Below are 57,671 nucleotides of genomic sequence, written 5' to 3' on the forward strand. Positions count from 1 at the left end.
CTTGAGTGCTTGCGTCAAAGCCAAGAGTATTTCGACAATAGCTTCGAATTTAATGAGAATCCAATAAACTTAAACTTAGGATAATAGACTCTGTCAAGCAGTGATCTAGAGCCCGACCTCTGCGTTGTTCAAGTTAATAAAGAACTTATATCAATGTCGCAATTACAACTTTATGCCCTTGTTCTGCCAACATCATAAAAAATTCAGCGAAACATCAGCTAGTTTTCAATTGTTTTTACTTGTAATCATATAGCTTAAGCGTTTCTCCCAAATTATTTGGAATTCGACATGACGATCAGAAAACTTTGTAAACTTATTGCTCTAATCACAATTTTCTTCACAGCAACTAAGGCTAAAGTTCTACTAGCTGATGAAACCTAAAGAGAAACGCCAGAAGCCACTGAAGAAGCAAGAATAGCGCATTGGCAAATGCCCAACACTGGGCGCAAATTTATCGATCTACCTGAGCTTGATCTTGTCATTGTGGTAACGGGTCATGAACACCCAAATTCTACTCAACAGTTAACTGCAGAGCGAATACTGCCGGCGTTTATTGGCGGTTATCATGAGTAAGTGCATCCGACAAGCTCAATCAAACGCACCCTCAGTTATGACACAGGTTTGAAACACCGGCAAATAGTATCTGCATACTACTATGTTAAATAGCCTCCAGCGCATCTGCCAACTTGACGATGGGGACTATTTCTATGCCTTGAATTTGTTGTTTGGGTACATTCGCCTTGGGCACTATTGCTTTCGTAAATCCATGTTTGGCCGCTTCTGTTATGCGTTCTGTTCCGTTCGGTACAGGGCGAATTTCTCCTGATAAACCTACCTCACCAAATGCAATCACGCCATCAGGTAAAATGATATTCTTAAAGCTAGACAACATTGCCAACAATAGGGCTAAATCAGCACTGGTTTCGGTCACCTTTACCCCACCTACCACATTCACAAATACATCTTGATCGTTCATTTGAATACCACCGTGGCGGTGCATTACCGCTAACAGCATGGCTAAGCGGTTGTGATCAAGCCCTACTGTTACGCGGCGCGGATTTGACATTTGACTGTAATCGACAAGGGCTTGTATCTCGACTAATAGCGGGCGTGTCCCTTCCCATACAGACATCACGATACTACCTGCAGCTGCTTGTTGCTGCTTACTCAAAAAAATCGCTGAGGGGTTAGACACTTCCCTCATGCCGTGCTCGGTCATACCAAACACTCCCAACTCATTGATGGCACCAAACCGGTTTTTTGTTCCTCTTAAGGTTCGATACCGACCGTCACTCTCTCCTTCCAACATCATCGAGCAGTCAATGCAATGCTCAAGCACTTTGGGACCTGCCAAACTCCCGTCTTTCGTTACATGCCCAACAATAAACATGGAGATATGGTGTTGCTTTGCAAATCGGGTAAGCGCAGCCGCGCATTCTCTTACTTGAGATACACCACCCGGTGCCGATTGAATATCTGCCATATTCATGACTTGAATAGAATCAATCACCATGGTTGTTGGCTTGTGTTCTAAGGCCAATTTACAGATGGTTTCGACGTTGGTTTCGGCTAACAGCTTAAGCTTGTCATCCGGTAACTGTAAACGTTTAGCCCTCATGGCAACCTGTTGCAAGGATTCTTCACCTGTTACGTACAGCACACTGCCTTTTTCAGCTAGATAACACATAACTTGCAACAATAGAGTAGATTTACCGGCGCCTGGTGAACCACCAATTAACATGGCCGCTCCCGGCACTATGCCCCCTCCCAAGACCCGATCTAGCTCCTTAAAGCCTGATGTAAACCTTGGTAAGGCGGCTAAGTCAATGTCCTTGAGTATTTCTACTTTGGCGCGTGTATTTCCAGAAAAACCCGTATACCCGCTACTCCGAGCATCCTTTGCTGTTTGCACGACAAACTCTGTCAGTGTATTCCACTCTCCACAATCTTTGCATTGCCCTTGCCACTGAAAATGCTCAGAGCCACATTGGTTACAAACATATGCCGTTTTTTTCTTTGCCATTTATTCTCCATAGTTGATTGGATAGCGAGCGATGAAGAGGGGAAGACTACTTAGCAATAAAGCCTCAAAGGCAAGGAAGCCTTTGTGGAGCGCCATGGATGGCACATCGCGACTTTATTGCTAAGTAGTCTTCCCCCTCTTCAACGCTCGCTATCCAACCAAAATACATTCATCAAAGTTTTTTTAATTTTTTCCGATAGTAAAGTAGATAACAAGGAAAACAACTTTGATTGATACACATAAACCGATGACGCCTGATCTTTCGCCATACAGAGAAATCATTCATTCCCTTGCGCCTTTAGTTAATCATGCCACATTTAATAAGGCATTTAAGCGACGCACGCAAAATATTTCTAATGACCTGAGTTTCCTAATAAAAATGGAAATCAAACGATTGGCAAAACCGTGTATTCGCTCCATCGACTTGAGAACAAAGGTAAAAGATGAGTGTCGGTTATTTAACTATCAAGGGATACCGCACTACTTGCATGTTAATGGAATTTTTGAGTTTGAAAAACTAGTCAAAAGATACGGTGAATATACATTTGGCGTTTACGAGGGCGTGATTCACTTTTCAGAACAAGAAAAACGCAGACTAGAGACTGTAAAGACACACTCAGTACTTGTACAAGATACAGAGTTACAAATTCCAGACGACAAATTCATCACACCATGTCAAGAATTGTTGAACTTTCCTGTTAGAAGAGAGGAGCGTCTCAACTACGTCGTCAATATCGAAGTATTTTTTGCCGACAACACGAGTGCGCACGCCAGCACCTTAGATATCTCAGTGCAAGGTTTAAAAATTCGCTTTAAAGATCCTGACACACTTGAAAAAATCAGTGTCTCTGATCCGATTCACGTCGTTTTCAGAGGACTTGATAGAGGTACGGGTCTTGCTCGCGATAGCATTGAATACAAGATACTAGGGCTGTCAGGAAGAGGGGCAAAAACCTGCGTACATTTGTTGAGAGCCGACTGCAGTGTCAACGAACATTTTAGCCAGTTTGTACTCGATCTGATTAAGTTGCAAAAGCGCAGATACAAAGTCAACCTAGATAACGTAGAGATGGCATTGAGCAGCAAGGTATACGAGCAAAGCTTTTCAAATACCATTCCCGGGCTCCCCGTTTTTGTCGAAAAAACAGAAGATGGCCAACTAAGTGCCGCTTACGCCAGCACAAACGCTTGTTCAAAGCGGATCCTAGATTATTGGTTGGACGAAAACCATCACCAGATGCTTGGATATTTGTTAAATCCTGCGCGTTTAAATATGCTGGCAATGGACAGTGCGGCTTATCCTCAAACTGTCGTTTACTGTTTTCACCATATCGCTGATGAAAAGATTTACTTTTATTCGGCGTCAAGCGAAGAACTACTCGAGCAACCGAAGCTAGCCGAAACTTTTTTAGCCTATGGAGCTAGACGAGTGAGTTGGCGCGTATTTCATCTAACATATAGCGACGTTACGCCGAGCAACGCCTATGTGCCAAGCTCTGTACCTGACGGTATAAACAAAGAAATAGACAAGCTTAACAAACGCTTATCACCACGTTTACAAGGCAGACTAAAAAATCTTACAGGCATGGTCACAGTCACAGACATCACCAATGCCAAAGCGCAAGAAGTATATCAACGCCGGAATCTAGATAAGTCGAATATACGGCTCTTGAAATTTTTTGGCCATGCGCGAAACAAGCCTCCTAGGACAATTGAAACGTACAGACACAAACAAAAAGAATTGCGTCGTCAAACGCGATATATACTGCGTACCCCTGTAGAGGTCAAAACCAACCAAGGTTTTATTCATGGTTTTACTGAAGATTTTTCAGTCAGTGGCTTGCGCTTGGAACTGGATAGCGAATTTCAACAACGTTTAAATAGCAAGGTACAAATTAGCTTTCCAAAATTACAGGAAATTACCGATAACTTTGACCTCAAAAATGTTCAGTATCGTGTAAAGCATGTAAACACCGACCGGCAAGTTCTGCACTTACAGGCAGTGTCGGAAGATGAAACAGGTGTTGCTGAGCAGTTTTTTAGTCAATTGATCAGTAATAATTCAGACAAGCTACAGGCACTAGAGCAAGAAGAAAAAATACCCGGTATGAGTATTGCTCTTCGTAACTTGCATGGAAAATCAAGCCCCCAAACCTGCATCTACGTCGAAAAACAACAAAATGGATTTGTGCCTGCAATGGCAACAATTAATCAAATGCGCGCGAGTTGGTTACAGTTTTTACATCATAACGCCAACTTAGTGTCCTTTAACTTGTCGTGGTTATATCAAGATGACATGCAAAGCACAGCATTTATTCGCCAATCAATAAAAATGATGAGCCTGGATCCCAAACCCATCAGTACAGAAATTTACGTTTCTTTTAACCCTTCACAAAAGCGTAAAGAAAATCAGGTTTATGCAAAATGGCAATACCAACTCAGTTCTCATCGAGCCAAACGTAGCTTTATAAAATCAGCCAACGAGAGCGGCCAGTTTTTTGCTTTTTCAGTCACATTTAATAAAGCTTTACGCCCTGATTTGGAAAGGTTAGAGCAAGAGCTACTGTATTTATCACAACACGCCATTCACAAAGCGACATATTTTGAAGAGCGAATGTGGGACATCGCAGCGACGATTTTTCTGACGGACATCACACAAGAAGTGTTGTATCGTTATCGATTAAAAGCTAGCGATAACGTAGTCTAGGGTCTGCCGACCCTAGCAAACTTGCTAAAAGCGCATAGCTTTTAAGCCAAAATATACAGCAAACTCTCGAAACTTCCCGTATTTATTGCAACGTGAGCCTGCTCTTGTACTTTCGGTTTGGCATGATACGCGACCCCCAAATCTGCGGCAGCCATCATTATCAAATCATTCGCGCCATCTCCCATTGCTACGGTTTGATGGGCAGCGATATTTTGTGAGCTTTGTAGTTGTTTTAACACCTGTGCCTTTTTTTCACCATCAACAATGTCACCAATGACTTTTCCAGTAAGTAATCCCTTGTCTATTTCTAGCACGTTACTATGCGCTTCATTTAAACCCGCAAGGGCTTTTACATAATCGGCAAAATAGGTAAAACCACCTGAAGCAATCGCCAAGTACCAGCCATGTTTTTTCAACTCTTGCATCGTCGCCAAAAATCCCGGCATAAAAGGTAAGCGGCGTCGAATACTACTTAACTTGTCTAATTCGACCCCCGCTAAACAAGCGACGCGGTATTTTAGAGAATCAGTAAAGGCGATTTCGCCACGCATCGCTTGCTCTGTCACCGCTGCAATTTTATCCTTTACATTCGCCAGTGCGCCAATTTCGTCTATACACTCGATATCAATGATTGTACTGTCCATATCCATAACTAATAAACCTGGACGATCAAGGGACGTATTACTCGGTTTTAGGTACAAATCAACATTGTAGCGTTGGGCTATTTTTAGTAATTCCGCTTGCTTTGGTGCAGTGCTTTGTTCGGCAAATCGCAGATTGATAACCTGCTTGCCATACCTCATATGATAAGGGTTAGGGCTGCACTCAACTATTTGCAGGTCACTATTGAGTTCTTCAATAAGTTGAGAAAGCAAGCCATAGTTTATTCCTTGCCCTGTTGCAATCAAACTAAAGCCTGTATTAACCACTTCTAAAACTTGCCATTCAATCAGCGAGTCTTTTTTAGCACCAACTAAGGTTAAGCCTTTGTTGTTTGCACTCAGTAAATCATCGTTAAACACCTCAGCACTACTCATGACATCTGAAGTACTTGGTGCATTGAGCTCTGTGAATGTAAAAGTTCGTTTTGTCAAAATAGCCACAACCCTATGATTTTATTGCTTGGTATCTTACTTAATTACGACTTCCTGTAAACCAAAACACTTGGCAAATGCGGGCTTTTACTCTAAGGTTTTCTACTAACTTATGGGCTATGGTTCTTTTTAGTGCAGATACAAGCCAAAAATTCAAATAACCGGGCAATATTTACGCGTATATCAAGTGCGATACTGCTAATTTGCGTTGGCATACTTGCGGTAAATTTGTGGTTTATGCACACTGAGAATGCGCAAAAATGGTACAAAGTAGAGTCCGAGCAACTTGGGAGGGGATTGACCAAGCAGGCAGCAAAACTCATCGCTCAAGCTTTAGAAGACAAGGATCAAGCACTAATCGAGCATTACATCAAAGTCATAAATGCAGGTAAGTTTGTCGAAGGTGCAGTCCTTTTTGACAGTGCAGGCAAACGTTTAAGTCAACAGTACAGCACAATTTCTGTTGTTGATTTAATTAATAATGCCGAAATTGCGCCCCTAGTTTTTGTAGAAGATATTTTAGACGATACACAACAGACCATTGGCTATATAAAGCTGGTACTAGACAGAAAAGAAATCGTTCGACATCACAAAGCCTTCAATCAAGGCCAAGTATCTCAAACGCTAATAATCATCTTACTCACAATGATCATATCAAGTTTATTGACACGATTATTTTATAAATTTAGATACCGTCACGAAGTAGGGGAAGAAAACAGTCTGTTATAGTTAGATGTCGTCTCCTCAGCAATCAGCGAATAATCTACATCCAATAGGTCAGCCAGCGCCTTTGCGACAAGTGGAATTTTGTCTGGTGAATTGCGCTCTCCCTGAAAACCGCTTAAAGGCATATCCGGAGCATCGGTTTCTAATAAAAAATGAGATAAACTAAACTTTGAATAAACTTTTGTCAAAGCACAGCGAGTTTTTTTGGCTCGAGAATACGTGATGGTGCCGCCAATGCCCAAAGCAAACCCCATATCGATATAGCTTTTGGCAAGTTCATAACTACCAGAAAAAGCGTGAAGCAGACCTCCCCCCGAAAACCTTTCTTGCTTTAATAAACGGATCAATTCGTTGTGACTTTGTCTATGATGCAAAACCAGAGGTTTATTCAACTTGCTTGCTATCTCTATTTGTCCTAAGAAAAATTCAATTTGGCGATGCAAAGGATATGCAATTGCGCGGTCCAAGCCACACTCTCCTATCGCGACGATGCTACCTTGTTGTTCAGTGCAAACGCGCTCCAAACCGGAGAGTAGGTCACTTGTATTTTCACTATCTAGTTCGTGTAAATAATAGGGATGGAAACCGAATGCGATATCAATCGCTTGTGGTGTATGCTCGCTCGCTACTTGTTTTAATGACGATAACCCTTGCCACTGCTCTGGAAACAAACCTGGCAACATCATTTTGCTAACACCTTCATCCCAAGCCGCAGCCATGACTTCATGTCTATCTTTGTCGAATGCAGGCAAGTCTATGTGACAATGGCTATCTATTAGCATCGTGACATATTTTTAGGGCATTAAACGCCGATACGTCCATTGGCTATCAGCTTGACGTGTATACTCAAATCGGTCATGCAATCGATGCTCCCCACCTTGCCAAAACTCTATTAGATGTGGGTTGATTGCAAATCCTCCCCAAAAGTCAGGTAGCGGGACTTCCCCTTTGGCAAACTTTTCTTTCATTTGATTAAATTGACTGACTAAAAGCTGCCGAGTCGATATCACTTGGCTTTGCTTAGAAGCCCAAGCACCAATTTGGCTGTCTTTGGGGCGAGACAAAAAGTACTTCAATACATCCGATCTGGGGAGTGGCTGAGCGACACCACACACTTTTACTTGTCTTTCCATTAAGTGCCAAGGAAAATGAAGTGACACTTTGTTATTCTGCTGGATATGCTTGGCTTTGTTACTACCCAAATTAGTATAAAAAACAAAACCCTGTGTTGATAAATCTTTTAGTAGCACAATCCGCTGGGTAGGTTGACCGTCAGGATCTACCGTAGCCACAGTCATAGCATTTGGCTCGGGTAACTCGGCTTCTATGGCTTCATTAAGCCATACTTTGAACAGCTCCATTGGGTCATTACTGAGTTGAGACTCATCCAAACGACCTAAACGATACTCTTTCCGGAAGTCTTGTAATGGTTTCATTATCGATAATCTTCGTCATAGCCTAGTGAGCGAAGCGCTCGCTCATCGTCCGCCCAACCTGATTTAACTTTTACCCAAAGTTCTAAAAAGACTTTATTGTCGAACAAATCTTCCATGTCTTTTCTGGCTTCTGCTCCAATAGTCTTAATATGGCTACCATTTTTACCAATCACCATTGGTTTTTGGCTTGCTCGCTCCACCAAAATTAGGCCATTGATATGATATACCCCATTTGACTCCAATTTAAATTGTTCAATTTCAACCGTGATTGAATACGGAAGCTCATCACCGGTAAATCGCATGAGCTTTTCACGTATAATTTCAGAAGCCATAAAACGGCTGGAGCGATCAGTAATGTAGTCTTCAGGAAAATAAAACTCGCTAACGGGCAATTTAGACAAGATCAGCTGGCGAAGTTTTTCAATTTGCTTGCCTTGTTTTGCCGATACCGGAAGCACTTCTTCAAAATTATGCAATTTACTCAAACGAGACAAGGTATCCATCAAGTCACCTTGTTCATCTACTTTGTCGACTTTATTTACCACTAACCAACAAGGTAAACCTGATGCTTTGATTTTTTCTAGTACTAGTTCGTCATCTTGCTGCCAACGTGTTCCTTCTACCACAAACAGCACTAAAAACACATCACCCAACGAGCTACTCGCGGCTCTATTCATAAAGCGATTGATGGCACGCTTTTCTTCTTTGTGCAAACCTGGTGTATCTACATACACAGCCTGACAGTTGTCCTGAGTATCAATTCCTATAATACGATGTCGAGTAGTTTGGGGTTTACGAGAGGTAATACTTACCTTTTGCCTCAATATTCGATTTAAAATAGTTGATTTACCAACATTAGGACGGCCGACTATTGCAACCATGCCACAGTGATTTTGCGTCATAACTGAATACCTTCTAAAGCCTGTTTGGCGGCTTCTTGCTCAGCAATACGACGACTTTGCCCTTTGCCATTCGCTTCAATGCCCAAAGATGAAATTGAACATTTTACCTGAAAGGTTTGAGCATGATCTTTTCCAGAAATACTAACAACTTGATATTCGGGTAAGGGAATTTGACGTGATTGTAAATATTCTTGAAGCTGCGTTTTGCTATCTTTGATCTGTACTGACGGGTCGAGTTTATCCACTCTTGAGCGAAACAAAATATTGACAGATTCTTGCACGGCAGCGAGGCCTGAATCTAAATAAATTGCCCCCAAAATAGCTTCTACCGTATCACTCAAGATTGAGTCTCGACGGTTGCCGCCGCTTTTCATTTCGCCCGAACCCAGCTTTAGCATTTCTCCCAGTGAGAGTTCTCTCGCTATACTTGCTAAGGTTGTCCGATTTACCAAAGAGGCACGCATTCGAGTGAGCTTGCCCTCAGGTTGTTTTGGGAATTTTTGATACAGTATTTCAGCAATAATAAGACCAAGGACGGCATCACCAAGAAACTCTAAGCGTTCGTTATGAGACTTATTTGCGCTGCGGTGCGTTAGCGCTTGCAAAATCAGCTTTTGATTTTCAAACACATACCCAATCTTTCGTTGCAGTGTTACTAATTTATGTTCTTGCACTAGCCAATTGCACCTACACGACTAAACCGGACACCTGATGGGAACCAAGTTGGTAAGAAATCCTCTGGACTGCGTTCAAACTGGAAACTTATCCATATAAATACCGCTTTTCCAACTAAGTTTTCTTCTGGTACAAAGCCCCAACGCCGAGAATCTTCACTGTGATCGCGATTGTCACCCATCGCAAAATAATGCCCTGCCGGCACAATGACCTCCGTAGTAGAGCTTCGCAATGAGGGGTTGTGCAATATTTGATGTTTTACATCGCCTAATTGCTCTTCAAATAAAGATAAACTAAACCCACTCAAAGAATATTGCCCAGTACCGAGTGATTTCACTGATACAGGCTCTAAACCTGTGCAGTTTTGCCCCTCTCTACACGCTTTTTTTATGAAAAGTTGTTTGCCACGGTAAATAATGGTATCACCAGGCAAGCCGACAACTCGCTTGATATAGTCTTTTCTCTCATCCAAGGGATATTTAAAAACGACGACGTCCCCACGTTCAACCTCACCGGTTTCAAGAAACTTGGTACGCGTTACTGGATCTTTTAGTCCATACGAAAATTTTTCGACCAGAATAAAGTCGCCAGTGAGTAAAGTCGGCATCATTGAGCCAGATGGGATTTGGAAAGGCTCGTATATAAATGAACGAAAAATCATGACGCCAAAAAAAATTGGGAACATCTGTTTACAGAAATCCACAAAAGCGGGTAGCTCTGTATCTTTAGCCTCTTTAGCACCTTTATTCGATTCGCTTTCATTCGTTGGGCTTGTTTCTTTGGGAGCAAAATATAATGCCCAAATTAACCAAACGATGCCGGTTACAAAACTGATAACGACCAAAAAAATTGAGAAATAGTTTGCCATTAATTATCTACCTTCAATATCGCTAAAAATGCATCTTGAGGTAGCTCAACATTCCCTACTTGTTTCATCCGTTTTTTCCCTTCTTTTTGCTTCTGCAGTAATTTTTTCTTCCGACTCACATCTCCACCGTAACACTTGGCAATAACATTTTTGCGTAACTGCTTAACGGTACTACGCGCAATAACATGATTGCCAATTGCTGCTTGTATCGCAATGTCAAACATCTGCCTTGGAATAATTTCACGCAACTTATCTACTAAATCTCTGCCTCTATATGGCGCATTTGACTTGTGGGTGATAACAGCTAGCGCGTCGACTCTTTCGGAGTTAATCAGTATATCCAAGCGTACCATATCCGCCGCTTGGAAATGGCTAAAATTATAGTCCAGTGATGCGAAGCCTCGACTGGTACTTTTAAGCTTATCAAAAAAGTCTAGTACCACTTCAGCCATAGGCATGTCGTAGGTAATAGCGACTTGTTTGCCATGATACGCCATATTTGTTTGCATCCCACGCTTTTCAACACAAAGCGTGATAACGTTACCTAGATACTCTTGCGGCACCAGTATATTAGCCGTAACGATCGGCTCTCTAATTTCATCGATATCGTTAATCGGCGGTAACTTTGAAGGGTTATCGACTTGCAAGACTTCCCCTTTGGTGGTTTTCACTTCATATACTACCGTGGGGGCGGTGGTGATTAAGTCTAAGTCGTATTCCCTTTCTAAGCGCTCTTGTATGATTTCCATGTGAAGCATACCAAGAAACCCAATTCTGAATCCAAAACCCAATGCTGCCGAACTCTCTGGCTCATAAAACAACGAAGCATCATTTAAGCTCAACTTAGCAAGGGCATCTCTAAAGTCTTCGTATTCGTCAGAACTCACAGGAAATAAACCAGCGTATACCTGAGGTTTGACCTTTTTAAATCCGGGTAAGGGAGTCTCAGTAGGCGCTCTAGACGTAGTAATCGTATCGCCTACGGGTGCGCCGTGGATTTCTTTTATTCCTGCAATAATAAAACCTACTTCGCCCGTTTTTAATACGTCTTTCTCTGTTTGCTTGGGTGTAAATATACCAATTTTATCTGCTTGGTATACCTGCCCTGTAGACATGATTTTTATTTTTTCTTTACTCTTGAGCTCTCCACTCACGATCCTTACCAACGACACCACACCTTGGTAGTTGTCAAACCAAGAGTCAATAATCAGAGCTTGTAGAGGCGCTTCAAGATCACCCTCGGGTGGAGGAATACGAGTGACGATATCTTCTAGGACGTCCTCGATACCGAAACCTGTTTTCGCAGAGCATCGGACAGCTTCGATGGCGTCAATACCCACGATGTCTTCTATTTCTTCGGCTACGCGATCGGGTTCAGCTTGCGGCAAATCGATTTTATTTAAGATAGGCACGACTTCCATATCCATATCAATGGCTGTATAACAGTTTGCCAATGTCTGTGCTTCAACGCCTTGACCAGCATCAACCACTAGCAATGCACCCTCGCAAGCCGCAAGCGAACGAGAGACTTCATAGGTAAAGTCTACATGCCCAGGTGTGTCGATGAAATTCAACTGATAAGTTTCGCCGTCTTTTGCTTTGTAGTAGAGTGTGACACTCTGCGCTTTTATAGTAATTCCACGCTCGCGTTCAATATCCATAGAATCAAGCACTTGTTCAGCCATTTCACGCTCGGTCAAGCCGCCACAATGCTGTATCAGTCGATCGGAGAGTGTTGATTTTCCATGATCAATGTGGGCTATAATGCTGAAATTGCGGATATTTTTTAAATGCATAAGTGAATTTTGTTCCAAACAACATTGGAGTCGTTTAAGCTATATCTGTTTTTCATACGAAGTGAAAACAAATCATCAGCCAGTAGACTCTGGATAATTTCATATAAAACAGGTATTTACTTCTAACTGCCTTAGTAAATCTTCTCGCCGTCAAACGTCTAGTATTTGACCAAGCAAATCTGCCAAATTGGACGGGCGTCATAAAGCGCTAGCACTTGTCTGACTCTTCCCCGAGAAATGCCGAATATTACAGCTTTACCACCAAAAATGCGACTAAAGTTATTCATTAAGAAAACGGCTGGGTTATTACAGGAATTTATTCTATGGTCTTACTAGGAATTTCAGAGCTAGGCAAGACCGCAATAGTATCGCTAAGTCCCAAAATGACAGGAGAAAAATTTGACTCCTTTGTTATCAACTTGAGTTTTTTAGAAATGTAAATGTACGATAAGCTTGCACTGAAAATGCTGAATATAATGACAAAAAGTTCTTGTATATCAGGTAGTGCAAACTGTAAACATACTGCAGAAAAAATCAGTGCCAAAATTGGATACAAATACAGATACAAAGAGGCGCGCAATATGCTTTCTTCAGGGACGCCTATTTTTACATATTGCCCAATAACGAAGTGTTCGTCTGTTTCAATACATAGTTCATGGGTTTTATTAGCGAAAGCTTTAGCAATAGTACTGGTACCACAGTTTTTGTTAGCTTGACAACTCCCGCAAGCAGTCTTCAGTTGTGTTTCAACCACAACCATACCGTTTTGAACTCGAATGATTTTCGCCACTTCTTCAATCATTTAATTTGCGCCAACTAACACAATAGAGTTTGCTATACGTTCGGCAGTAGCAAGGGGGATTTTACCAAGCACTGTGACCTGTACTCTGCCATCAGACTTTACAACCACTGCATTCGAACCTGAAATACCGGAAACATCATTTTCAAGGTGACTGTTTGTGTTCAGTAAATACACAGACACGTCAACCACGCCATCAGAAAGTAACATGTATTCGGTTAACTGACCAGTTCCACCTATTCTGTGCAGTGTTTTTTTAACGATCTCCATACCCACCGGCACGAAACTAATATCCCACGCTAGTTTTCGTTGCGAATGAGATAGTACTGGATTGATATCTGGCATGTGGCTTTCTTGGAAATTCTCAAAAACTTGACCAATCTCGTCAGATATATTCAGCTGAGTGACTTGCATCTGTTCGATAAGTCTACCCGACAGGTTGTAAGTATTGAGTTTTAATAGCACCCCTGAGGTTTCATCCAGCCATAAGTGATAGCCAAATCTAGTTTGATCTTTACTAACGACGCGTATTTGTTTTGCCATACGTCCCGATATGCGGTTTCTACCCATCGGAATAATGTCATAGCCTTTTTCCAATAAGTCCGGCGTGCGAATGAATGCGTTTGGAATAGGCCCCCTAATGGCCGCCCCTTGAATGCTATAAGGCGGGTGCCCTGGCTCAAATATGCTCAACTTATTATTGTAAGCAATTTGCTCAAAACCAGGCCCGTTCAACACGCGAAGTTGTTCAATAAATCTTCCTTCTGGTGTTCTTGCTCGGCGCCAAACATAGGGCATCACATCGTTACCCTGTGAAGTAACAACAAAGACTAATTCAAAAGAGGTGTTGTTAATTTTTTGCGCCATCAGACGCATCCAGTCTATACCGGTGTATGCGTTTGTTGAGTCAACAGCATCAGTACCCTTAGAAGAAAACTCTACTTGCGAAGTACTAGGTAGCTTATCGCCTTCTGAAGAAGGAGGTGTTTTCGAACGCTCAATAGGCGGTGCATCATCGCCAAAATCATTGATCGGGTTTGCAAGTGAAAAACCGCTAATACCCAGCATCATTGTAGTAGCAACACAATACAATATTGCTACTGCCATCCTAGAGTTTTTCAATTGTCACCCAATAAAATCTAGTAATACTGCTGTGTATTATTCAGGAGAAGAGGCTTCTTCTGTATTTTGCTGTACTTCTGTCTGTACTGGTGGTGCCAACTGCGCTGCTAGCGAAGCCTGATAAAGCTGACTTTGCCTGTTATGATCTTCAATAAGCGCATTAATCAGTCTACGTTGCTCATTTAACCTCACAGCGGTGCTTTGATTTACCCCACTAGTTTGTTCCAAACTTACCGGTGACAAACCACCAATGGGACCTAAAGCAGAGGGCGCGGCTGTAAATGGCTGTACTTCCTCTGGCTGGTTGTAAGACTGATAGCTGAAAATGACTAAGGCCGTCACACATGCCGCCATTGCTACTTGACTACTTTGCTTGAAAATTGGGATTACAGATGAAACAAGTGGAAGCTCTTTCCATGAAGGCTTGGGAGCGACAATGGGTAACTCTTGCTCCAAAGCCTCAGAAACCCGAGCACTGATGTCAAACGATAAATCAGAAGACATATCATTCCGCATCAAATCTCTGCTAAGATGATAACTCTTCCACTTACGTTGCATCTCTGGATCTTTTAATACGTCTTTGGCTGTCGAAATATCGTCTGCCTGACCATCAACCAAAGCTGACAACTGTTCTAAATCTTGTGACATACACTCTTTTCCTACCGCTCTTCGTACGAGAAACACTCACCGACGAGCGTTTATTTTGTCAGGTGTTTACGAAGTATACAACACCTGAAAACCAATCAATTCTGTGTTAAAGGCTCTATAACCTTATCGAGCGCCTCTCGCGCCCTAAATATACGTGACCTTACGGTGCCAACGGGACATTCCATCACACCTGCAATTTCTTCATAACTCAAACCTTCAATCTCGCGCAGTGTAATCGCTACGCGTAAATCTTCTGGCAACTTGTCGATCGTTGCAAAGAGCTTTTCCTGCAACTCTGCGGTCAACAAACTGTGCTCTGGAGAAGCATTCTCTTTTAATGCATCACTGCCTTCGTAATAATCAGCTTCTTGCGCATCTACATCACTCGCTGGTGGTTTTCGACTTTGCGAAGTTAAATAGTTTTTAGCACTATTAATCGCAATGCGATACAACCAAGTGTAAAACGCGCTATCCCCTCTAAAATTCGGCAATGCGCGATACGCTTTGATAAATGCTTCTTGCGTAACGTCTGCAACATCCCCAGTATTCTTTACATAGCGAGACACAATGTTCATCACTTTGTTTTGGTGTCTAACCACTAATAAATTAAACGCGTTCTTATTTCCCTGTTGAACTAGTCTAACTAAGTCTTGATCTGTTTTTTGCTCGCTCATTAAAGCCATAACTCCTTATACAAACCAACATGGCTTTGGCAAGTTACATTAATAGACTGTAGTTCATGCACAAAGTTCGAATTAAATTGCTTTTTATACATTAAAAAAGCCTCTTGTTGGTATTTCTGACACAAATGATTAAAATTAGCCACATTAAATACAACCAGATTTTCCACTAAAAAGTTTCAAATATGCAAAACACTGTAGAACACCGTTGCGATTTGCTCGTAATAGGAAGCGGTGCAGCAGGGCTGAGCCTTGCTCTCAAAATGGCTGATCACTGTAATGTCATTGTGCTTAGTAAAAGTGATTTAAATGAGGGCAGTACCCGCTATGCACAAGGGGGGATTGCTGCGGTTTTTGATGATGATGACTCCATCCAAAGCCATGTGGAAGATACTTTAGCTGCGGGAGCGGGAATCTGTGACGAAAATGTCGTGCGATTTGCCGCCGAAAATGCCAAAGCAAGTATGCAGTGGTTAATTAGTCGAGGGGTACCCTTTGATCAGGAAAAAGATCAAGACGGTAACCTCCGTTTTCATCTGACCCGAGAAGGTGGACATAGCCACCGGCGAATATTACACGCAGCCGATGCGACAGGCGAAGCAGTGCAAAGTACTTTAGCTGAAAACGTTGCGCAACACCCCAGTATCCACTTATTCGAAAGATACAATGCAATAGACCTAATCAAGCAGAACAAAACAGACAAAAAATGTATTGGCGCTTACGTGTGGAACCGAAAAAAAGAACAAGTTGAAATCATCCGAAGTCGATTTATCACCTTGGCTACAGGTGGCGCGAGTAAAGTCTATCAGTATACTTCAAACCCCGACGTTTCTTCGGGCGATGGTATCGCAATGGCTTGGCGGGCAGGCTGTGACATCGCGAACATGGAATTTAATCAATTTCATCCCACTTGTTTATTTCATCCTGACGCAGGTAATTTTCTTATTACCGAGGCTTTGAGGGGGGAAGGCGCGTTTTTATGCCACCCTGATGGCACACCGTTTATGCACAAATTTGATGAACGCGGTGATCTAGCGCCTCGAGATGTCGTCGCGAGAGCCATCGACTTTGAGATGAAGAGGCTAGGCGAAGACTGTATGTATCTGGATATCAGTCACAAACCGAGTGATTTTATCGTTAAGCACTTTCCCAATATTTACCGTAAATGCCGTTCCCTTGGTATCGATATAACCCGACAACCTATCCCAGTTGTTCCCGCCGCTCACTATTCTTGCGGCGGTGTGGTAACAGATTTAGATGCTCGTACTACATTGGACAATGTATATGCGATTGGAGAAGTCGCATATACCGGCCTTCACGGAGCAAACAGAATGGCGAGCAATAGTCTGCTGGAATGCGTTGTGTTTGCACACGCGTGCGCCAAACACATTTTGGCTAACTTTGACCAAGATCACAGTCGATGCGACATACGCCCATGGGACGAGAGTCGCGTGATTGACTCTGATGAAGCAGTCATCATTCAGCACAACTGGCACGAACTGCGACTGTTTATGTGGGACTTTGTTGGTATCGTGCGAACTAACAAACGCCTTGAACGAGCGATGCGGCGAATAAATTTACTTAAACAAGAAATCGACGAATACTATTCCAATTTTAAGGTGAGTAACAACATGCTAGAGCTGCGTAATTTGTTATGCATTGCTCAGCTCATTGTTGCTTGCGCAATGGAGCGCAAAGAAAGTAGAGGGCTACACTACAATTTGGACTACCCTGATTTACTTGAAAAATCAGGTCCGACAATCATTCGTAAATCGACATTCAAAAAGAGCGCCGAATTATAAGCAAAATTTTTTATGCCAAGTGCTGTTGCTCTTGGCATAAAAAACTGTCTGCTATGACTCCGTGTTTAATTCGCCCAGCACGTGCTGGCGAAGTTTTTGTGGTCCATCAGACACCAAGCGAAATGCTGTACTGCCATCCCACTCTAATTTCGTAGTATTGGGCAAACTAATGGGCGATTTAAATACGGTATTAAAGGTAAATTGTCCCCGCGAAAAACGTGTTCTGTCCAATTTATGCAACGACGAAAAAATCAAAGCTTTGGAGTACATTCCATGTACGATTGCACGTTTGAAGCCAAAAATATTCGCAGTAATTGGCCAAAGATGAATAGGGTTGTAATCGCCCGACACTTTGGCGTACGCTCTGCCAGCATCCACAGAAAACGCCAACTCTGCTATTCGTTGGTAAGCCTCATCAGCACTACCAGCAAGTATGCTTGTTTCTGAAAACAAAGGCATATCCGGTGCTTTTTGGTTTAATGTTTGTTCATTAATACGCGCGAGATAATAACTTGTTGCACTAAGGCATTTTTGTTCGTTTTGAAAAGCGTCGGTAACAACCTCAAAAACGACGCCTCTTCGATGGCGAAACAACTCACCGAACTGCGTATTTATGGTTAAATTACCTGTCGCTTGGGGTAAATGCTTAACGCGAATAGTGTTTGCAATATGCACCAAGCCCCAAACCTTAAAGGGAAAAGGTTGACGAATCATCATTTCCATTTGCATGGGTAAAGATAGCACTTGGATATAGTTTGGATGCAATGAAGCCCCGACAAGTTGATGCCAATTGACAATCTTATTAAATTGATTGATATGGCCTATATCCAACTCAATGCTTTGCGACAATTGTGAGCTGGGTAAACAAAAGTGTGTCGTTGTCACTTTAGGTGAATATAGCGCAGCCTTTGCATATAGGTTCAACATATACTATCACTTCCAATGATGCCATTTGTTGAAGCGAGTAAACGATCGGTAAGCTCGCTCACTAAAATTACTTCGGCGTATGAACACAGTGCCTGATTGTGTGAAAAGAAAACTTCCCCACGGGCACACAATTGACGGTTTAACTAATTCAAGTGTATGTTTTTGACCGTCGTCGATGACAAAAACTTGACCCGTTTCATCAATGTGGATCTTTTTAGTTCTTATACCCATGGTATTCTATTTGGGTGAGCAAGAAAACAGATTAGATAGTTAAATTGCTTACCTAATCTTAATCGTGTTTAAAACTTTATCTACCATTGCTGCGAGTACCGCATCTTCACATTTTTGATGCCCCATAAACCACGCAAATAAGTCGGGATCGTCAGAAGTGAGTAAACGCTCAAATGTTACTTGCTCTTCGTAACTCAATTGTTCAAAGGCTTGCTCCACAAAAGGAAGAAGCAAAACATCCAATTCGAGCATCCCTCTTCTACACGCCCATTTTAAGCGAGCTAATCGCTTAGCCTCAAAACTTTCTGACACGAACCCTACTCTCCTCTAACTAACACTGTGGCAATTGTAGCACACTTAGCTAAATATCTTACACTGAACAAGGGACCGTTTGAGCTTGTAACTCAGTGCTTTGCCCCTATATTGGTAATTAGTTCAAATTTAGCGTCAGGCTCAGCAGTGGAAGACTTTTTAACAAAACTATCCAAACAAACGGTGTTACAGATCAGTGGTGTCGATACACGGAAGTACTTACATGGCCAAGTAAGTGTTGAACTTGAAAATTGGCAATCCAATACCGCAAGATTCGCGGCACATTGTGACTTTAAAGGGAAAATGTGGAATAGCTTTTTGATCTGTGACCAAGGCGAAAACATGCTTATTTCTGGACATCATGAAGCCAATACGGTGTCGTTAGAACAGTTGAAAAAATACGGTGTTTTTTCCAAAGTTGAAATACGCGAAGCGGAGGAATATTCAATTTTTGTCGGCGCGGGTAAGGACGTCGAAAAATTAGTAGAGGACATGTTCGCCTCTGCGCCCCAATCATACATGAGCACTGTCCAAAATGATTTTGGCGTGGCAATACGGATGGATTTTGAATATACAACGTATAAACTCATTTTAAATGCCGACGGTGTAAAATATGTTGAACAAAATGCGGCGACACTCATCGACGAACAACTCGGCGAGCAATACGTCGAATATTTAGAAATAGGGGCTGGAATAGGTAATATTCAAGCAAAAACGGTCGGTGAATTTGTCCCTCAAATGCTAAATTTACAGTATTTAAATGCCATCGATTTTGACAAAGGCTGCTATATGGGACAAGAAGTAGTAGCTCGCACCAAGTTCTTGGGAAAAAACAAGCGCGCGACTTATATACTGAACGCAAATGAAGCGGTTTCTAAGCTTAATATTGGAGACCCAGTTGAGATACAGGTGGGTGAAAATTGGCGCAGAGCCGGAAAAATCATAAGATTCGCAAACGTTAATGGAAAAACCAGAGCCTTAGCCGTTTTGCCAAATGACACGGAATATGGCACCGTGCTAAAATTGAAAGACTCAACGGAAAGATTCACAGTAAGTGAACATCCCTACCCATTCGAAATAGTTAAACAATAGGCTTACAATTTTATGCGCATTGCAGACAACCATGTCGTTACCATTCATTACACAGTAAAAACGAATGATGGAGAAGAAATAGATTCTTCTGTAGGGCAAGCGCCACTTAGCTTTATCCAAGGCAGCCATTATATGATTGCAGGGCTTGAGGAAGCCATTTACGACAAACAAGCAGGTGATAAATTTACGGTGAATGTTCCTGCAGAAAAAGCCTATGGTGAACGCCTAGAAAATCTTGTTCAAGATGTTCCGTCAAGTATGTTTGAAGGAATGGACGTCGAAGTCGGGATGAGCTTTAGAGCGACCACTGATGATGGTGAGCAATCTGTTATTATTATCGACAAAACAGACGATGCTGTCACCGTTGATGGAAACCATCCCTTAGCTGGTCTCAGTTTAATCTTCGATGTGTCTATAGAGGATGTAAGAACTGCAACGGAAGAAGAATTAGCCCATGGTCATGTGCATGGCCCAGAAGGTTGCACACACTAGCTGATTGGTCACGCATGTGATGCGTTGATGGGCGGACTCGACATACCGCCCTTGCTATAAATACCTAATACATGTCAAACCATGTTCGACATTACATTAAGGCATCATCAGACTCTTCGCCCGTTCTAATTCGGATGGCTCGCTCAACATTGTATACAAATACCTTACCGTCGCCAATTTTACCGGTTTTAGCCTGCTCAACAATAGTTTCGATCACGCGTTCAACCAAATCATCTTGAACTACGACTTCTAGCTTGGTTTTAGGCAAAAAATCTACCGTATATTCAGCACCGCGATAAAGCTCGGTATGCCCTTTTTGTCTGCCAAAACCTTTTACTTCTGTAATAGTCAGCCCCGATACTCCAATTGCAGAAAGGCCTTCCCTTACATCTTCAATTTTAAATGGTTTTATTATTGCTTCTACTTTTTTCACGCTTTACTCGCTGTCGTAAATAGTTGGAATAGGTACGCGTTTGTGTTGAGTACGCATGTATATTTGGATAAGTTTTTCGTCTGCAATCTCGTCAGTACTTTTGCCTTCAAGAAAATCGTCAATTTGGTCATACGACAGCCCAAGCGAGTCTTCATCAGCTAGCTGGGGATTTAAACTTTCGAGATCAGCCGTTGGCGCCTTAGTGATGACCTTTTCTGGTGCTCCCAAATAACTCGCGACTTGCCGGACTTGTCGTTTACTAAGCCCAAAAAGCGGCGCTAAGTCACAGGCACCATCGCCAAATTTGGTGTAAAACCCTGTGATATTTTCGGCAGAGTGATCGGTTCCTAGCACCAAGCCTTTTGTTAAGCCAGCGATATCATATTGAATAGCCATACGCGTGCGCGCTTTTGCGTTACCTTTTACAAAGTCGTCTAAACTGTCGTCAGCATCATATGCACTAGCTACTTTTAAAGCATTTACCGCTTCGGCATGAATAGCATCAGCACCGGCTTTAACATTTGCCGTGACGGCCAAAGAAGGCTGAATAAAGTCGATACTGGCTTGTGCATCTTCTTCGTCCGCCTGCGTATCATAAGGTAGTCGAACAGCAATAAAACGATAACCAGCACTATTTTTATTGAGTTCATCGACAGCAAGCTGAGCCAACTTCCCGAGTGTACAAGAGTCAATCCCACCGCTAATACCCAACACAAGGGTCTTGAGTTTTGAAGCAATTAATTGTTGTTTAATAAAACTGACTCTGCGCGTAACTTCAAACTCCACAGAAATATCTGGAAGCACCTTCATTTCGTCAATAATTGCTTGTTTCAAGCTATTTCTCCGTAAACACAAAAACTGTAGGTATGTAAAAGGCTAATCATAAGTTCAAGGCGATACCCAAAATGTTTAGGCTAGCGCTATAGTTTACAACCTACTATAAGGGGTTTGAAGTGATATATCATTATCCACACAAAAGAGCTAAACAACAAGCCTGTCAACTCGGCGTGACATTGTTGGAGCTAATGATCACCTTGGCTATTGCGGCAATACTAGTTACACTTGTTGCTCCCAGCGTACAAACCATTGTGGCTAGCAATCGAATTGCCGCGCAAATAAATGATACAAGCGCAGCCATTCAATTTGCTCGATATCAAGCCATAGATAAACAGACAACGGCGATAATTTGCCCATCCTCAGATTTTTCAAGCTGTAATAACGCCAATTGGAATCTGGCCAAAATAGTATTCATTGATGCGAACTTAAACAATCAACGAGACGCAAATGAAGACTTATTATATTCAACCCAAGAAGTTGTGGGTGACTTAGTGTTTACTGGTCCAGCAAATACAGTAGGCTTTGTTGAGTCGGGCGCTAGCCTAAATGCTAACGCTTCATTTATTAAACTGTGCCCAAGCGATAGAAACGTTAAATTTGCGCGCGCCCTTAACATCAATCAACAAGGACGAGTAAGATTAAGTAGAGACAGCGATAACGATGATATTCACGAAGATATCAGCGGCACGGCTCTAAGCTGCACTTAACCGTTACATCAGGTTAATTAACCTGAACTCGGGATAAGACCGTCCTATTAGTCTTTGTTTTACTGGCACTGAGGCCAGTTGTTTGTTTGAAACTTTAGCTCTAGAGTTTACACACTCAATATTACTAAAGGCTGTAAACACGTCGTGCGCAAAAGGCATTCTCTCAGGCACGTTAAGGGACTAAGTATTCTAGAATTGCTGATCACTTTAACTATCGCCAGTATCATTTTTTCGTTTGTGGTACCGACTAGCAAGCACATATTGACTTACAGTAGGGTAAGCTCAGAAATCAATCAAGCCAGTTCAATTGTTCAGTTTGCTCGCTACACAGCCATCAATTCACATCAAAAAATTAGTGTTTGCCCAACACAAAACACAAGACAATGTGATATACAAAACTGGCAATTGCCCTTACTAGTATTTTATGACAAGAATAGAAACCAACAACGCGATCCCGACGAAGCTATTTTGCGACTAGGCACGCGCGGAAATAAATTTTTGACGCTCAAGGGACCAAGAAAACTGATTTCCTTTTCTGCTGGTGGTTCATTGAGCAGCACAGCCACACTAAAAGTATGCCCAACAGCACCACTACCAGAATTTAACCGAGCACTTTACGTAAGTTTGAATGGAAGAGTGCGCTTGAGTAAAGATACCAATAACGATGGCATTCATGACAATGGACGTGGTCAACAAGTCAGCTGCTCATAGCAACTGAGCTAGCAATTCCAACAGTATTCATCGCTATCAATTGCACCATTGTCATTTTTATCCCAAGCTTTGCGACCATCACTGAACAAGTACATATCGCCATTTCCTTCAACAATCGAAGCTGACACTGGACTCGCTTTTAATATGAATGTTTGGCCATTTGTGGAAACATCCGAGATAGTAAGAATATACTTTTTGTTGGCTACAGGCTCAGAAGCAGGTGAATGCCCAGAAAACACTAAAGGTGTACCTGTATCAGCACCGCCAACACCTGCACCCTTATACGTATACCTTGAGGCATTATGTCGTTCCATTGCCCCCGCAAACGCCATTAAATCTGCTTGTACAGCACTTCTTGCACTTCCTGCCATTGTGCTTTTATAGCTGGGATAGGCCACGGCTGTAATAATACCCACAATGGCAATCACCACCAGTAGTTCAATTAATGTAAAACCAAACTGAGTATTTTTCATACTTCTACCTTTCTCATAATGATGTAAATTATTGATTTTCAACTTCTGTCTTCCACGTATCTTTTTGCACACGCTCAAAACGGCCATAAATGTTTTGCGCAAGACATTCAAAGTCACTGCCACATTGAACTGCATTGCCATTGGCATCCAATTCCACCACTGCACTAACACATTCTGCGCCTAAGCACACGACAGGTTTGACAATGTTTTCAATCAAGATTTTAGTATCTGGCGCAATGCCTGTTTGTGCTAATTGAGCAAAACGATCCGAGTGCTCATCGACGTTATTCTGGTTCAAGTCAGTAACCGCATTACCATTTATGAGATTAACTAAATACGCTCGGCTATTCCCTGTCGGAGGCGCGCACAAGCTGCTATTTGCCGAAGCTGGTAAGTATGTCGTAAAAAACACCTTGTAATCTAAGATTAGGGGTGACGCCAATACTTTTTCTCCACCTGTTGCCAGCCTGATCATCCACCCTTGCTTGTTTGCAAACTCAGTATTGGCAATGTCTCTTGTCGTATTGTCGTTAGAACTTAGCAGATGATCGGTCGCATCATATAAGTCAGAAGCCACGAATGCAGTAGAGGGTAAAGTAAACTGATTGTTAGCGTCCCTGTAAAAAACACCCTTATCTTTGATCATGTAGAAGTTATCTTGAATATTTGGATTTAGAGGACCCGCTCTAAAACCAGATCCAATAGCGACAGCATAGTAGCGTTCCTCACCGATTACGATTTCAGAGACATCAGGCGCATAATAAAAACGACGATTTTCAAACTCTGTATCGCCCCCCAGTTTGGCTAATAGTCCGCCCTTCACTAAGTTGGAAGGTGAACTCCCTTGGTAAATGTCTAGACGAAAAATTTGCCCGCCCATATCAGCCGCATACAAGTGATCCGCCAAGCCGTCGTTGTCACGGTCTATAACGGCGATTCGAGCAGGAATACTATATTTCATATCAGGCAAAACCAAATCTGCATTTTGATTGCTTGCTGACCACAACAAATTCCCATTGTTGGCATCTAGTATGAATACGCTGTTCCCAACAGTGTCATCTGATCGCGCTGTTTTATTGTCCTGATCAGCATCGTACCCACCACCAATTACCAAGACGTCTTTCACGGTACCGCTAATATTCATTTTGGTAATAATGGGACGAGACCAAGTTTGTCCCAGATTAGCCAAGCTCCCCTGACCACCATCAATCTTAAATACCAATTTGGGATCAAGCTTTGCTGTGACATCAAATACATAGTAATTGTTGCCCCCTCTTCTCATTCCGACATACAACCACGTTTTACCACTGAATCGTCTGATAACGATATCACCATCGAGGCCATAAACATGGTTGAAGGTCGACCCGTTTCGATAAAAATCGTTGAGATTTGACAGTAATTCTCGCGGCATAACAGCAAAGTTTTCATCACCTGTTTCTGCGTCAAAGGAGTGCAAAAAACCGTGATTTGTAGCGACAAATATTGCACTATCAGTAGCTGAGTAATTGACGATTACGGGTTGAGAGTGGATCGGATCGCCCATCATCATGTTGATGTCAGTAGTCGAGCCATCTCCATCATTGTCCAATACATCTACCCCCCTTGCCCATTTCAAAAGCTCTGTTCGGAGTATGGCTGGGCTGGGTTCTGTAGTTATACCCAAATCTGCTTCGGTTATACTGGTGTTGGCTTCCTCCAATTTGTTCGAAGCACTGAAAATACTGCCTGGCGTGTCCCCAAAGGTATACACATTGCGAACCAAATCTAATCGACTAGTGGCTCCACCTAGTCGCACGTCGTTGCCATCTGCAAGTGGTGACCAGAAACTATGTGCGTTCTCAGAGAAAAATCCCGTACCCGAATCAACCGCATTTAAGCCGTTTTGATCTTTAACAATATCACCGTCTATTTTGTATTTTTTTACGTTGCCTGGCCACAATGTCCCCTCCGCAGGTTTGAACAAAGCGAAGTACAACTCATCCCTATGCGTCAAACGATTCAGCTGGTTTACCGCCACACCCGGTGACACAAAAGTAGTATTCACATCTTTCACCTGCCTTAAAATAGTTTCAAAAGCGGTCAATAGTTGGGCACTATTGTCTGCCCTGTAAAATCCCCCTCCACTCTGTAAGGCTAATTGATTCAAAAAGTTATTTGCTTGATTGTTTGCCGCAAAACCAATGGTATGAGTGATAACACGGGCATCAATCACTGAATCTCCGGCGTCACTGATGTTTTTAACTAGGTCTAAACCACAAGTCTCACCACCCGAGACACCCGTCGCACAGGATTTTCCTAGCAGAGATTGAATCTTTGATACACTGTGATTGTTGTTCGCAATACCATCAGACAATAGCACGATATGGTTGTTAGTTTGACACTGCAAATCTTGTACGGGAGAAATGTACCTAGCGCCTGAAGGAATATATTCATCAACGCAATTACTGCTGCTCAGATTGTCATCGGTGCATCCGCTAGGTTTAACTGCATCTTGGCCAATATAAGAAGAACGGTGGCTCACACGAGTTGATCGCCGTACTGAATTATTCACACTCGACTCGCCCCTTTTTCTGCCATAATCGACATTTAGGCCGCCGTAATATAGCGAGGCCTCATAAAGCGTATCGACAATCGGCGTATAGCCATTCGCCGTCAATTCATCGACTTTACCAATCAAGTGTTGACGCACTGTCGATGTTGTTCCGGGTGTCGCGTTCCCCTGATATTCGATGATTAAGCGCAAGGCACCCGATGGTTTACCATTGAAGGTGTAGGCACCGCGTTTTGCATACGTGAAATCCGAGAATACAAACATCATCTCATTATTGGGTTGCCACCCAGGGCGATCGACAATTTCTTGCACTATAGTGGTGACAGACGGAGACCGGTATACGGCATTCCTTGTCCACGGAGGAATGTTACTCCATGTTACACTCGCGGAGGTCTTTGGTTTGTCTCGGAGCATATATCGTGTATACGGTGAAAAATCATTGGGATCGTCTTGTGCCACCCCTCGAATACGAATTTGTGCGCCATTGTTCGTGCCATTTTGGTAAGCAGTAAATTCAAGCTGAGCATTTAATACCGTCGCACCCTGTGGCAATGCAATATTTTTAAATCGCGCGCCAATAAATTTATTTGACCCCGCATAAAAAGTCAGCTCACTACCTGTAGACTGATAACCATCGGAGCGTTCTTCTGCATTTTCATCTTGCTGATCGACTTGATAAGTTAAGGTATCTTTTACACAGCCAGTCGCAGTGGATTCATCATACGTAATAACTAATTGAGGCGCTCGACTGTTTCCATCATCGTTAGAATATGCGGCGCGGTTGCTCGAGGTATCGGTACTGGTACCTTCAATTAATAGAGATAAATCATTGTTACCGCACCAATCGCCTCTATTTACGATTTCTTGAACGACTGAGGAGATGTCTGGAGACAAAATAGTTTCACCGTACAATGGCCAAGCATTGTTGGTGTCCCAGTTTACTTGAGCACCTGTTTTTGCTTTTGTGCTTATCTCATTATTGATGCCCTGAAAACTTAGTGAGTTACCTACTGATTCACCATAAATAGTGAGTTCACTGGGCGTTGTATCGATATTAACACTTGTAAATCGTAAAAAAGCGCCAGTAATGACCGCACCTCTAGGTATGTTTACATCATTAAATCGTAAGCCCGTCCAAACAGTGTCAGTGCCACTCGTCAATTTTAGTTGAGAACTATTCAGGTTTACGTTGCCATTTAGCTCATAACCGTCATCAATGCCACTCGTTACTGGAATAATCAATTCTGGCGATACTGGTGAATCGATGGGTTTGACAGGAAACAATACAGGCCCACCAAAATCAGAAAAGCGCATCAAACCCGCATTGATGTTCGTTGCATTGCCCAACGCATTTCTAAGTGCATCCTGTACTCGTTGCATTCTTGAGCGAGTCGTACCGTCTTTACCTGCCATAGAGCCAGATGTATCCATAATGAACAATACATTGGGGTTGTATGTCAGCGAGTTATTTCCGGTGCCTAAATATATTTCCAAATCATCAGCAAGTGCTGTAAAACTGATTAGTACCGTTAAGATCAATGAGGTCAGGAAAGTAAGTAACTTCTTAAAATTCATAATTACCTCCAACTAGTTTGAGGCCGGTGCAAACACGGCTGCGGAAAGGGTATTTGCAACTGCATAGCCACTTCCTTCTGCTTGACCGCAGCCTCTAACTAAAAACAAGTGACAATTGATATTGCTACCGCCGATTACGTTGCTAGAGCCGCGACACGCTTGTTCTCTAACAAATACTGTGCGTGACCACGCATCAACAGGTGGATTTGTAGTAAATTTTTGAGCCGCTGTATGCCGCGTGCCGAATACCATGCCTGCCGATGTAGTTGCGCGTGTTGTTCGAGTGTTATCAAAGCAACTTAAACTCTCGTTGGCTAAGTCGATTGCGTTCATTTGTCTCGCTTCTGATAAAGGATCTAACATGGCAGGATCGCCCAATACAGATTCGTCTTCAGATTCAAACACAACGCCGGCGATTGCAGCTTCGGCTGCATCAAAAGCGACTGATTTCTTTTCCAAAGAAGCTGCCATTTTAGTTTGCAACAAACTACTCGATACTGAACTCACTCCCAGTATTGTAATAGATAGAAGAACAAGTAAGGCAAACACCATGACCAACCCGCTTTGCTCTCTCATGCTCAGCTTATTCATGCTTGCCCCCTTGCAAAATTCTTTGTGTTTCTTAAGGTTATTGTTGTTTCAAAAGCCTTATACAAACCGTTATCCGGTGCTGTAATACTGTTTTCATTGAGTAGTTTGAAAGTTGAAGGCTGTGTAACAAAGCCCTCACCTTCCCCCTTTACAACAAGCGCGATTCTTACAGCAACGACGTGTGCATTGTTGGCGAACAAATTGGGTAGTTCGTTTGCGCTAACATAGCGGATCGGGCGGGTGATCCCATTTGTTGAAGCAACTTGAGTAATCCCATAAACAACTTGGAAACTGAGTACGTCGTCCAATAAAGTAACGGCGGAGTGACTATTGTGCCCAACAGCCGGTTTTTGGCCTCGTAAATAACGACCATCAAAACCGCGGCATTTTAGCTTTCCCCCGTCGACGAAGTATTCGTTGACAACATAAAATTCTTCATCCGCTAGCGGTGCTGCTCTTCCATACCCAAGATCGTAAGCGCGACAATCTCTATCGGATTGCAACGAAACGACCAAAGTATCATTGTCTCCATTTGCGCCTTGCAATGCGCCCAAAGCAGGTCTAGACACAAAATCGCCCGGAAGAGGCACAGGGTGATTTCTGACAAAAGCACCTTCTTCTACTATATCCACTAGGCGGCTTAGGTTAGGGGATAAGGGGTCATAAAGACCTGTCATAAGCAAATCATCCCTAAAGCGCGACATAATGTAGCGTCCATTTTCTTGTGCGCTTGCAACGGCTTTATTAAATTTGTCTGTCACACTATTGCTGACCAAGATTTGTACCACTGCACCAGAGATAACCAAACCAAGCGCCAATGAAATCATCAATTCAACTAGTGTAACCCCTAGCTCTGTATTGTGCTTTTTGTATTTCATAAGGCCACCTCAATCACTACACAATCATAGTCATTTGCACCGGGGGCATTACAATTTTGATTGGCAACACGGTCTAAATTTTGCCAACTTGGCGCAGGCCATTTCACCATGATTTTGTGCAAAGAACCTGCCGTACAACTATCCGCATCAGCAGGGTTACTGTCGTTACAAGTTACGGCAAGTTCGGCAGCAGGGTTGGCGGCTTCTGTAGCGCAAGACATTTTGTAGGCGTCAAATACAGCAAATTCTTGCGCAGTACAATCGCCACTCAAGCAGTCTGGAATAGATGGCGGAATAACTTCACAGTAGCAGGCAAAATCGTCCAAATTGGCTGAACAAGATAGATTGTTAAAATTATAGTTGTTGGCGTCAAAGTACGCATTGTCTACTACAAAGCCGTCAGTAATCTGTGAGGGTTGGATACTCGCTCTCAATCTTTCCGTCATTTGTTGAGACACCATTACAGCCTGAGTTCGAGACATGGCCTCTTTGTTAGAAAATGCCCCTATAAACTGCATGGACGCCACACCCAACAATCCCACAGATAAAATGAACAGTGTAATCAATACTTCCAGCATACTAATGCCAGTTTGCTTACTGTTTATTTTGACGACGTAATTGTGTGATAAGGATCGCATACTTCAACCAAAAATAATTTCCATGACGTCACTTTAGTATTAAATCGGCAACTGATGGTTATTCAGGATGAGTCTAAGGTATTAAACTGAAAAAAATACTGAGCGTATGGACTGTTTTTTATGTGGGGCTTGTGAGGCTTGCAGAGTAGCGTTATCAGTATTGATTGTTAGTGCTTATTCGTGCTGTTCGTAAACATGCTAATGGAGTACTTACCAAAGCTATCTTGTACAGAAGACTTCCCTGTTGTTTGCTGCGTAAATCATATTTCGCCTATCTAGGGTCTGTTGCCCTTTGGTGTACAGACCCTAGTCAATTTGCATACATGCAGACTAAGTAACTTTAGCTAAACAAACAAGTAAACAAAGCGTAGATAGGCAACAATTTTTGCTACGAAACCTGTTTTACGCGTAGCTCTTTTGGTACCGCAAATTCGACGTTTTCCTCTCGTCCTTTGCGTTCGGTTGCCCGTTTGGCTCCCCATTCGATAAGTCTGTCAACAACTCCTTGCACAAGAACTTCTGGAGCGGAGGCACCGGCAGTGACACCAATATTCGTTGCGCCAGCTATCCATTCTTTTTGAATACAGTTTTTGTCTGCTATCAGATAAGCCCTAGCGCCTATTTTTTCAGCTAATTCCCTCAACCTATTCGAATTAGAGCTATTTTGTGCCCCCACTACTAGCAGCACATCGCAATCTTGCGCGAGTTCTCGAACTGCGTCTTGCCTGTTTTGTGTGGCATAACAGATATCGTCTTTTCTGGGGCCATCAATTTCAGGAAACTTTTCTCGTAAGGCATCAATCACATCAGCGGTGTCATCAACTGACAAGGTTGTTTGGCTGCAGTAATAAAGCTCATTCGGGTTATTGACTTGTAAAGCCGCAACATCAGACTCAGATTCCACCAGATAAATCCCACCTGAAGTATTGCTGTATTGCCCCATTGTTCCCTCTACTTCAGGATGGCCATGGTGCCCAATAAGAATGCACTCTGTGCCTTTTTTGCTGGCGCGCATCACTTCCATATGCACTTTGGTAACCAGAGGGCAAGTTGCATCAAAAACTTTTAAGCCTCTTGCATCTGCTTCTTTCCTAACGGCTTGTGACACGCCATGTGCGGAAAATATGACAATATTATCATCAGGTATTTCACTCAATTCATCCACGAATATCGCGCCGCGTGCTTTCAAACCATCAACAACAAATTTGTTGTGCACCACCTCGTGCCGAACATATATAGGCGGCTCAAAAATTTCTAATGCTCGCTCTACGATAGTAATGGCGCGATCCACTCCCGCACAAAACCCTCTCGGATTAGCCAAATGAATATTCATGGACTTTACCTCACATCAACGATTTCAACGTCAAAAATAACATCTTGACCGGCCAAAGGATGATTGAAATCAACCGTCACCGATTGTCCAGCAATCGCTCGAATAATGCCAGGAAGCTCACTGCCGTCAGGTTGTGAAAACCCCATTATCATCCCCTCTGATATCTCTTGCTCAGCAGAAAACTTACTGCGGTCAAGGTGATAAATGTTATCGGGATTAGGCATACCAAAGGCGTCGTTTGCGGCGATTTCGAAGCTTTTTCTGTCCCCTTTTGACAAACCCAATAAGCAGGCTTCAAAATTTTTGCTCAAACTCCCGTCCCCCATTACCAGTTTAGCGGGCTTTTTGTTTACACGTGTACTATCAACAGCAGAGCCATCTTTTAACTTCAGATCGAAGTGCAAAATGACTTCGCTAGAGCTAGAAATCATATTCGCGTTATCAGTCATTTTTTTCCTTGTTCGTAATCATGTCCCAAATAAGCAATGCCGCACCAATAAAAATAGCAGAGTCTGCAACATTAAATGCTGGCCAGTGATATGAACCATAGTAAAAATCGAGAAAATCAATCACATAACCATAGAGCAAGCGATCAAGCAGATTCCCTAGCGCACCACCTAAGATGAATGAAAAAGCAACGGGTAATAATGTTTGTTCTTTTGGTGTTTTACGCAACCACCAAATGATCAATACACTTACGCCAAACGCAATAGCACTCAAGAAGTAGCGCTGCCATCCCCCCGCGTCATATAAGAAGCTAAAAGCAGCGCCGTAATTGTGCACATAAGTTAAATTGAAAAATGGCAGTAATTGAATAGATTGATACAAATCCATGCTATTGACAATGGCCTGTTTAGTCCATTGGTCAAGTACAAGCGCCAAAATACTTATCCATGTAAAACGCAAGCCTGTTGTCTTAAAAAGATTAAGCATATTTCCTTACTTCTCCATCACCTTCGACGTTATCAATACATCTACTACAGAGTTCTGAGTGATTTGGATGACTACCCACATCTTTCTTGTAGTGCCAGCACCTAGAACACTTTGAGCCACTTGCCTTTAGCACTTCTATCGCTACGCCAGAATCTGAACTTACTTGGATAGTTTCCGGTTTGCTCGCGAAATCCAAGAGTTCGACATCAGAGGTGATAAGCACAAACCGCAACTCGTCACTTATAGGACTAAGCATGTTCTTGAGTTCTTCTGGCAAATACAATTTAACCTTAGCTTCAAGAGAACCACCGATTAGCTTCTGATTTCTAGCTTGTTCAAGTGCGCTATTTACCTCATTTTTGAGGGTTAACACCTGTTGCCAAAAAGCATTGTCAAACGATGAATTAGTCTCGGGGATATCGGTGTACCACTCATTTGTAAACACAAATTCATCTCGCTCCCCGGGCATTGCTTGCCATACTTCTTGAGCCGTAAAACTCATAATAGGCGCCATCCATCTTACCAAGGCTTCTGCTATATGGTACAAAGCAGTTTGACAGGAGCGCCTAGCATGTCCGTCTGATTTTGCTGTGTACTGACGATCTTTGATAACGTCCAAATAAAAGCTACCCAGCTCAATGGAACAAAATTGCATAAGCTTTTGACTCACAGCTAACATATCGTAGCTTTCATACGCCGCCAATATCTCATCTTGAACCTGCTGAGTGCGACGCACTACCCATGCATCTAACTCAACCAAGCTTTCACCCACAACCAAGTTTGATTTGGGATCAAAACCATTTAAGTTAGCCAGTAAAAATCGGCAGGTATTTCGAATTCTTCTATAGGCATCTGCAGCACGCTTCAAAATCTCGTCACTTACCGTCATCTCGCCACGGTAATCAGTCGACGCAGCCCATAACCTTAAAATATCAGCACCTAGTTTGTTAGTCACCTCTTGTGGTGCAACGACATTCCCCAAAGATTTTGACATTTTTCTACCGTCTGCATCGACTGTGAAACCATGTGTCAACACTTCTTTGTATGGCGCATGACCATGCATAGCCACTGATGACATCATCGAAGACATAAACCATCCTCTATGTTGATCAGAGCCTTCCAAGTACAAATCAGCGCTCTTTGGTATATCTGCTCGTTGATCGACAACGAAATAATGCGTGACGCCAGAATCAAACCAAACGTCTAGGGTATCCGTTACCTTTTCATAATGCGCTGCGTCTTCGCCAATCAAAGATTCGAGAGACATATCAAACCATGCTTGTATGCCCTCTGACTCAACAGCCTGTGCAACCTTCTCCATTAATGCTTGGGTATTGGGATGTAATTCGCCTGTCTGCTTGTTTATCAGCAAGGTAATGGGCACCCCCCAAGTCCGTTGTCTTGATATACACCAGTCGGGTCTGCCTTCTACCATGTTTGTTATACGGTTTTCACCCCATTCGGGTATCCACTGTGTTTTCTTAATTTCTTCTAGCGAAGCAGCGCGAAGCCCCTTTTTATCCATACTGACAAACCATTGAGGTGTTGCTCTGAATATGATCGGGGTTTTATGACGCCAACAATGAGGGTAGCTATGCTCATACTTTTCATTGAGGATTAATGCGCCACTGTCAGACAGTGCTTTAATAACATTATCGTTTGCTTTGAATACGTGTTGCCCAGCGAACATAGGCGTATTCTCCAAATACACACCATTGCCGCCAACCGGATTGTATACTTCGATGCCGTATTTTTTACCGACATTGAAATCATCTACACCGTGTGCAGGTGCAGTATGAACACACCCTGTACCTGACTCAGTTGTAACGTGTTCACCTAAGATAACGGGGACAGACTGCCCAAATAGTGGATGTGTTAACTGGATTTTTTCTAGCGCTTGACCATTAACAGAAGCAACTACCTCGTATTTTTCCACCGAATAGCGTTTTGCACATGCCGCAACGAGCTCATCAGCTAAGACTAAGTATTCTTGTCTATCATTGATTTCCATTTTTACCAATGAGTACAACAACTCAGGATGGATGCTTACCGCCCTGTTGGCAGGAATGGTCCAAGGTGTAGTTGTCCAAATGACAAATTTCGCATTTTCGGCTAGCTCACCATTTATAGCAAACGCACTGGCCAACTTATTAACTTCTTCAACAGGAAACGCCACATCAATCGCAGGCGATACTTTGTCTTGATATTCCACTTCGGCTTCTGCCAGCGCTGAACCACAGTCTGTGCACCAATGTACAGGCTTAAATCCTTTTTCTAGATGGCCAGAATTAACAATCATCGCCAGCGCACGAATAATGTCTGCCTCAGATTTAAAATCCATTGTGCGATAAGGCTGTTGCCAATTTCCTAAGACACCTAAGCGGATAAAATCTTTCCGTTGCCCATCGATTTGACGCTGTGCGTACTCTCTGCACTTTTGTCTGAATTCAGCAGCACTGACTTTTACACCGGGTTTTCCTACTTTTTTTTCTACCATGAGTTCAATAGGTAAACCGTGGCAATCCCAGCCCGGCACATAAGGAGCATCAAACCCAGAAAGCGTTTTCGACTTTACAATAATATCTTTGAGAATTTTGTTTACCGCATGACCTATGTGAATATTGCCATTCGCGTAAGGGGGGCCATCGTGCAAAATAAATGGTGTTTTTCCTTGGCGCGACTCACGAATTTTTCCATACAAGTCTTTTTCTGCCCATGACTTAAGCATTTGTGGCTCTCGTTGAGCCAAATTTCCACGCATTGGAAACGTTGTTTCAGGCAGATTCAACGTGTGTTTGTAATCACTCATTTGGGTTTCCATGTTCTCTACTATTTAACAAGTCTTTAGCTTGCAATACATCTATTTTTATCTGATTTTTAAGTGCATCAATGTTTGCAAATTTTTTCTCGTCGCGAATTTTAGCGACTAGTTCAACTTCTATTCGTTGGCCATATAAATCACCGCAGAAATCGAAAATATTGACTTCTAACTGCAAACGCCTGCCGTTAAGAGTGGGCTTGTTACCAAGGTTAGCAACGCCTAAATACATGTGCTTCTGCCATCGAATAATCACGGCAAAAACACCATGTGCCATAGATTTACGATGATGTAGACGCACATTAGCGGTAGGAAAGCCCAGTTGCCTTCCAAGCTTATCACCGTGAACGACACGCCCCGCAATGGTATATGGTCTGCCCAACATTTGCTTTACTTTTTCAAACTCAGAGAGCGCAAGTAACTTGCGTATTTCCGTTGAGCTTATCCTACAGTTTTCTAGGCGGTAGCTTTGCGTATTAACCACTTCAAAATCGAATTTTTCGGCAGAGGCTTTAAGAAACTTGAAATCTCCACTGCGCTGGTAGCCAAAACGAAAATCATCACCCACAACTAAGAACTTTGTTCCTAGGCGCTGCACCAATAAATCGGTTATGAAGGCTTCGGCGGTCATAGCGGCAAAACTCTTCACAAACTTTATGCAAACTAATCGGTCTATTCCGATGTCACGCAACTGTTCGTATTTTTCTCTCAACGACGAAAGGCGTGCAGGCGCTTGTTCAGGGAAAAATACTTCTTCAGGTTGCGGTTCAAATACCATCACTACAGCGGGTAAGTTTAATACTTTGGCTTGTTCAATCAGGTTTCGCAGCACAGCCCTATGACCTTCATGTACCCCATCAAATTTGCCAATGGTCAATACACAGCCATGATGCCGTGGCAAAATATTATGAATGCCTCTGACTAATTCCAACGAACTTAACCTAAATCTATAAAAACCGCTGAAACGTAGGCGGCGCAAAGCCGAGGATTATATACGCAAACGCCCCCATTAACCAAGCACGTGAACGCTATATTGAATATTTTTTGATAATTGTAGCAACTCACTATAAGCAAAGACTTTACTTTTCTCCGGTGCTTATTTGGTTTATTTGGCGTTAACCTGATTCTCTGGTGTCACTACGGACAAAATGCCCCAATCTCACACCTGTCGATAAAAGGCAAAATATATACACTAGGCCTCCCACGGCTATCAATGTAAATAGCTCTACGACACGGCGTGAAAAACCGATATTGGCCCAAGATACCCGCTCATTCATCCACCATAATACCAAAGCCATGATCAATGCACTGAATATCACTTTAGCTAAGAACAGCAAAGTGCTCCTGCTCAATCTATATACCCCTTGGATGCGCAATCTGTTATACAGTAGAAGCGCATTGAGTGTGCCAGAAATAGATGTAGCCATCGCCAAGCCCACATAACCGAAGGGGAAAGCAAACATTAGGTTAAAGCCCATGTTAACAACCATCGTAATAATGCCGTACTTCACCGGTGTCTTTGTATCCTGTCGGCTGTAAAATGCTGGCGCAAAAATTTTGACTAACATAAAACTAAATAAGCCGAATGAATAAGCCATCAAGGCATACGAAGCCATTTGCGCGGTATCTACAGTAAAAGCCCCTCGTTGAAAAATAACCATCATAAGAGGAAATGCGAGAACAAAAAGCGCGGCACCAGCGGGTATACCGAGCGCGCTTACGATTCTCAGAGCCCAATCAAGCGTCGAAGAAAATGTTTTACTGTCTTTTGACACATGATTTTTTGACAAAGAAGGTAAAATGACGGTAGCAATCGCGATACCGAACAGGCCTAGGGGAAATTCAAGTAATCGATCCGAATAATACAACCAGCTAATCGAACCTGTCACTAGAAAGCTAGCTATGAAAACATCAAGTAGGAGGTTAATCTGGCTCACCGATACACCAAAAAGCGCCGGTATCATTAAATTTCGGACTTTAACTACATACTTATCACGCCATCCCCAAGTGGGTTTAACCAAAACACCGGCTTTTGCTAAAAACGGGATTTGAAACCCCAGTTGCACAGCCCCTCCTATAAAAACGCCCCATGCCAATGCAAAGGCCGGCTGACTAACGTGAGGCATCATGAAAACAGCACAGGCAATAATGCTTACATTGAGCAACACAGGCGTAAAGGAAGATACCGCGAACTTGTTCATGGTATTTAAAATCGCGCCGGCAAAACCGGTAAGAGATATAAAAAAGATGTAGGGAAAGGTTATTTTTAAAAGTGTAGAAGCCAATACAAATTTATCGCCTTCAGGCAGCCCCTGACGATAATCCAAATACCAGCCAAAACCAAATAACGCGGTCAATATTGGTGATGCTAGCACGCCCAAGATTGCCGTTACAAAAACAATGAGACCAAGTGTACCCGAGACCTTTGCAATAAACTCTTTTTGTCGTTTTTCGTTCTCGTTTTCTAGGACTTCTGTTAACACGGGGATGAATGCCTGTGCAAAGGCGCCTTCAGCAAACAGACGGCGGAGAAAATTGGGAATCTTGTTTGCAAACAGAAAAACATCTGCCGCAGCCTCTGCACCCACGACTTTTGCCACCACTACGTCACGCACCAAACCAAGAACTCTCGATATTAGCGTCATAATGCTAACGACAATTCCTGCTTTCAACAGCTTTTTAGGCACTTACATTCCCTATTTTTTTATTGCAGATACTACAGGCATTATATGATTTAGACATATGAAGTAAATGCAGAAAATACTTTAATGGTGCTGCATACTCATTATTAGAACTCAGAGCAAAAAATTACCCTCCACTAGTTTGTGTATTTTTTAACTATTTCTACTTAATTTGGATTGACAAAATGCATAATAACTTAGATAATCCGCACCCTTAATTTTTGACACGAATATTTTTAGGAGTACAACTTGGCTAACATTAAGTCTGCTAAGAAACGTGCAATTCAAGCTGAAAAGCGTCGCCAGCATAATGCAAGCCGTCGCTCCATGACGCGTACTTGCATCAAAAAAGTTATTGCCGCTATCGAAGCAGGCGACAAAGACGCTGCGCAATCTGCATTAACTGCTGCTGTCCCAGTATTAGATAGAATGGCAACTAAAGGCCTTATTCACAAAAATAAAGCTGCGCGTCATAAGTCACGTTTGTCTGCACAAATAAAAGACTTAGCATAAATTCAACGCTAACTTTTATTAAATAATTGAGAAGCCGGTATTACTTAAGTAATACCGGCTTTTTTATGTTTATCTGTGAACTTATGTATGAACCGTGAAGTAAGTAACAAGGTTTGTATAGCGAAATTCGACATACACTAGAATAACGAGTGGAAGGTAAATAATGATAAAATTTTTATTTTTGGTACCCGTCTGTTTATGCCTAGCGTGGTATACTTATCTAAATCAGAAAGGCTATTCACTATCTCAAGGCAAACAGGGCTTTGTTTACATTGCCGTATTATCTTCAATAATACTGATATTTTTTACTCTTGCTTCAATGCTTTTTTAGCAGAAAGCATAAAAAATGGCACCGTCTAGGATGCCATTCTAATGTCTACTGACTCAATATACTACTGAGTTATCTTAATATCCGCTTGAGACTTCAGTGCATCAATATAGTTTTCGAACGTCCGCTGTGCTTGTTGAGAAGCATACCGCCCAGAAAATGCATCCACATCCTCATTTGTAGGCTCGTCGGCATCATGAATAGCATCTAGCTTAACCACTCCAACATTCCCGTTGCTTAGTGTTACTACTGCAGAGTTATTATCATTGTCTAATGAAAGGCTGAACAGCTCAGTATTCAACTGTCTCGAAATTTCAGTACTATTTCTCTGCAAACCAGGGTGGACAGACCATTCTAATGCCTTTTCAGCCAATTTATCATTGATGTTTTCACCCTGACTTATTGCAACCTGTAACTCTTGCGCCCACACAAGCGCGGCTTGCTGCGCTTTGTCAGCTTTCAGATTATTTGTAATATCTTCCACCACTTCCTCTAGAGCGAGGGTTCGTTGAGGTTTGTGAGCAGCAACTCGCACAACCATTACTTTTTCATCACTGACCGTCAATAGCTCGCTATTCACTGCGTCATTAATCAGTTCGGACGAAAATGCTACGTTTTGCACTTGAGGGTAATCTACTGATGCTGGATATGTGGTAGTAGTAAAAAAGTTCGTTTCTAATACTGGACGATCAATTGCATCAGCGATGTCATCTAATGAGTCTGAAGATTCGAAAGCTATGCGCTCCATTTCTGCTTGTAAGGTAAAAAATTCATCAAGCGCTTTTTCACGTTTTAGCTCAGTAAGTATATCTGCTTCAACCTCGTCAAATGTTTGAGTAATTGTCGGAGTATAAGCACTTAACTTAATTAGATGATACCCAAATTCCGTTTTAACTGGTTCACTGATCTCACCAACTGAACTCAGAGCAAATGCCGCGTCAGTAAAAGATTCTTCGTAATCCCCTACATTGACTTCTCCAAGCTCGCCGCCCTCCTCTGCACTGACGATATCATCAGACAATTCCAAAGCCACTTTTGCAAAGTCTTCACCCGCTTCAAGACGCTTACGAGCTTGCTCGGCTTCTTGCAAGGCTGCGTCTTCGCCTTCCGTTGCTTCAAACAGAATGTGTGCAATTTCTCTTTTTTCAGGGGTTTGATAATAGCTTAGATTTTCTTGATAGTATGTTTGAAGCTCATCGTCTGTAACTGTCACCGACGGTAAAATGTTGTCGACTGACAGACTAATAAACGACAGTTTTACCTGCTCTTCAGTATCATATTGCGTAATATTGTTGTTGTAATAATTATTTATTTCATCGTCGCCCACGACAATGTCAGCAAGATAATCTGATGAAGATACTTCCAGTACTTTTGCATCACGTTTTTGCCCTTGCAGCTTGAGTACTTTTTTTGCTGCGCTATCTAAACTGATTGTGGTTCCACTGATCGCATTGCGCAATTGCGTTCTTGTCATTTCAACACGCATGTACTCTGCAAACTCAGCTGGTGTAAAACCCGCTCTACGAATTGAGGCATTATAAACATCGTTGCTAAATTCACCTGCGACTTGAAACTCTGGTAAACCAACTATGGCTTCTTTGATTTGCTCATCACTCACGCGCAAGCCCAGCGATGTTGCCTTTTGAGATATGAGAACATCAGCAATTAAACCATCAAGCACATTTCTGCGAAAATCCGCTAGATAATTCTCGTTAGCAAATAGTGTTGATACTGCCTCACCAAATTGCGCTTCCATCTGCCTTCTCTGACTTTGAAAAGCACCGTCTAGCGCTTGAGCAGAAATCTCTTCATCATTGACGACAGCCACGGCCGTTGATGCCCCACCAGACAAGTAACTGCCAACACCTGTAAACACAAAACTAACAACAATAAGCGCGACTATTGCTATCGCCCAAGGTCCTTGAATACCTTCTCGAATTCTTTCTAACATTGTTTACAACAACCTGTAATCTATATTTATTTCAAAACTTCATTTTTATGGCTGAAATTATACCCTGCCAAAGCAATTCAGGCGAGATTTAATATGGATATGACAAAAAAGGCGATGACTCTCGTCATCGCCTTTTAGTAATAACTATCGAATTTAGTTACACGAATCTTTTAACGCTTTACCTGCTTTAAAAGACGGAACCTTAGCTGCTGAAATTTGAATAGTTTCACCAGTCTGAGGGTTACGACCAGAGCGCGCCGCACGCTCTCTTACAGAGAAAGTACCGAAACCGACTAATGCTACCTGGTCGCCATCTTTAAGCGCAGATGTGACTGCATCAGTAAATGCGTCCAATGCACGTCCTGCGGCCGCTTTTGAAATATCAGCGTTTTCCGCAATTGAATCGATAAGTTGAGACTTGTTCACAATATGATCCCCTTCATTGTTATTATATTGCTTTCAAAAAAATGTTATGTAGTCGCCTCTTGAAGTTTTTAATTAAACTTTTTGGCAGCCGTTTTGCTATTCTTTCGCTTGCAAGTCCTTTGTTACAAGGGATTAACAAGCTTGACCAGTCTAAGGTAGCACAACTAAATAGCTTGTGAATACCTTAATTCAAAAAAAAAATAGATTTTTCCAAATTTTCTGACAAAAACAACACTGTATCGTCCAATAAACGTACACACATCAGTTCTATGCCTCTAATTTTAATGCATCTACTGGTTGTTCGAGCGCGATATCCAAGACTTCATCTATCCATTGCACAGGATAAATATTTAAATCACCGATAACATTTTCTGGTATTTCCTCAAGATCTCGTTCATTGTCTTTTGGTATCACTACTGTTTTTATCCCGCCTCGATGGGCTGCCAGCAATTTCTCTTTCAAGCCACCAATGGCCAGCACTTCGCCTCGTAATGTTATCTCACCCGTCATCGCCACATCGCATTTGACCGGGTTTCCGGTAAGTGAAGATACTAGCGCGGTGCACATACCAATACCTGCGCTTGGGCCATCCTTAGGCGTAGCACCCTCTGGCACATGAATATGAATATCGCGTTTTTCATAAAAATCTTCGTTGATCCGTAACTTACTAGCGCGTGATCGCACAACAGTCATGGCGGCTTTAATGGATTCTTGCATCACGTCGCCTAAGGAACCCGTTGCCGACGTTTTACCTTTACCTGGCACTGAAGTCGTTTCAATAGTCAGTAAATCACCACCAACTTGTGTCCACGCCAAACCTGTTACCTGACCAATTTGATTGTTATTGTCCGCTTTACCATAGTCAAAACGTTGAACACCGAGATAGTCTTTTAAGTTGCTCTGGTTGACTATCACCGGTGCTTTGTCTTTTTTAAGCAAAATGTTCTTTACCGCTTTTCGGCAAATTTTAGAAATTTCTCTTTCTAAACTGCGAACACCCGCCTCACGAGTGTAATATCTGATGATGCCAATGATGGCTGAATCTTCGATATTTAGTTCTTTTGCTTTTAAGCCATTTCTACTTTTTTGTTTTTCTATCAAATGACGCTGTGCGATGTTCAATTTCTCATCTTCGGTATAACCAGATAACCTAATCACCTCCATACGATCGAGTAAAGGACCGGGAATATCCATACTGTTTGAGGTGGCGACGAACATCACGTCTGACAAGTCGTAGTCAACTTCTAGGTAGTGATCGCTAAAAGAAGAATTTTGCTCAGGGTCTAGTACCTCTAGTAATGCAGAAGAAGGATCACCACGCATGTCAGAGGACATTTTGTCGATTTCATCTAACAAAAACAAAGGATTTTTCACTTCCACTTTGGACATTTTTTGGATTAGCTTTCCAGGCAGTGAACCGATATATGTGCGTCGATGACCTCGAATTTCCGCTTCATCCCTTACTCCACCAAGCGCCATTCTCACATATTTTCGCCCTGTTGCTTTTGCAATAGATTGGCCTAAAGATGTTTTACCCACGCCTGGTGGCCCCACTAAGCATAATATCGGCCCCTTGAGTTTTTTAACTCTTTGTTGAACAGCCAAATACTCCAAAATGCGCTCTTTGACCTTTTCCAAGCCGTAGTGATCATCGTTTAAGACAAGTTCAGCCTTCGCCAAATCTCTCTTAACTGGGCTTCGCTTATGCCAAGGTACCGACACTAACCAATCTATATAGGAACGAACCACCGTTGCCTCTGCAGACATGGGTGACATCATTTTTAATTTATTCAATTCTGCATTAGCTTTTTCCAGAGCTTCTTGCGGCATTTGTGCTTCTTGAATCTTTTTACTCAATGCTTCAAATTCGTCTGGTGATTCATCAAGCTCACCTAACTCTTTCTGAATGGCCTTCATTTGTTCATTTAGATAATACTCGCGTTGACTTTTCTCCATCTGCTTTTTCACACGCGTGCGTATTTTCTTCTCGACCTGAAGCAAGTCAATTTCACCCTCCATGAGTGCCATTAAAAACTCAATACGTTCGTTTACGCCGCTCATTTCTAGCACTTTTTGCTTTTCACTTAGCTTCAACGGCATATGTGCTGCCATGGTATCAGCCAAGCGCGCTGCGTCTTCGATACCATTGAGTGAAGTCAGCACCTCTGGGGGGATTTTTTTATTTAGTTTAACGTACCCTTCAAATTGCGAGACTGCTGATCGAATTAATACGTCCTGTTCAGCTTCTTCTATATTTACATCATCAATAAGACTGACATCAGCAACAAAAAATGGGTCGGTCTCGGCAAATTGTTCGATTTGTGCTCTTACACTCCCTTCCACCAATACTTTCACTGTGCCATCTGGTAATTTCAACAACTGCAATATTGTCGCAATTGTGCCAACGTTAAATACGTCTGAAGTATTGGGATCATCAATATTGGGTTCTTTCTGAGCAACAAGAAACACTTTCTTGTCGTTATCCATCGCCGCTTCTAAGCATTGAATAGACTTTTCTCGACCAACAAATAAAGGAATGACCATGTGCGGGTATACGACGACATCACGCAAAGCCAACACGGGCATATTTCTGAGGATATTTTTCTCAGTCATTTTTCTCTCTGATTATCTGTATTGATTTGTATATGGGGACATGAATATAAAGTTCAAATTTAGGATGTTAAAAAGGGTCGGTGTCTGAGCGACTATCGAGCTGGGAAGAGGGGGAACTAAAGTAAAAATATATTTTTCATGAATGAAAAATTTAAACGTACAAGGATGTACTTGCAGCATTTTTTGCTTTAGTTCCCCCTCTTCCCAGCTCGATAGTCGCTCAGACACCGACCCTACACAAATGACTTGGTGCACTGAATATTGGATTTACTCAATAACCCTAATTATCCCTTATTCTGAAGCTGCCTTCTTATCACTGTTATTTTCGTATATCAAAATCGGTTTAGATTCACCTTTAATAACGGCTTCGTCCACCACAACTTTGGCAACTTCACTGTTAGAAGGTAAATCATACATCGTTTCCAGCAACACGGCTTCTACAATAGAACGTAAGCCCCTTGCACCTGTTTTTCTGGCAATCGCCTTTTGTGCGATCGCTCGAAGTGCATCTTCTCTAAATTCTAATTCCGCATCCTCAAGTGAAAATAACGCAGCATACTGTTTAGTAATAGCATTCTTCGGCTCAGTTAAAATCTGGATAAGCGAATCTTCACTTAATTCTTCTAAGCTTGTGACGACAGGTAAACGACCAATAAACTCTGGTATCAAACCATATTTGACTAGGTCTTCTGGCTCTACTTCTTTGAACAAGGTGGACAAGGCTTTTTTATCGTCGTTCGTTTTCACGTCTGCGCCAAATCCAATACCCGTCCCTTTCGCAGAGCGCTGTTCAATCACTTTTTCTAGCCCAGCAAAGGCACCACCGCAAACAAATAAGATTTTACTGGTATCAACCTGCAAAAACTCTTGCTGAGGATGCTTTCTGCCACCCTGAGGAGGAACAGAAGCAATCGTTCCTTCAATTAGCTTAAGGAGCGCTTGTTGTACACCCTCACCAGATACATCACGTGTTATAGAAGGATTATCTGATTTTCTGGAAATTTTGTCGATTTCATCGATGTAAACGATTCCGCGCTGCGCTTTTTCAGGATCGTAATCACATTTTTGTAGCAATTTTTGAATAATGTTCTCTACATCTTCACCAACATAACCGGCTTCCGTCAAGGTAGTCGCATCCGCCATGGTAAATGGCACATCTAAAAAGCGCGCCAAAGTCTCGGCTAGTAAGGTTTTACCACTGCCCGTAGGGCCAATAAGCAGTATATTACTCTTCCCTAACTCAACACCTTCATGAACATCACCGTTCTTAAGTCGCTTGTAGTGATTGTATACCGCAACTGATAAAACCTTCTTTGCATGTTCTTGACCAATTACATAGTCATCTAGATGCTTATGTATTTCTGATGGCGTTGGCAGTGCATCGGATTTTCCTTTAGGAGAAATTTCTTTAATTTCTTCACGGATAATATCGTTGCATAGTTCAACACACTCATCACATATAAATACCGATGGCCCCGCAATCAGCTTACGAACTTCATGCTGGCTTTTACCACAGAAAGAACAATAAAGTAGTTTATTATCGCTGTCTTTGGTATGGTCATCACTCATAATACTCGCCTATTTTTGAAAACAACTTTTTCGTTTAAAGTTGTTACTTACTTTTACTCAACCGTCTTTAGCAACGTCTGCTCTGCTATTTAGCACAGCATCTACAAGTCCATAATCTACCGCTTCTTGGGCACTTAAAAAGTTATCTCTGTCGGTATCTTGTGCTACTTTTTCATACTCTTGACCAGTATGCTCAGCCATCAAACGATTCATCTTCTCTTTAATAGAAAGGATTTCTTTGGCATGAATTTCAAAGTCAGAGGCCTGTCCCTGAAATCCACCTAATGGTTGATGAATCATGACTCTCGAGTTTGGCAGACAGTAACGTTTACCTTTTGCGCCACCCGACAACAAAAATGCGCCCATGCTGGCTGCTTGACCAACACACACCGTGCTAACGTCAGGTTTTATGAAGTTCATTGTATCATATATCGACATGCCTGCGGTTACGGATCCACCAGGCGAATTGATATATAAAAATATGTCTTTTTCTGGGTTCTCCGCCTCTAAAAAAAGCATCTGAGCGACAATTAAATTTGCCATGTGGTCTTCGACTTGACCCACTAAAAAGATGACATTTTCTTTTAACAATCTTGAATATATGTCGAATGAACGTTCACCTCGAGCGGTCTGCTCTACTACCATCGGGACAAGTGCATTTGTTGGATCAAAAATCTCTTTATTCATTTGCGCTCTTATTTTATTGGGCTATATAAAAAAAATGCTCGGACAGTCCGAGCATTTAATCAGTTTGAAAGTAGTTAAGTCAATGACTCAGGCGATAATTTACGCCTTTTTGTTCATTACTTCGTCAAAACTCTTTTTAACTTCTTTTACTTTGGCTTTCTCTAATACCTTGTCTATCGCTTGCTCTTCAAGCGCAAGGTTTTGAACTTGTTGTAAAAGTTCTTTGTTGCCTTTGTAATACTCGATGACTTCTGCAGGGTCTTCATATGCAGAAGCAGTGGATTCTATAATGGCGTCAACTCGAGATTCTTCAACCTCTAATTTTTCTTGTTTGATGATTTCGCCCAAAATCAAGCCAATGCTTACACGGCGTTTAGCATTATCAGTGAATAGCTCAGCAGGCAAATCTGGCGTATTCTGACCGTTTCCTTGTTGAGCGAAACGCTGTTTAGCTTGCTCACGTAAAGCATTCACCTCTTGGTCGATTAACGCTTGTGGCAAATCAATTTCATTCTTTTCTAGCAGACCAGCGATAACATTTTCTTTGGTTGTCGTTTTCAAAGTTTGATCAAGTTCACGCTGCATGTTTTTCTTAACTTCTTCCTTGAGCGCGTCCACGCCACCCTCTTCAACACCGAACAACTTGGCGAATTCTTCGTCAACTTTTGGTAGATTCAGCCCGTCTACTTTCTTTACGGTAATCGTAAATTGCGCGTCTTTGCCTTTTAAGGCTTCCGCGTGATAGTCTTCTGGGAATGTCACATCGGCAACCACTTCTTCACCGACTTTTGCACCAATGATGGGCTCTTCGAAGCCTGGGATCATTTGACTTTTACCTAATTCTAACGGGAAATCTTCGGCTTTACCGCCCTCAAACTCTTCACCGTCAATAGTGCCAACGAAGTCAATCGTTAACTTGTCACCTTTTTTAGACTTACGCTTTACTTCTTTGTATGTTGCATGCTGTTTTTGAAGTGTTTTCATCATCTCATCAAGGTCTTTTGCCTTGATGGTGACTACAGGCTTTTCTACCTCAATTTCTTCAATGCCTTGTACTTCAACTTCTGGGTACACTTCAAATACTGCAGCAAACTCGAAATCTGCACCATCTTCATCTTTGACCAAATCAAATGAAGGCATACCTGCTGGGTTAATTTTTTCTTGTACAATTGCTTGATAAAAGTGTTGCTGCATCACATCGCCAGCCACTTCTTGGCGAACGGCAGTACCAAAGCGCTTTTTAATCACGCTGACTGGAACTTTACCTGGACGGAAGCCATTTATTCTTTGTGTTTTTGCTAATTGTTGTAAACGAGCTTTAACCGCCGAATCAATAGATTCCGCAGGTACCGTAATATTGATACGGCGTTCTAATCCTTGAGTAGTCTCTACAGACACTTGCATTGTTCTACCTCAACTGTGCGCGTTTGCTGCGCTTTGTGACATATTAAGCGGCTCTGTGAAGCCACATTAATGGACGTTAAAACACGCCCTGTTATAAAAAAGACGCCAGATTATACAGAGCCTCAGGCGTAGAGTCGAGAAATTTGAAGGAATAAGCTGAAATTTATTACACAGCCGATTCAGCACTGAGCCGAAGTCATAAACAAGGGGACATATTTGCCATAGTATTTGGAGATGGTCGGTGAGATAGGATTTGAACCTACGACCCCTTGGACCCAAACCAAGTGCGCTACCAAGCTGCGCCACTCACCGATGACATAGGATATAAAAAAGATGGTGCGGAAGGAGAGACTTGAACTCTCACGCCGTGAAGCACTGGAACCTAAATCCAGCGTGTCTACCAATTCCACCACTTCCGCGTTTTGGTCAAGAAGATGGGGTGGACGATGGGATTTGAACCCACGACAACCGGAATCACAATCCGGGGCTCTACCAACTGAGCTACGCCCACCACTGTATCTTGCACATTTGTTCTTTTTGCTGGCGCGTCCGGCAGGATTCGAACCTGCGACCCACGGCTTAGAAGGCCGTTGCTCTATCCAGCTGAGCTACGGACGCACTCGAATCACTCTCTAGCAAAAAGTGGTCGGTGAGATAGGATTTGAACCTACGACCCCTTGGACCCAAACCAAGTGCGCTACCAAGCTGCGCCACTCACCGACTGTTTGCAGTAACGGTAAAAGCAGTACCGCTACGGGGGGCGCATATTACCGAGATGACGCCAAGCCGTCAAACTTTTTTTGATGCCATTTTGAGTTTTTTTTAATATGCCTAAAAAGCGCACAGCATTTGATTCAAAAATACGCGAGGTATTGCTCATGACGAGAGCTCAATAGCCGAAAAGGTGCGGATGTAACGCGCTTGGATTGTTATTTACGACAACAAACATGTACAATGCCGCTACACAAGAAATACTCCTCCTTTGTCATTCATGAGCGCACAACTAATCAGCGGTAAGCAAATATCCAAACAAGTAAGAGACACAGTCAAAGCTTCTGTCGATAACATAAAAGAAGCCAATCGACGGATACCGGGACTAGCCGTCATATTGGTAGGTGCAAATCCTGCCTCGCAAGTATACGTAGCTAACAAAACGAAAGCATGCGAAGAAGTCGGTTTTGTCTCAAAAGAATACAAGCTTCCATCTGAAACTACCCAATCGGCCTTGATTCAACTTGTCGATGAGTTGAACGCTGATACCGAAATTGACGGCATTTTACTTCAACTTCCTTTGCCTGCCGGATTAGATGCCGATCCTATTTTGGAAAGAATCCACCCGCACAAAGATGTAGATGGATTCCATCCGTACAATATTGGCCGTCTTGCTCAGCGTATGCCAGCACTCAGGCCTTGCACGCCAAAAGGCATCATGACAATGATTGAGTCGACTAAAAAACCTATCAAGGGTATGCATGCCGTGATTGTCGGCGCATCTAATATTGTTGGTAGGCCAATGGGACTCGAGCTACTGCTCGCCGGATGCACCGTTACCACCTGTCACAAATTTACACGAGATTTATCCGCGCTCGTTTCACAAGCTGACTTGTTAGTGGTCGCGGTTGGAAAACCAAACTTTATACCCGGAGAATGGATAAAACCTGGGGCTATTGTCATTGATGTCGGTATTAATCGTATGGACGACGGCTCTCTGACGGGTGACGTTGATTTTGAGGTTGCCAAAGAGCGAGCGGGATGGATTACACCGGTTCCAGGCGGCGTTGGACCGATGACCGTAGCGAGTTTGATAGAAAACACACTAGAGGCTTACGTCAAGTTTCATTCCTAATCAATATTTAGAGATATGCTTGTGACTTCATCTATTGATGTCGAGAAAAAGATTTATACTTGGCTAGACGAAGTGGTTATTGCTGAAAACTTCTGCCCCTTTGCAAAAAGTGTACGTGTTAACCAACAAATTCATCTGCGTATTTCAAAAGCACAATCTACTTTGCGGGCGGTAGATGAGATCATGGAAGAATGTGACCAGCTCAGCTCGATGCCTTCTAGAGAAACCACCTTAGTGGCCTTTGCCGAAGGCTTCTACGACTTTGACGGCTACCTTGGCTTGCTGGAAGAAGTTGAACATGTTGCGAATATTCAAGGATTTGAAGGAATTTTTCAATTTGCCAGTTTTCACCCTCAATATCAGTTTGAGGGCGAAAGCGTTGATTGCGTTAGCAATTATACAAATCGCGCACCTTACCCGATTGTTCATATTTTGAGAGAAGCTACGATCACTAAGGCACTCTCTCACTTTCCCAATGCCGAATCTATTCCAGAAAGAAATATTAAGCATGCCAATGCCTTAGGCATTGGCTTTTTTGAGCAGTATCTGAAAACCTAGTTCAATGTAGTGCTACTCGAGACAAACAACAGCGCTCTATTGTAGCTTATTCTTGCTCTTTCACTTCATTATCGTCAGGCTCAACAAGCAAAAAATCCTCATACTCCTTAACGAGTTCTCGCGCTTGGTAATCTCTTAACTCATATATCCAATTGTTTATGTAAGATTGCTCTCCGACAGTATTGAACAGTGCCATCAAATTGCCCTCATTTTCGAACAACTTTACGTTATGTGTTTGTTGATTCGTATCTACCAATTCAAACTCAGCAACAGGGCTAAGCGAGGATTGTTCAAATGAATTAAGCAGAAACACCGCGGTGTACTCGAGCGAGAGCATGTTGTTGACGACGTCCTCTAGTATCGTTTCGAAACGCAACTCATCTTCTTCTGCATCAAAGTCGCTCAATCTAAAAGTAGGTAATGCTTCTCCATCTAAGTTTTCGCGCTGTAAGCTCCACTGTTTGCCCTCATCCGTTCGCGCAAGTGAGATTAATTCCTTAGCCGTAAAGCCAAGTAAACTTTGATCTAACCAAGAATATTTCTCCTCGGGCAGGCTTAATCGTTTGTCCATCAGCCACATTTGATCATCATCAGCATAGCGAATGTATTGCCCTGCTTGGTTAGTCGCTTCATTACCAATCAGCATACGGACATCTCCACTTTCAAATTCAACGACAACCAAATGCGCAGAGGAACCTTCATCATCAACGCTACTCAAGCCCAAGCGATGATGATTCTCAGGTTTCTTACTTTTTGCCTCAATTAACTTTGCATCAGCAAGGCTTTGCACAAAACCAGCCAAATGGGTTTTGTCTAGGGGATATGCGCTATCTGCCGAAAGCTGACTTGCCATCCACTTGTTTTCATTGCTGAGTTTACTTGCCTTAAGCAGTGTTTGATTGGCGCTACGAATTTCAATACTCATTACTTCGCTGTTCCGCAATGCTTCGCTGATCACCAAGTTTGCAGACGTTGCTGAGGTACTATTTTTGGTATTGCCATCATAAATGACTATATAGGCACCCAGTATTAAAACAAATAATACAAGTAGTATTCCAATTAGCTGTTTTTGCATCTCGTCTCCCCTCTAAGCTTGTGTTTGCGGCGCGCGTCTTCTTAACAAGCTAGCTAGCAAAAATAGTAAAGTGACTAAAATGAGTGGTGCAATGGCAATATTCAGTATCGCTAATGTATTGCCTAAAGAATCAATATCTTTGTCGAGTTGAAACTGAACATCTCTCAAGGACTTTCTTATTTGTACGCGCTGCGCAACAAATTCATCTATTGCGGCTTGTTGCTCCGGCGATATTGTTAAGCTATCAGACTGTTGCCCTTGTAACTCTGCCAATTGCGCTTCAGTCTGTTCAAGCTGAGATTGAAGCAGTTGCTCCTGCTCTCTAAATTTTTCTTCAGCGACTACGGCTAAGGCTTGAACTTTTTCAAAAGGACGCGCAAAAGTACCGCGACTTCTGATACCAATCAGGCCTTCACTACCAGCAAAATTTTCTGCAAGATTGGTAACAAAATCACCGTTGTTCGCAAAAGGAGAAAATACTGTTTGACCAAAAAAGCTGCTTTGCTGCACCCAAAAACGGTCGGCTAAAAGGTCTGCATCCGCTACAACAACTAGATTGAAGTTGTCTGTACTCTTAACAAAGCCTTCAGCTTGTTTCTCTTCATTGTCGGCGTAATAAGACGAAGCTGTGCCTGAATACCTAGCGGCAAACACGGTTTCTTTGCCTAGCTCACTTGCGTTGTTCAACAGTAAATTGGGTATGCGCTGAGCAGCATATTCGTTAGCCCCTAAGCTAAACGTATTTGACGAGCTGCGTATCAATGGTACTTGTGATAGTGATGCATTTTCACTTAAGCTCATTGAACCAAACGACGCACCGTTTAACGTATCGAGATCAGCCGTAGTGATGTCTTTGTCATCGATCTCCTTATCTCCTAAACCGATAAAACCAACATGACGGATCACATCATTTTGCTGCCCACGGATCTCCAAACCAAGCTTGGCATCCAATACCACTTTATCCAACTGTATCTCGATACCGTAAGCTTCTAACAAATCGAAACTGGATGTATTTGCCCCCATCGCGCCCATACTCGCCATGGGATCTGATTCATAATGAGGATCAACAAAAGCCAGTGCTTTGCCCCCATTCATCAAATATTGATCGACCGCATATTGCATGCCTTCGCTAAGGTTTTGAGGGTGCCACAAAACCAGTACTTGAGTATCGTCAGGCAAAGTATCGGCAGTTACATCAACCAACTCGACGTCAAACAGTTGAGATAGTTGGGTATAAATCACATTAGGCGGATCTTGTTGCCCAGTTAAAGGGTTTTGCCCGCCTTCTAGCGCTAGGCTGGTCACTATTGCTATTTTCGCTAACGCGGGTTGGCTCAGCTGGTGCACCAATTTACTGATGTCATACTCCAAAAATGATTCCTTAGACGGGTCAAAAAAACCAATAACCATTGCATCGTCAAGTGCGTTTGTACCCGCCAAACCAAAATAAATACTGTCTCCACCGGCGCCCAAGCTAGCGGCAGTTAAACCGAAGGTGGCAGCTCGGTCCTCAGCTTCAGAAAAGGCCTTCGGGTCAATAATTTCTAGGTTTATTTTACCATCTGCCAAAGTTTCATATTTTTTCAACAAGGTTTCGACTTGCGTTGCGTAATCTCGTAACGCAGTCATACCGGAGCTTGCGTCATTCGAGAAAAAGAAATAGAGGTTGATTGGCTCTTCTAAATTTCCAAGCATATCTTTGGTTCCCTGTGACAGGGAGTACACCTTGTTTTCCGTGAGGTCAACACTCAGCCCCTTAAAAACAAGGTTATTTAACAAAGTAGCTGCAAAGAAAACAGCGATTAACACAATAAAGAAAAAAGCGTTTGAAAAAGTTTTTTGCATAATTTAGTTCGCCTTCTTTTGTTCAATGATCACGTAACCAGCGTAAAGCCATATCACAATAAAAATGACGTAAAACAGGGCGTCATTGAGGGCAATGACACCCTTCGAAATATCTTGAAAATGCGTTAAGAAACTCAGAGAAGCAATCGTATCAATCAACAGATTCGGCGCCCAATGCTGCAAGGTGTCAATGATCACAGGTGAGCCCACTAGCACGAATAAGAAACTAAGAACAATGGAGAGCATAAACGCAATAATTTGATTTTTGGTCAATGCAGACATACAAATCCCAAGTGCCAAAAAAGCACCCGACATTAACCAACTGCCAACATATGCTGAAACAATGATACCATTATCAGGATTCCCCAAGTAATTAACGGTTATCCATAGGGGAAAAGTCAGCACTAGGCAGATGCCCAATACAAACCAAGCGGCAAAGAATTTACCTAGCATAATTTGCACAGTGGTGAGTGGAAGCGTCATCAACAGCTCGATCGTGCCGCTCTTTCGTTCTTCTGACCATGTGCGCATGGATATCGCTGGCACCAAAAATAGATATAACCAAGGGTGAAAGTTAAAAAAGCTCAGTAAGTCTGCTTGCCCTCTGGCATAAAAGTCGCCGATCAAAAACGTAAAAACACCCGACATCACCAAAAATATAGCGATAAAGATATACGCCACAGGCGTCGCGAAGAAACTCGCAAATTCGCGGCGCATCACAATCATCGTTTCGTTCATTTACACTACCTCCTCAGTGGTCAATTTTGGGGATGTTATTTCTCTGAACACATCATCTAATCGACCTTGTTCAGGAAATACCATATCCACGGGCAGCTGGTTGCTTTGTATATATTGCTGAACAACAGCAGTGATGTCTTGTCCAGTCTCAGGAAATATAGTCACTCGATTTGTGCCTTTGTCATGTTTTAGATCTGCGACTCCAGACAACTCCAAAATACCCGAAATATCAGCCATATAACTCAATTTAATAGTGATGGCATTGTGATATTTAGAACGCTGTTGCAAGGCTAGCGGCGAATCATCAAAGCGTTTTTCGCCGTCTGCAATAATGATGACGCGGTTACAAACGGCCGTGACCTCTTCTAGTATGTGCGTCGAAACAATAACAATCTTGTTCTCGGCTAAGTCCTCAATTAAGCAGCGCACTTGATGTTTTTGATTGGGATCTAAGCCGTCGGTAGGCTCATCCAAAATGAGTATATCTGGATCGTGAATCAATGCTTGTGCTATACCTACACGTCGTTTAAAGCCTTTCGATAAATTGTCAATCTGTCGATTTAACACAGTTTCCAAGGCGACTTTTTCAACAACTCGATTAATGGCGAGATCTTGTTCTTTGCTAGGTATTTTTCTGGCTTCGGCAATAAACCGTAAAAACTGATACACGGTCATGTCGGGGTAGGCTGGCGCACCTTCTGGTAAATAACCGACTTTTTGTTTGACTTGCAAGGCATTTTTTCCGATGTCGAGCCCATCAATACTGACTTTGCCTGAAGTCATTGGCAAAAAACCCGTTATCATTTTCATGGTTGTCGACTTCCCTGCCCCATTAGGCCCGAGAAATCCCACCACCTCACCGAGTTTAATTTCGAATGAAAGATTATTTACTGCTTTGTGATGCCCGAAGTTTCGAGTTAAGTTTTCCACCAAAATCATACAAATCCCTATATCGTTATACGCTTAGTAATTAACTTTGTTGGTGCGTTATCGAAAACGCTTAACCGATGCCAAGAAGCAGTGATTTGTTGTGCTTCATACAGCCAAAAAAACGGTTTTTAGACACGCGAAATGGTATATAGTTGCGCCGTTATCAGATTTCAATACTGTTAAAAATAAAATTCGATGGAATATAAAATTTCGCCAATTGGCCATATAAAAACACCATTCACTCAAAAATTTGGTATTCCGAGACAAGGCTTAGGTTTGAGTATTGCCACTGGGCGTATTGTCTTTGATCAGTCAATAAGGCCACATGAAGCTTGTGAGGGCTTGTCAGAATTTAGCCATTTATGGCTGCTTTTTTTATTCAGTGAACACTTGGATCACTTACCCAAACAACGTATTCGCCCCCCTCGCTTAGGAGGAAATACAAAACTAGGTGTGTTTGCGTCTCGCTCTAGCTTTAGACCGAATAACATAGGCATGACACTAGTAAAAAACCTCGGTATGCATGGCGAAGTACTTGAAGTAGAAGGTGTAGACATGTTGAATAACACACCAATCGTGGATATCAAGCCATACATCGTTTACGCCGACAGTATGCCTACTGCTGATTCTAGTTATGCAACTGCGGCACCTGAAAGTCCGCTTGAAGTGTTTATTCCACCGCAGCTTGTATCTGCAGCAAAAGAGAAAAATTTGCCAATAAACCTGATTATTCAGGTACTTTCGCAAGATCCTCGACCTGCTTATAAAAAGACTAAAAACGATCCTAAATTTTACACGATTCAACTCTACAACATTGATATTCACTGGCGCGTAGATGGTAGCACCGTCGTAGTGTGTGATATTAATTGACGAGCATTTGAAATCATTCTTGCTACGTTTTTGCATATGGATTGAGTTTTAAGCGTTCTAACCAAAGTTTAGGGTTTAGTCGGCCACACTTGACTGGTATCATTGCCGGATATTTTCAATCCTTAGCCCCTAATTTGTATCGGCTACCTTTTACGATTAATAATAAAAATGCGTACTTCAGAATATCTAATTGCTACTCAAAAAGAATCACCTGCAGAAGCAGAAATTGTTAGCCATCAATTGATGATCCGTGCTGGCTTGGTCAGGAAGCTCGCTTCTGGCTTGTACACTTGGCTACCCACCGGCCTCCGCGTACTAAACAAAGTGACAGAAATCGTTAGAGACGAGATGAACAAAGCCGCGGCTATCGAAATTAGTATGCCCGTGGTGCAGCCTGCGGACTTATGGCAAGAATCTGGCCGTTGGGAAGAATACGGCCCAGAACTGTTGCGAATCAAGGATCGCCATCAGCGGGATTTTGTACTAGGCCCCACGCATGAAGAAGTCATCACTGCTCTTGTAAAAAATGAAGTAAGCAGCTACAAACAATTGCCGCTAAATTTGTACCAAATACAAACAAAGTTTAGAGACGAAGTAAGGCCTCGTTTTGGTATAATGCGCAGTCGCGAATTTATTATGAAAGATGCCTATTCATTTCACGCTGACAGTGAGTCCCTCGACCAAACATACCAACGCATGCATCAAGCCTACTGCAATATTTTTGAACGCATTGGCCTAGATTATCGCCCAGTTATTGCCGATTCAGGTTCTATTGGTGGTGCGGTATCCCACGAATTTCATGTTCTCGCTGAATCAGGTGAAGATGATATTGCGTTTAGCCAAGCTTCGGATTATGCGGCAAATGTGGAATTGGCAGAAGCCCTTGCCATTGGTGAACGTGCAGATCCCAAAGAATCCCTTAAAATTATCGACACGCCAAATGCTAAGACGATTGAAGATGTCGCAGCTTTTTTGAACACCGGCGCTGACAAATGTATCAAGACCTTAATCGTAAAAGCTGGCGAAGACACTGGTCATCAATTTGTTGCCATTGTACTTCGCGGCGATCACACCCTAAACGACATAAAAGCGACAAAGCACCCACTGCTTAGTTCTCCACTGGTCATGGCAAATGAACACGAGGTAAAAGAAACGTTTGGCGTAAGTTTTGGCTCAATTGGGCCAGTTAATTTGCCGTGCCCGATACTCGTCGATCGCAGTGCCGCGATGTGCAGTGACTTTATATGTGGTGCCAACACAGATGACAAACATTACACAGGCGCCAACTTCGACCGGGATGTACCTGACTACGAAGTAGCTGATCTTAGAAATGTTGTCGCAGGTGATCCTTCTCCAGATGGAAAAGGCAAACTAGAGATACGTAAAGGCATAGAAGTCGGTCACATATTCCAGTTGGGAGAAAAATACTCTAAAGCACTTAATTGTGGTGTGCTCAATGAATCAGGCAAACACCAGATATTGCAAATGGGTTGTTACGGCATTGGTATCACGCGTATCATCGCCGCAGCGATAGAGCAAAACAACGACAAATTTGGTATTCAATGGCCTGAGGCCATCGCCCCGTTTAAGATAGTAATCATCCCTATGAATATGCACAAATCCCAGCGAGTAGCAGAAGTTGCTAACCGCCTATATACAGATTTTATTGCTGCTGGTGTTGAGGTGCTATTTGACGACAGAAAGGAACGTCCAGGTGTTATGTTTAATGACATGGAATTAATTGGCATACCTCATAGTGTTGTGATTGGTGAGCGAAATCTAGATAATCTGCAAGTAGAGCATAAAAACCGAAAAACAGGTGAGAAGCAGCTCCTTAATATTGACGAGGTAGTTGCTTGCTTGACTAACCAAGAAGGTGTCTAGTTGAAAGTGACTTTTTTTGGCGTCAGAGGGTCAATTGCGACTCCCGGGGCCGACTTTGCCCGTTACGGCGGCAACACAGCATGTGTACATGTCGAATTAAATGATGGTACGGATATTGTACTAGATTCAGGAACGGGCATTCGTTTGTTGGGAAAGCAACTTGCCGCGAAAAGCTCACCAATATATCTGCTCTTATCCCATAATCACTGGGATCACATACAAGGCTTTCCTTTTTTTGTTCCTGCCTACCAAAAAGAGCGAAAAATTGTTATTTATCCTGGGCTAACAAAAACACATCAGCCTTCCGCGGTTTTGGATCAAATGTCAGGTTCATACTTCCCTGTCCCCAAAGAAGTACTCGCAGCGGATATTCAAATTACTGAAATCGACAAAGACATAAACAGTTGGCAAATAGCAAATGCGACTATAACTCGCCGCCCCATGAACCACCCCGGAGGAGGCAGTTGTTACAGTATTGTCGAAGGTGGCAGCAAACTCAGTTATATTACGGACAATGAGTTGTACCCTCCCTATCAAAAAGAAGGGGATTTTTTGAGTTTTGTATCATTTGCAAAAGATGCTGATTTGATGATCCATGACGCGCAATATATAGTACAAGACATGCCAGCGAAGTCAGGTTGGGGGCATTCAGTGGCAGAAGAGGCGGTAAAACTAGCCATGGGAGCAAATGTGAAAACGCTGGCCTTATACAGCCATGACCCCGAAAGAACCGACAGTGAAGTAGACAAAATTACCGAACATGCAGATGAAATACTTAAAATTGGCGGCGCCACAAATGCTCAATGTATTGCAGCTTACGAAGGTTTAACCATTACCATATAGAAAGGAAACTAAAAATGACAGGAACGCAATACAAACAACGCCTTGCGAGTGTCTTTTTTATCTGCGTTTTTTCAGCTTCGCCTATTCACGTTCACGCGCA

At 42.5% G+C, this 57,671-nt stretch carries 53 protein-coding genes and 5 tRNA genes (1 of these 58 only partly in view); 15 read left to right on the forward strand and 43 right to left on the reverse strand.

All coding sequences use genetic code 11. The features are described 5' to 3' along the window. Nucleotides 1-429 precede the first annotated feature (429 nt). Nucleotides 430-573 carry a hypothetical protein gene (locus ACFOHL_RS10775; RefSeq protein ID WP_376920241.1) on the forward strand — a complete coding sequence of 48 codons (144 nt, stop codon included), beginning with the start codon at nt 430-432 and terminating at the stop codon, nt 571-573. An 85-nt stretch (nt 574-658) separates the two neighbouring features. Here ACFOHL_RS10775 and radA read toward each other — a convergent pair whose 3' ends face one another. Next, entirely contained in the window at nt 659-2,023 is a 1,365-nt protein-coding gene (gene radA, locus ACFOHL_RS10780; RefSeq protein ID WP_376920242.1) for a DNA repair protein RadA, read from the reverse strand. 226 nt (nt 2,024-2,249) lie between these two features. Between radA and ACFOHL_RS10785 the strand changes: the two genes are divergently transcribed. Continuing rightward, nucleotides 2,250-4,730: a PilZ domain-containing protein gene (locus ACFOHL_RS10785; protein WP_376920243.1), complete on the forward strand. Its 2,481-nt coding sequence runs from the start codon at nt 2,250-2,252 to the stop codon at nt 4,728-4,730. Nucleotides 4,731-4,771: 41 nt separating this feature from the next. Here the strand turns inward: ACFOHL_RS10785 and serB are convergent, their stop codons facing one another. Next, on the reverse strand, nt 4,772-5,824 hold the full coding sequence (serB, locus tag ACFOHL_RS10790) for a phosphoserine phosphatase SerB (RefSeq protein WP_376920244.1): 1,053 nt from the start codon (nt 5,822-5,824) through the stop codon (nt 4,772-4,774). 132 nt (nt 5,825-5,956) lie between these two features. Here serB and ACFOHL_RS10795 point away from each other — a divergent pair, with 132 nt between their 5' ends. After that, entirely contained in the window at nt 5,957-6,553 is a 597-nt protein-coding gene (locus ACFOHL_RS10795) for an AhpA/YtjB family protein (protein WP_376920245.1), read from the forward strand. On the opposite strand, the gene ACFOHL_RS10800 is transcribed toward ACFOHL_RS10795, so the two are convergent. From ACFOHL_RS10800 to rpoE, 10 genes are all read right to left on the reverse strand, one after another. Next, nucleotides 6,520-7,332: a TatD family hydrolase gene (locus ACFOHL_RS10800; RefSeq protein WP_376920246.1), complete on the reverse strand. Its 813-nt coding sequence runs from the start codon at nt 7,330-7,332 to the stop codon at nt 6,520-6,522. The genes ACFOHL_RS10795 and ACFOHL_RS10800 overlap by 34 nt on opposite strands. A 12-nt stretch (nt 7,333-7,344) precedes the next feature. After that, entirely contained in the window at nt 7,345-7,986 is a 642-nt protein-coding gene (pdxH, locus tag ACFOHL_RS10805) for a pyridoxamine 5'-phosphate oxidase (protein ID WP_376920247.1), read from the reverse strand. Then, complete coding sequence (era, locus tag ACFOHL_RS10810) at nt 7,986-8,888, reverse strand: GTPase Era (protein ID WP_376920248.1); 903 nt, start codon at nt 8,886-8,888, stop codon at nt 7,986-7,988. Before era ends, pdxH begins: the two co-directional genes overlap by 1 nt. Continuing rightward, the gene (rnc, locus tag ACFOHL_RS10815; RefSeq protein WP_376920249.1) at nt 8,885-9,562 is read right to left on the reverse strand and encodes a ribonuclease III; all 678 of its coding nucleotides are present in this window, start codon (nt 9,560-9,562) and stop codon (nt 8,885-8,887) included. The genes era and rnc overlap by 4 nt, the downstream gene beginning before the upstream one ends. Beyond that, a complete protein-coding gene (gene lepB / locus ACFOHL_RS10820; RefSeq protein ID WP_376920250.1) occupies nt 9,562-10,431 on the reverse strand; it encodes a signal peptidase I in 870 nt (289 codons plus the stop codon). The genes rnc and lepB overlap by 1 nt, the downstream gene beginning before the upstream one ends. Beyond that, nucleotides 10,431-12,227: a translation elongation factor 4 gene (gene lepA / locus ACFOHL_RS10825; protein WP_376920251.1), complete on the reverse strand. Its 1,797-nt coding sequence runs from the start codon at nt 12,225-12,227 to the stop codon at nt 10,431-10,433. Before lepA ends, lepB begins: the two co-directional genes overlap by 1 nt. Before the next feature lie 316 nt (nt 12,228-12,543). Beyond that, nucleotides 12,544-13,029: a SoxR reducing system RseC family protein gene (locus tag ACFOHL_RS10830; RefSeq protein WP_376920252.1), complete on the reverse strand. Its 486-nt coding sequence runs from the start codon at nt 13,027-13,029 to the stop codon at nt 12,544-12,546. Next, nucleotides 13,030-14,148 (reverse strand): MucB/RseB C-terminal domain-containing protein, encoded by a 1,119-nt coding sequence (locus tag ACFOHL_RS10835; RefSeq protein ID WP_376920253.1) that lies wholly within the window; start codon nt 14,146-14,148, stop codon nt 13,030-13,032. Between the two features lie 36 nt (nt 14,149-14,184). Further along, on the reverse strand, nt 14,185-14,796 hold the full coding sequence (locus tag ACFOHL_RS10840) for an RseA family anti-sigma factor (protein WP_376920254.1): 612 nt from the start codon (nt 14,794-14,796) through the stop codon (nt 14,185-14,187). A 95-nt stretch (nt 14,797-14,891) separates the two neighbouring features. Then, the gene (gene rpoE / locus ACFOHL_RS10845) at nt 14,892-15,470 is read right to left on the reverse strand and encodes an RNA polymerase sigma factor RpoE (RefSeq protein WP_376920255.1); all 579 of its coding nucleotides are present in this window, start codon (nt 15,468-15,470) and stop codon (nt 14,892-14,894) included. Nucleotides 15,471-15,661: 191 nt separating this feature from the next. On the opposite strand from rpoE, the gene nadB reads away from it, so the two are divergent. Next, nucleotides 15,662-17,278, forward strand: coding sequence for an L-aspartate oxidase (gene nadB, locus ACFOHL_RS10850; protein ID WP_376920256.1), 1,617 nt, complete (start codon nt 15,662-15,664; stop codon nt 17,276-17,278). Between the two features lie 51 nt (nt 17,279-17,329). Here nadB and ACFOHL_RS10855 read toward each other — a convergent pair whose 3' ends face one another. Genes ACFOHL_RS10855 through ACFOHL_RS10865 form a run of 3 tightly spaced genes read right to left on the reverse strand, consistent with a single transcriptional unit; the run spans nt 17,330 to nt 18,748 of the window. After that, nucleotides 17,330-18,205, reverse strand: coding sequence for a MaoC/PaaZ C-terminal domain-containing protein (locus ACFOHL_RS10855; RefSeq protein WP_376920257.1), 876 nt, complete (start codon nt 18,203-18,205; stop codon nt 17,330-17,332). A 6-nt stretch (nt 18,206-18,211) separates the two neighbouring features. Continuing rightward, nucleotides 18,212-18,436 carry a hypothetical protein gene (locus ACFOHL_RS10860; protein ID WP_376920258.1) on the reverse strand — a complete coding sequence of 75 codons (225 nt, stop codon included), beginning with the start codon at nt 18,434-18,436 and terminating at the stop codon, nt 18,212-18,214. A 48-nt stretch (nt 18,437-18,484) separates the two neighbouring features. Continuing rightward, complete coding sequence (locus ACFOHL_RS10865) at nt 18,485-18,748, reverse strand: FAD assembly factor SdhE (protein ID WP_376920259.1); 264 nt, start codon at nt 18,746-18,748, stop codon at nt 18,485-18,487. A 147-nt stretch (nt 18,749-18,895) separates the two neighbouring features. Here ACFOHL_RS10865 and ygfZ point away from each other — a divergent pair, with 147 nt between their 5' ends. Both ygfZ and ACFOHL_RS10875 read left to right on the forward strand, forming a co-directional pair. Next, nucleotides 18,896-19,840 (forward strand): CAF17-like 4Fe-4S cluster assembly/insertion protein YgfZ, encoded by a 945-nt coding sequence (gene ygfZ / locus ACFOHL_RS10870; RefSeq protein WP_376920260.1) that lies wholly within the window; start codon nt 18,896-18,898, stop codon nt 19,838-19,840. 12 nt (nt 19,841-19,852) lie between these two features. Continuing rightward, a complete protein-coding gene (locus tag ACFOHL_RS10875; RefSeq protein ID WP_376920261.1) occupies nt 19,853-20,332 on the forward strand; it encodes an FKBP-type peptidyl-prolyl cis-trans isomerase in 480 nt (159 codons plus the stop codon). Nucleotides 20,333-20,423: 91 nt separating this feature from the next. Here ACFOHL_RS10875 and ACFOHL_RS10880 read toward each other — a convergent pair whose 3' ends face one another. Together ACFOHL_RS10880 and nadE are read right to left on the reverse strand one after the other, a co-directional pair. Beyond that, nucleotides 20,424-20,765 (reverse strand): P-II family nitrogen regulator, encoded by a 342-nt coding sequence (locus ACFOHL_RS10880; RefSeq protein ID WP_376920262.1) that lies wholly within the window; start codon nt 20,763-20,765, stop codon nt 20,424-20,426. A 3-nt stretch (nt 20,766-20,768) separates the two neighbouring features. Then, a complete protein-coding gene (nadE, locus tag ACFOHL_RS10885) occupies nt 20,769-21,599 on the reverse strand; it encodes an ammonia-dependent NAD(+) synthetase (protein ID WP_376920263.1) in 831 nt (276 codons plus the stop codon). Between the two features lie 119 nt (nt 21,600-21,718). Here nadE and ACFOHL_RS10890 point away from each other — a divergent pair, with 119 nt between their 5' ends. Both ACFOHL_RS10890 and ACFOHL_RS10895 read left to right on the forward strand, forming a co-directional pair. Then, nucleotides 21,719-22,309 (forward strand): GspH/FimT family pseudopilin, encoded by a 591-nt coding sequence (locus tag ACFOHL_RS10890; RefSeq protein ID WP_376920264.1) that lies wholly within the window; start codon nt 21,719-21,721, stop codon nt 22,307-22,309. A 144-nt stretch (nt 22,310-22,453) separates the two neighbouring features. Next, nucleotides 22,454-23,020: a GspH/FimT family pseudopilin gene (locus ACFOHL_RS10895; protein WP_376920265.1), complete on the forward strand. Its 567-nt coding sequence runs from the start codon at nt 22,454-22,456 to the stop codon at nt 23,018-23,020. 8 nt (nt 23,021-23,028) lie between these two features. Here the strand turns inward: ACFOHL_RS10895 and ACFOHL_RS10900 are convergent, their stop codons facing one another. The 11 genes from ACFOHL_RS10900 to murJ all read right to left on the reverse strand — a co-directional run bounded on the left by ACFOHL_RS10900 (nt 23,029) and on the right by murJ (nt 37,497). Beyond that, nucleotides 23,029-23,493 (reverse strand): type IV pilin protein, encoded by a 465-nt coding sequence (locus tag ACFOHL_RS10900; RefSeq protein ID WP_376920266.1) that lies wholly within the window; start codon nt 23,491-23,493, stop codon nt 23,029-23,031. Between the two features lie 28 nt (nt 23,494-23,521). Then, entirely contained in the window at nt 23,522-27,619 is a 4,098-nt protein-coding gene (locus ACFOHL_RS10905) for a PilC/PilY family type IV pilus protein (RefSeq protein ID WP_376920267.1), read from the reverse strand. Nucleotides 27,620-27,631: 12 nt separating this feature from the next. After that, entirely contained in the window at nt 27,632-28,210 is a 579-nt protein-coding gene (locus tag ACFOHL_RS10910) for a PilX N-terminal domain-containing pilus assembly protein (RefSeq protein ID WP_376920268.1), read from the reverse strand. Continuing rightward, entirely contained in the window at nt 28,207-29,088 is an 882-nt protein-coding gene (locus tag ACFOHL_RS10915) for a PilW family protein (protein WP_376920269.1), read from the reverse strand. The genes ACFOHL_RS10910 and ACFOHL_RS10915 overlap by 4 nt, the downstream gene beginning before the upstream one ends. Then, the gene (gene pilV / locus ACFOHL_RS10920) at nt 29,085-29,726 is read right to left on the reverse strand and encodes a type IV pilus modification protein PilV (RefSeq protein ID WP_376920270.1); all 642 of its coding nucleotides are present in this window, start codon (nt 29,724-29,726) and stop codon (nt 29,085-29,087) included. Before pilV ends, ACFOHL_RS10915 begins: the two co-directional genes overlap by 4 nt. Before the next feature lie 388 nt (nt 29,727-30,114). Continuing rightward, entirely contained in the window at nt 30,115-31,059 is a 945-nt protein-coding gene (gene ispH / locus ACFOHL_RS10925) for a 4-hydroxy-3-methylbut-2-enyl diphosphate reductase (protein WP_376920271.1), read from the reverse strand. Nucleotides 31,060-31,064: 5 nt separating this feature from the next. Beyond that, nucleotides 31,065-31,508 carry an FKBP-type peptidyl-prolyl cis-trans isomerase gene (fkpB, locus tag ACFOHL_RS10930; protein ID WP_376920272.1) on the reverse strand — a complete coding sequence of 148 codons (444 nt, stop codon included), beginning with the start codon at nt 31,506-31,508 and terminating at the stop codon, nt 31,065-31,067. Then, a complete protein-coding gene (gene lspA, locus ACFOHL_RS10935) occupies nt 31,501-31,992 on the reverse strand; it encodes a signal peptidase II (RefSeq protein ID WP_376920273.1) in 492 nt (163 codons plus the stop codon). Before lspA ends, fkpB begins: the two co-directional genes overlap by 8 nt. Next, entirely contained in the window at nt 31,985-34,801 is a 2,817-nt protein-coding gene (ileS, locus tag ACFOHL_RS10940) for an isoleucine--tRNA ligase (protein ID WP_376920274.1), read from the reverse strand. The genes lspA and ileS overlap by 8 nt, the downstream gene beginning before the upstream one ends. Further along, a complete protein-coding gene (gene ribF / locus ACFOHL_RS10945; RefSeq protein WP_376920275.1) occupies nt 34,794-35,741 on the reverse strand; it encodes a bifunctional riboflavin kinase/FAD synthetase in 948 nt (315 codons plus the stop codon). Before ribF ends, ileS begins: the two co-directional genes overlap by 8 nt. Before the next feature lie 184 nt (nt 35,742-35,925). After that, on the reverse strand, nt 35,926-37,497 hold the full coding sequence (gene murJ, locus ACFOHL_RS10950) for a murein biosynthesis integral membrane protein MurJ (RefSeq protein WP_376920276.1): 1,572 nt from the start codon (nt 37,495-37,497) through the stop codon (nt 35,926-35,928). A 243-nt stretch (nt 37,498-37,740) separates the two neighbouring features. Between murJ and rpsT the strand changes: the two genes are divergently transcribed. Next, a complete protein-coding gene (gene rpsT / locus ACFOHL_RS10955; protein WP_376920277.1) occupies nt 37,741-38,004 on the forward strand; it encodes a 30S ribosomal protein S20 in 264 nt (87 codons plus the stop codon). A 392-nt stretch (nt 38,005-38,396) separates the two neighbouring features. Here rpsT and ACFOHL_RS10960 read toward each other — a convergent pair whose 3' ends face one another. The 11 genes from ACFOHL_RS10960 to ACFOHL_RS11010 all read right to left on the reverse strand — a co-directional run bounded on the left by ACFOHL_RS10960 (nt 38,397) and on the right by ACFOHL_RS11010 (nt 47,702). Beyond that, the gene (locus ACFOHL_RS10960; RefSeq protein ID WP_376920278.1) at nt 38,397-40,283 is read right to left on the reverse strand and encodes a SurA N-terminal domain-containing protein; all 1,887 of its coding nucleotides are present in this window, start codon (nt 40,281-40,283) and stop codon (nt 38,397-38,399) included. A gap of 153 nt (nt 40,284-40,436) precedes the next feature. Further along, nucleotides 40,437-40,709 (reverse strand): HU family DNA-binding protein, encoded by a 273-nt coding sequence (locus ACFOHL_RS10965; RefSeq protein ID WP_376920279.1) that lies wholly within the window; start codon nt 40,707-40,709, stop codon nt 40,437-40,439. Nucleotides 40,710-40,976: 267 nt separating this feature from the next. Beyond that, nucleotides 40,977-43,322 carry an endopeptidase La gene (lon, locus tag ACFOHL_RS10970; protein WP_376920280.1) on the reverse strand — a complete coding sequence of 782 codons (2,346 nt, stop codon included), beginning with the start codon at nt 43,320-43,322 and terminating at the stop codon, nt 40,977-40,979. A 291-nt stretch (nt 43,323-43,613) separates the two neighbouring features. Next, nucleotides 43,614-44,891, reverse strand: a complete 1,278-nt coding sequence (gene clpX / locus ACFOHL_RS10975) for an ATP-dependent protease ATP-binding subunit ClpX (RefSeq protein WP_376920281.1) — start codon at nt 44,889-44,891, stop codon at nt 43,614-43,616. A gap of 57 nt (nt 44,892-44,948) precedes the next feature. Further along, nucleotides 44,949-45,578 (reverse strand): ATP-dependent Clp endopeptidase proteolytic subunit ClpP, encoded by a 630-nt coding sequence (gene clpP, locus ACFOHL_RS10980; RefSeq protein ID WP_376920282.1) that lies wholly within the window; start codon nt 45,576-45,578, stop codon nt 44,949-44,951. Nucleotides 45,579-45,677: 99 nt separating this feature from the next. Further along, on the reverse strand, nt 45,678-46,982 hold the full coding sequence (tig, locus tag ACFOHL_RS10985) for a trigger factor (RefSeq protein WP_376920283.1): 1,305 nt from the start codon (nt 46,980-46,982) through the stop codon (nt 45,678-45,680). A gap of 235 nt (nt 46,983-47,217) precedes the next feature. Then, nucleotides 47,218-47,294: transfer RNA gene (locus ACFOHL_RS10990), tRNA-Pro, on the reverse strand. A gap of 22 nt (nt 47,295-47,316) precedes the next feature. Next, nucleotides 47,317-47,401 (reverse strand) — tRNA-Leu (locus ACFOHL_RS10995). Nucleotides 47,402-47,417: 16 nt separating this feature from the next. Next, nucleotides 47,418-47,493: transfer RNA gene (locus ACFOHL_RS11000), tRNA-His, on the reverse strand. A 30-nt stretch (nt 47,494-47,523) separates the two neighbouring features. Continuing rightward, nucleotides 47,524-47,600: transfer RNA gene (locus ACFOHL_RS11005), tRNA-Arg, on the reverse strand. 25 nt (nt 47,601-47,625) lie between these two features. Beyond that, nucleotides 47,626-47,702 (reverse strand) — tRNA-Pro (locus ACFOHL_RS11010). A gap of 271 nt (nt 47,703-47,973) precedes the next feature. Between ACFOHL_RS11010 and folD the strand changes: the two genes are divergently transcribed. Further along, nucleotides 47,974-48,828: a bifunctional methylenetetrahydrofolate dehydrogenase/methenyltetrahydrofolate cyclohydrolase FolD gene (gene folD, locus ACFOHL_RS11015; RefSeq protein ID WP_376920284.1), complete on the forward strand. Its 855-nt coding sequence runs from the start codon at nt 47,974-47,976 to the stop codon at nt 48,826-48,828. Nucleotides 48,829-48,849: 21 nt separating this feature from the next. Then, on the forward strand, nt 48,850-49,386 hold the full coding sequence (locus tag ACFOHL_RS11020) for a DUF1415 domain-containing protein (RefSeq protein ID WP_376920285.1): 537 nt from the start codon (nt 48,850-48,852) through the stop codon (nt 49,384-49,386). A 46-nt stretch (nt 49,387-49,432) separates the two neighbouring features. Here ACFOHL_RS11020 and ACFOHL_RS11025 read toward each other — a convergent pair whose 3' ends face one another. The 4 genes from ACFOHL_RS11025 to ACFOHL_RS11040 are packed head-to-tail and all read right to left on the reverse strand — an operon-like array spanning nt 49,433 to nt 53,983. Beyond that, on the reverse strand, nt 49,433-50,461 hold the full coding sequence (locus ACFOHL_RS11025; RefSeq protein ID WP_376920286.1) for a DUF4340 domain-containing protein: 1,029 nt from the start codon (nt 50,459-50,461) through the stop codon (nt 49,433-49,435). Between the two features lie 12 nt (nt 50,462-50,473). Then, nucleotides 50,474-52,306 carry a Gldg family protein gene (locus tag ACFOHL_RS11030; RefSeq protein ID WP_376920287.1) on the reverse strand — a complete coding sequence of 611 codons (1,833 nt, stop codon included), beginning with the start codon at nt 52,304-52,306 and terminating at the stop codon, nt 50,474-50,476. Between the two features lie 3 nt (nt 52,307-52,309). After that, complete coding sequence (locus ACFOHL_RS11035; RefSeq protein ID WP_376920288.1) at nt 52,310-53,044, reverse strand: ABC transporter permease subunit; 735 nt, start codon at nt 53,042-53,044, stop codon at nt 52,310-52,312. Continuing rightward, a complete protein-coding gene (locus ACFOHL_RS11040) occupies nt 53,045-53,983 on the reverse strand; it encodes an ABC transporter ATP-binding protein (RefSeq protein WP_376920289.1) in 939 nt (312 codons plus the stop codon). Between the two features lie 186 nt (nt 53,984-54,169). On the opposite strand from ACFOHL_RS11040, the gene tsaA reads away from it, so the two are divergent. The 4 genes from tsaA to ACFOHL_RS11060 all read left to right on the forward strand — a co-directional run. Then, nucleotides 54,170-54,844 carry a tRNA (N6-threonylcarbamoyladenosine(37)-N6)-methyltransferase TrmO gene (gene tsaA / locus ACFOHL_RS11045; RefSeq protein WP_376920290.1) on the forward strand — a complete coding sequence of 225 codons (675 nt, stop codon included), beginning with the start codon at nt 54,170-54,172 and terminating at the stop codon, nt 54,842-54,844. A 168-nt stretch (nt 54,845-55,012) separates the two neighbouring features. Next, nucleotides 55,013-56,728 (forward strand): proline--tRNA ligase, encoded by a 1,716-nt coding sequence (locus tag ACFOHL_RS11050; protein ID WP_376920291.1) that lies wholly within the window; start codon nt 55,013-55,015, stop codon nt 56,726-56,728. Further along, the gene (locus tag ACFOHL_RS11055; RefSeq protein ID WP_376920292.1) at nt 56,729-57,571 is read left to right on the forward strand and encodes an MBL fold metallo-hydrolase; all 843 of its coding nucleotides are present in this window, start codon (nt 56,729-56,731) and stop codon (nt 57,569-57,571) included. 14 nt (nt 57,572-57,585) lie between these two features. Continuing rightward, nucleotides 57,586-57,671, forward strand: partial view of a phospholipase A gene (locus ACFOHL_RS11060; RefSeq protein WP_376920293.1) — the beginning only. It continues 880 nt past the right edge of the window; only the first 86 of its 966 coding nucleotides appear in the window; its start codon is at nt 57,586-57,588; its stop codon lies off the right edge, out of view.

Origin of the sequence: Agaribacter flavus (assembly GCF_042646125.1) — a bacterium.
Taxonomy (GTDB): domain Bacteria; phylum Pseudomonadota; class Gammaproteobacteria; order Enterobacterales; family Alteromonadaceae; genus Glaciecola; species Glaciecola flavus.

What these genes read in the sequence shown, in the direction of transcription:
- ACFOHL_RS10960 (WP_376920278.1), bottom strand. Translation starts at nt 40,283, where the DNA reads ATGTTAGAAAGAATTCGAGAAGGTATTCAAGGACCTTGGGCGATAGCA.
- folD (WP_376920284.1), top strand. Translation starts at nt 47,974, where the DNA reads ATGAGCGCACAACTAATCAGCGGTAAGCAAATATCCAAACAAGTAAGA.
- ACFOHL_RS10875 (WP_376920261.1), top strand. Translation starts at nt 19,853, where the DNA reads ATGCGCATTGCAGACAACCATGTCGTTACCATTCATTACACAGTAAAA.
- clpX (WP_376920281.1), bottom strand. Translation starts at nt 44,891, where the DNA reads ATGAGTGATGACCATACCAAAGACAGCGATAATAAACTACTTTATTGT.
- fkpB (WP_376920272.1), bottom strand. Translation starts at nt 31,508, where the DNA reads ATGACTGATAACGCGAATATGATTTCTAGCTCTAGCGAAGTCATTTTG.
- clpP (WP_376920282.1), bottom strand. Translation starts at nt 45,578, where the DNA reads ATGAATAAAGAGATTTTTGATCCAACAAATGCACTTGTCCCGATGGTA.
- ACFOHL_RS10855 (WP_376920257.1), bottom strand. Translation starts at nt 18,205, where the DNA reads ATGTTGAACCTATATGCAAAGGCTGCGCTATATTCACCTAAAGTGACA.
- ACFOHL_RS10860 (WP_376920258.1), bottom strand. Translation starts at nt 18,436, where the DNA reads ATGGGTATAAGAACTAAAAAGATCCACATTGATGAAACGGGTCAAGTT.
- lepB (WP_376920250.1), bottom strand. Translation starts at nt 10,431, where the DNA reads ATGGCAAACTATTTCTCAATTTTTTTGGTCGTTATCAGTTTTGTAACC.
- ileS (WP_376920274.1), bottom strand. Translation starts at nt 34,801, where the DNA reads ATGAGTGATTACAAACACACGTTGAATCTGCCTGAAACAACGTTTCCA.
- ACFOHL_RS10775 (WP_376920241.1), top strand. Translation starts at nt 430, where the DNA reads ATGCCCAACACTGGGCGCAAATTTATCGATCTACCTGAGCTTGATCTT.
- lepA (WP_376920251.1), bottom strand. Translation starts at nt 12,227, where the DNA reads ATGCATTTAAAAAATATCCGCAATTTCAGCATTATAGCCCACATTGAT.
- rpoE (WP_376920255.1), bottom strand. Translation starts at nt 15,470, where the DNA reads ATGAGCGAGCAAAAAACAGATCAAGACTTAGTTAGACTAGTTCAACAG.
- lon (WP_376920280.1), bottom strand. Translation starts at nt 43,322, where the DNA reads ATGACTGAGAAAAATATCCTCAGAAATATGCCCGTGTTGGCTTTGCGT.
- pilV (WP_376920270.1), bottom strand. Translation starts at nt 29,726, where the DNA reads ATGCGATCCTTATCACACAATTACGTCGTCAAAATAAACAGTAAGCAA.
- radA (WP_376920242.1), bottom strand. Translation starts at nt 2,023, where the DNA reads ATGGCAAAGAAAAAAACGGCATATGTTTGTAACCAATGTGGCTCTGAG.
- ispH (WP_376920271.1), bottom strand. Translation starts at nt 31,059, where the DNA reads ATGAATATTCATTTGGCTAATCCGAGAGGGTTTTGTGCGGGAGTGGAT.
- ACFOHL_RS11030 (WP_376920287.1), bottom strand. Translation starts at nt 52,306, where the DNA reads ATGCAAAAAACTTTTTCAAACGCTTTTTTCTTTATTGTGTTAATCGCT.
- nadB (WP_376920256.1), top strand. Translation starts at nt 15,662, where the DNA reads ATGCAAAACACTGTAGAACACCGTTGCGATTTGCTCGTAATAGGAAGC.
- ACFOHL_RS10915 (WP_376920269.1), bottom strand. Translation starts at nt 29,088, where the DNA reads ATGAAATACAAAAAGCACAATACAGAGCTAGGGGTTACACTAGTTGAA.
- ACFOHL_RS10800 (WP_376920246.1), bottom strand. Translation starts at nt 7,332, where the DNA reads ATGCTAATAGATAGCCATTGTCACATAGACTTGCCTGCATTCGACAAA.
- ACFOHL_RS10900 (WP_376920266.1), bottom strand. Translation starts at nt 23,493, where the DNA reads ATGAAAAATACTCAGTTTGGTTTTACATTAATTGAACTACTGGTGGTG.
- pdxH (WP_376920247.1), bottom strand. Translation starts at nt 7,986, where the DNA reads ATGAAACCATTACAAGACTTCCGGAAAGAGTATCGTTTAGGTCGTTTG.
- ACFOHL_RS11040 (WP_376920289.1), bottom strand. Translation starts at nt 53,983, where the DNA reads ATGATTTTGGTGGAAAACTTAACTCGAAACTTCGGGCATCACAAAGCA.
- ACFOHL_RS11050 (WP_376920291.1), top strand. Translation starts at nt 55,013, where the DNA reads ATGCGTACTTCAGAATATCTAATTGCTACTCAAAAAGAATCACCTGCA.
- ACFOHL_RS10910 (WP_376920268.1), bottom strand. Translation starts at nt 28,210, where the DNA reads ATGAATAAGCTGAGCATGAGAGAGCAAAGCGGGTTGGTCATGGTGTTT.
- ACFOHL_RS11025 (WP_376920286.1), bottom strand. Translation starts at nt 50,461, where the DNA reads ATGCAAAAACAGCTAATTGGAATACTACTTGTATTATTTGTTTTAATA.
- ACFOHL_RS11035 (WP_376920288.1), bottom strand. Translation starts at nt 53,044, where the DNA reads ATGAACGAAACGATGATTGTGATGCGCCGCGAATTTGCGAGTTTCTTC.
- ACFOHL_RS10840 (WP_376920254.1), bottom strand. Translation starts at nt 14,796, where the DNA reads ATGTCACAAGATTTAGAACAGTTGTCAGCTTTGGTTGATGGTCAGGCA.
- era (WP_376920248.1), bottom strand. Translation starts at nt 8,888, where the DNA reads ATGACGCAAAATCACTGTGGCATGGTTGCAATAGTCGGCCGTCCTAAT.
- tig (WP_376920283.1), bottom strand. Translation starts at nt 46,982, where the DNA reads ATGCAAGTGTCTGTAGAGACTACTCAAGGATTAGAACGCCGTATCAAT.
- ACFOHL_RS10905 (WP_376920267.1), bottom strand. Translation starts at nt 27,619, where the DNA reads ATGAATTTTAAGAAGTTACTTACTTTCCTGACCTCATTGATCTTAACG.
- ACFOHL_RS10830 (WP_376920252.1), bottom strand. Translation starts at nt 13,029, where the DNA reads ATGATTGAAGAAGTGGCGAAAATCATTCGAGTTCAAAACGGTATGGTT.
- tsaA (WP_376920290.1), top strand. Translation starts at nt 54,170, where the DNA reads ATGGAATATAAAATTTCGCCAATTGGCCATATAAAAACACCATTCACT.
- lspA (WP_376920273.1), bottom strand. Translation starts at nt 31,992, where the DNA reads ATGCTTAATCTTTTTAAGACAACAGGCTTGCGTTTTACATGGATAAGT.